54 protein-coding genes and 8 tRNA genes (2 of these 62 running past the window's edge) are annotated in these 57,671 nt (G+C 38.3%); 32 read left to right on the top strand and 30 right to left on the bottom strand.

Translation table 11 applies throughout. From position 1 onward, the window contains the following. The 6 genes from ilvC to ilvD all read right to left on the bottom strand — a co-directional run. Positions 1-396, bottom strand: the 5' end (the start) of a protein-coding gene (gene ilvC / locus QNI22_RS30960) for a ketol-acid reductoisomerase (protein WP_313987512.1). The gene continues 651 nt to the left of window position 1, outside the view; the window shows 396 of its 1,047 coding nt (coding positions 1-396); it begins with the start codon at positions 394-396; the stop codon falls past the left edge of the window. Between the two features lie 111 nt (positions 397-507). Then, positions 508-1,095, bottom strand: a complete 588-nt coding sequence (gene ilvN, locus QNI22_RS30955; RefSeq protein ID WP_314516939.1) for an acetolactate synthase small subunit — start codon at positions 1,093-1,095, stop codon at positions 508-510. 52 nt (positions 1,096-1,147) lie between these two features. Next, positions 1,148-1,921 (bottom strand): class I SAM-dependent methyltransferase, encoded by a 774-nt coding sequence (locus QNI22_RS30950; RefSeq protein ID WP_314516936.1) that lies wholly within the window; start codon positions 1,919-1,921, stop codon positions 1,148-1,150. Between the two features lie 89 nt (positions 1,922-2,010). Continuing rightward, positions 2,011-3,744 (bottom strand): biosynthetic-type acetolactate synthase large subunit, encoded by a 1,734-nt coding sequence (ilvB, locus tag QNI22_RS30945; RefSeq protein WP_314516934.1) that lies wholly within the window; start codon positions 3,742-3,744, stop codon positions 2,011-2,013. A 102-nt stretch (positions 3,745-3,846) separates the two neighbouring features. Then, entirely contained in the window at positions 3,847-4,203 is a 357-nt protein-coding gene (locus QNI22_RS30940; protein WP_314516933.1) for a nuclear transport factor 2 family protein, read from the bottom strand. Between the two features lie 87 nt (positions 4,204-4,290). Beyond that, a complete protein-coding gene (gene ilvD / locus QNI22_RS30935; RefSeq protein WP_314516931.1) occupies positions 4,291-5,973 on the bottom strand; it encodes a dihydroxy-acid dehydratase in 1,683 nt (560 codons plus the stop codon). Between the two features lie 863 nt (positions 5,974-6,836). Between ilvD and QNI22_RS30930 the strand changes: the two genes are divergently transcribed. The 29 genes from QNI22_RS30930 (at position 6,837) to QNI22_RS30790 (ending at position 28,728) form a co-directional block, all read left to right on the top strand. Continuing rightward, complete coding sequence (locus QNI22_RS30930) at positions 6,837-8,984, top strand: TonB-dependent receptor plug domain-containing protein (protein WP_314516930.1); 2,148 nt, start codon at positions 6,837-6,839, stop codon at positions 8,982-8,984. A 17-nt stretch (positions 8,985-9,001) separates the two neighbouring features. Next, complete coding sequence (locus QNI22_RS30925; RefSeq protein ID WP_314516929.1) at positions 9,002-9,541, top strand: YfiR family protein; 540 nt, start codon at positions 9,002-9,004, stop codon at positions 9,539-9,541. 161 nt (positions 9,542-9,702) lie between these two features. Then, positions 9,703-10,155: a YfiR family protein gene (locus QNI22_RS30920; protein WP_314516928.1), complete on the top strand. Its 453-nt coding sequence runs from the start codon at positions 9,703-9,705 to the stop codon at positions 10,153-10,155. A 29-nt stretch (positions 10,156-10,184) separates the two neighbouring features. After that, positions 10,185-10,257, top strand: a tRNA-Gly gene (locus QNI22_RS30915). A 948-nt stretch (positions 10,258-11,205) separates the two neighbouring features. Then, complete coding sequence (locus QNI22_RS30910; RefSeq protein ID WP_313998021.1) at positions 11,206-11,373, top strand: hypothetical protein; 168 nt, start codon at positions 11,206-11,208, stop codon at positions 11,371-11,373. A gap of 461 nt (positions 11,374-11,834) precedes the next feature. Continuing rightward, positions 11,835-11,925, top strand: a tRNA-Ser gene (locus QNI22_RS30905). A 6-nt stretch (positions 11,926-11,931) separates the two neighbouring features. Then, positions 11,932-12,006: transfer RNA gene (locus QNI22_RS30900), tRNA-Pro, on the top strand. Positions 12,007-12,163: 157 nt separating this feature from the next. Next, positions 12,164-12,247: transfer RNA gene (locus tag QNI22_RS30895), tRNA-Tyr, on the top strand. Between the two features lie 193 nt (positions 12,248-12,440). Continuing rightward, positions 12,441-13,958, top strand: coding sequence for a TROVE domain-containing protein (locus QNI22_RS30890; RefSeq protein WP_314516927.1), 1,518 nt, complete (start codon positions 12,441-12,443; stop codon positions 13,956-13,958). 76 nt (positions 13,959-14,034) lie between these two features. Then, the gene (locus QNI22_RS30885) at positions 14,035-14,589 is read left to right on the top strand and encodes a hypothetical protein (protein WP_314516925.1); all 555 of its coding nucleotides are present in this window, start codon (positions 14,035-14,037) and stop codon (positions 14,587-14,589) included. Positions 14,590-14,719: 130 nt separating this feature from the next. Continuing rightward, positions 14,720-14,941 carry a GTP-binding protein gene (locus tag QNI22_RS30880; protein ID WP_313987910.1) on the top strand — a complete coding sequence of 74 codons (222 nt, stop codon included), beginning with the start codon at positions 14,720-14,722 and terminating at the stop codon, positions 14,939-14,941. Between the two features lie 221 nt (positions 14,942-15,162). Further along, positions 15,163-15,247 (top strand) — tRNA-Met (locus QNI22_RS30875). A gap of 84 nt (positions 15,248-15,331) precedes the next feature. Then, positions 15,332-15,404, top strand: a tRNA-Lys gene (locus tag QNI22_RS30870). A 14-nt stretch (positions 15,405-15,418) separates the two neighbouring features. Then, positions 15,419-15,493 (top strand) — tRNA-Arg (locus tag QNI22_RS30865). Positions 15,494-15,850: 357 nt separating this feature from the next. After that, a complete protein-coding gene (locus QNI22_RS30860) occupies positions 15,851-16,840 on the top strand; it encodes an RNA ligase (ATP) (protein WP_314516923.1) in 990 nt (329 codons plus the stop codon). Positions 16,841-16,872: 32 nt separating this feature from the next. Further along, positions 16,873-17,955, top strand: a complete 1,083-nt coding sequence (locus tag QNI22_RS30855; protein ID WP_314516920.1) for an RNA ligase — start codon at positions 16,873-16,875, stop codon at positions 17,953-17,955. 25 nt (positions 17,956-17,980) lie between these two features. Beyond that, on the top strand, positions 17,981-18,778 hold the full coding sequence (locus QNI22_RS30850) for an ATP-grasp domain-containing protein (RefSeq protein ID WP_314516917.1): 798 nt from the start codon (positions 17,981-17,983) through the stop codon (positions 18,776-18,778). A gap of 27 nt (positions 18,779-18,805) precedes the next feature. After that, the gene (locus tag QNI22_RS30845; protein WP_314516915.1) at positions 18,806-19,402 is read left to right on the top strand and encodes a macro domain-containing protein; all 597 of its coding nucleotides are present in this window, start codon (positions 18,806-18,808) and stop codon (positions 19,400-19,402) included. Positions 19,403-19,426: 24 nt separating this feature from the next. Further along, entirely contained in the window at positions 19,427-20,146 is a 720-nt protein-coding gene (locus QNI22_RS30840) for a tRNA(His) guanylyltransferase Thg1 family protein (RefSeq protein ID WP_314516914.1), read from the top strand. A gap of 55 nt (positions 20,147-20,201) precedes the next feature. After that, positions 20,202-20,276 (top strand) — tRNA-Arg (locus QNI22_RS30835). Between the two features lie 51 nt (positions 20,277-20,327). Further along, a complete protein-coding gene (locus QNI22_RS30830) occupies positions 20,328-20,771 on the top strand; it encodes a hypothetical protein (RefSeq protein WP_314516912.1) in 444 nt (147 codons plus the stop codon). Positions 20,772-20,798: 27 nt separating this feature from the next. Continuing rightward, on the top strand, positions 20,799-22,256 hold the full coding sequence (locus tag QNI22_RS30825; RefSeq protein ID WP_314516911.1) for an RtcB family protein: 1,458 nt from the start codon (positions 20,799-20,801) through the stop codon (positions 22,254-22,256). Between the two features lie 64 nt (positions 22,257-22,320). Next, positions 22,321-23,247: an ADP-ribosylglycohydrolase family protein gene (locus QNI22_RS30820; protein ID WP_314516909.1), complete on the top strand. Its 927-nt coding sequence runs from the start codon at positions 22,321-22,323 to the stop codon at positions 23,245-23,247. Between the two features lie 21 nt (positions 23,248-23,268). Next, positions 23,269-24,231: a DUF1152 domain-containing protein gene (locus tag QNI22_RS30815; RefSeq protein ID WP_314516908.1), complete on the top strand. Its 963-nt coding sequence runs from the start codon at positions 23,269-23,271 to the stop codon at positions 24,229-24,231. A 64-nt stretch (positions 24,232-24,295) separates the two neighbouring features. Further along, the gene (locus QNI22_RS30810) at positions 24,296-24,847 is read left to right on the top strand and encodes an RNA 2'-phosphotransferase (RefSeq protein ID WP_314516907.1); all 552 of its coding nucleotides are present in this window, start codon (positions 24,296-24,298) and stop codon (positions 24,845-24,847) included. Between the two features lie 532 nt (positions 24,848-25,379). After that, entirely contained in the window at positions 25,380-26,243 is an 864-nt protein-coding gene (locus QNI22_RS30805) for a TIGR02452 family protein (RefSeq protein ID WP_314516905.1), read from the top strand. 6 nt (positions 26,244-26,249) lie between these two features. Continuing rightward, positions 26,250-27,308, top strand: a complete 1,059-nt coding sequence (locus QNI22_RS30800; RefSeq protein WP_314516904.1) for an AAA family ATPase — start codon at positions 26,250-26,252, stop codon at positions 27,306-27,308. A 67-nt stretch (positions 27,309-27,375) separates the two neighbouring features. After that, complete coding sequence (locus QNI22_RS30795; RefSeq protein WP_314516903.1) at positions 27,376-27,756, top strand: hypothetical protein; 381 nt, start codon at positions 27,376-27,378, stop codon at positions 27,754-27,756. A gap of 441 nt (positions 27,757-28,197) precedes the next feature. After that, the gene (locus tag QNI22_RS30790; RefSeq protein ID WP_314516902.1) at positions 28,198-28,728 is read left to right on the top strand and encodes a GNAT family N-acetyltransferase; all 531 of its coding nucleotides are present in this window, start codon (positions 28,198-28,200) and stop codon (positions 28,726-28,728) included. A gap of 17 nt (positions 28,729-28,745) precedes the next feature. On the opposite strand, the gene QNI22_RS30785 is transcribed toward QNI22_RS30790, so the two are convergent. The 14 genes from QNI22_RS30785 to QNI22_RS30720 form a co-directional block, all read right to left on the bottom strand. Further along, positions 28,746-29,807, bottom strand: coding sequence for a response regulator (locus tag QNI22_RS30785; RefSeq protein ID WP_314516900.1), 1,062 nt, complete (start codon positions 29,805-29,807; stop codon positions 28,746-28,748). A 57-nt stretch (positions 29,808-29,864) separates the two neighbouring features. After that, a complete protein-coding gene (locus QNI22_RS30780; protein ID WP_314516897.1) occupies positions 29,865-31,124 on the bottom strand; it encodes a hybrid sensor histidine kinase/response regulator in 1,260 nt (419 codons plus the stop codon). A 29-nt stretch (positions 31,125-31,153) separates the two neighbouring features. Further along, positions 31,154-31,621 (bottom strand): response regulator, encoded by a 468-nt coding sequence (locus tag QNI22_RS30775; protein WP_314516894.1) that lies wholly within the window; start codon positions 31,619-31,621, stop codon positions 31,154-31,156. 73 nt (positions 31,622-31,694) lie between these two features. Then, positions 31,695-32,855 (bottom strand): sensor histidine kinase, encoded by a 1,161-nt coding sequence (locus QNI22_RS30770; RefSeq protein ID WP_314516891.1) that lies wholly within the window; start codon positions 32,853-32,855, stop codon positions 31,695-31,697. 392 nt (positions 32,856-33,247) lie between these two features. Continuing rightward, the gene (hisJ, locus tag QNI22_RS30765) at positions 33,248-34,111 is read right to left on the bottom strand and encodes a histidinol-phosphatase HisJ (protein WP_314516888.1); all 864 of its coding nucleotides are present in this window, start codon (positions 34,109-34,111) and stop codon (positions 33,248-33,250) included. A gap of 180 nt (positions 34,112-34,291) precedes the next feature. Then, complete coding sequence (locus QNI22_RS30760) at positions 34,292-35,305, bottom strand: glycosyltransferase family 2 protein (protein ID WP_314516887.1); 1,014 nt, start codon at positions 35,303-35,305, stop codon at positions 34,292-34,294. 101 nt (positions 35,306-35,406) lie between these two features. Beyond that, on the bottom strand, positions 35,407-36,207 hold the full coding sequence (locus tag QNI22_RS30755; protein ID WP_314516885.1) for a DUF5672 family protein: 801 nt from the start codon (positions 36,205-36,207) through the stop codon (positions 35,407-35,409). A gap of 32 nt (positions 36,208-36,239) precedes the next feature. After that, entirely contained in the window at positions 36,240-37,184 is a 945-nt protein-coding gene (locus tag QNI22_RS30750) for a nucleotide-diphospho-sugar transferase (protein ID WP_314516883.1), read from the bottom strand. 72 nt (positions 37,185-37,256) lie between these two features. Further along, a complete protein-coding gene (locus QNI22_RS30745; RefSeq protein WP_314516882.1) occupies positions 37,257-38,096 on the bottom strand; it encodes a glycosyltransferase family 2 protein in 840 nt (279 codons plus the stop codon). A 269-nt stretch (positions 38,097-38,365) separates the two neighbouring features. After that, complete coding sequence (locus tag QNI22_RS30740) at positions 38,366-39,658, bottom strand: O-antigen ligase family protein (RefSeq protein WP_314516880.1); 1,293 nt, start codon at positions 39,656-39,658, stop codon at positions 38,366-38,368. An 85-nt stretch (positions 39,659-39,743) separates the two neighbouring features. Further along, a complete protein-coding gene (locus QNI22_RS30735) occupies positions 39,744-40,691 on the bottom strand; it encodes a nucleotide-diphospho-sugar transferase (protein ID WP_314516879.1) in 948 nt (315 codons plus the stop codon). A 7-nt stretch (positions 40,692-40,698) separates the two neighbouring features. Next, a complete protein-coding gene (locus QNI22_RS30730) occupies positions 40,699-42,084 on the bottom strand; it encodes a flippase (protein WP_314516878.1) in 1,386 nt (461 codons plus the stop codon). A 128-nt stretch (positions 42,085-42,212) separates the two neighbouring features. Beyond that, on the bottom strand, positions 42,213-44,555 hold the full coding sequence (locus tag QNI22_RS30725; RefSeq protein ID WP_314516876.1) for a GumC family protein: 2,343 nt from the start codon (positions 44,553-44,555) through the stop codon (positions 42,213-42,215). 62 nt (positions 44,556-44,617) lie between these two features. After that, positions 44,618-45,397, bottom strand: coding sequence for a polysaccharide biosynthesis/export family protein (locus QNI22_RS30720; RefSeq protein WP_314516875.1), 780 nt, complete (start codon positions 45,395-45,397; stop codon positions 44,618-44,620). A 505-nt stretch (positions 45,398-45,902) separates the two neighbouring features. Between QNI22_RS30720 and QNI22_RS30715 the strand changes: the two genes are divergently transcribed. Both QNI22_RS30715 and QNI22_RS30710 read left to right on the top strand, forming a co-directional pair. Then, entirely contained in the window at positions 45,903-46,172 is a 270-nt protein-coding gene (locus QNI22_RS30715; RefSeq protein ID WP_313987610.1) for a hypothetical protein, read from the top strand. Positions 46,173-46,924: 752 nt separating this feature from the next. Continuing rightward, positions 46,925-47,590 (top strand): SDR family NAD(P)-dependent oxidoreductase, encoded by a 666-nt coding sequence (locus QNI22_RS30710; RefSeq protein ID WP_314516873.1) that lies wholly within the window; start codon positions 46,925-46,927, stop codon positions 47,588-47,590. A 73-nt stretch (positions 47,591-47,663) separates the two neighbouring features. On the opposite strand, the gene QNI22_RS30705 is transcribed toward QNI22_RS30710, so the two are convergent. The 10 genes from QNI22_RS30705 to QNI22_RS30660 form a co-directional block, all read right to left on the bottom strand. Continuing rightward, positions 47,664-48,659 carry an isoaspartyl peptidase/L-asparaginase family protein gene (locus QNI22_RS30705; protein WP_314516871.1) on the bottom strand — a complete coding sequence of 332 codons (996 nt, stop codon included), beginning with the start codon at positions 48,657-48,659 and terminating at the stop codon, positions 47,664-47,666. 153 nt (positions 48,660-48,812) lie between these two features. Further along, a complete protein-coding gene (gene atpG / locus QNI22_RS30700; RefSeq protein WP_314516870.1) occupies positions 48,813-49,697 on the bottom strand; it encodes an ATP synthase F1 subunit gamma in 885 nt (294 codons plus the stop codon). A 109-nt stretch (positions 49,698-49,806) separates the two neighbouring features. Further along, entirely contained in the window at positions 49,807-51,387 is a 1,581-nt protein-coding gene (gene atpA, locus QNI22_RS30695) for a F0F1 ATP synthase subunit alpha (RefSeq protein WP_314516869.1), read from the bottom strand. 140 nt (positions 51,388-51,527) lie between these two features. Continuing rightward, positions 51,528-52,070 (bottom strand): ATP synthase F1 subunit delta, encoded by a 543-nt coding sequence (gene atpH, locus QNI22_RS30690; RefSeq protein WP_314516867.1) that lies wholly within the window; start codon positions 52,068-52,070, stop codon positions 51,528-51,530. Positions 52,071-52,141: 71 nt separating this feature from the next. Further along, positions 52,142-52,636 carry a F0F1 ATP synthase subunit B gene (locus tag QNI22_RS30685; protein ID WP_314516865.1) on the bottom strand — a complete coding sequence of 165 codons (495 nt, stop codon included), beginning with the start codon at positions 52,634-52,636 and terminating at the stop codon, positions 52,142-52,144. Positions 52,637-52,792: 156 nt separating this feature from the next. After that, positions 52,793-53,047 carry an ATP synthase F0 subunit C gene (gene atpE / locus QNI22_RS30680; RefSeq protein ID WP_314516863.1) on the bottom strand — a complete coding sequence of 85 codons (255 nt, stop codon included), beginning with the start codon at positions 53,045-53,047 and terminating at the stop codon, positions 52,793-52,795. A 165-nt stretch (positions 53,048-53,212) separates the two neighbouring features. Continuing rightward, positions 53,213-54,238, bottom strand: coding sequence for a F0F1 ATP synthase subunit A (atpB, locus tag QNI22_RS30675; protein WP_314516861.1), 1,026 nt, complete (start codon positions 54,236-54,238; stop codon positions 53,213-53,215). A 561-nt stretch (positions 54,239-54,799) separates the two neighbouring features. Beyond that, the gene (locus QNI22_RS30670) at positions 54,800-55,018 is read right to left on the bottom strand and encodes an AtpZ/AtpI family protein (protein ID WP_313987631.1); all 219 of its coding nucleotides are present in this window, start codon (positions 55,016-55,018) and stop codon (positions 54,800-54,802) included. Further along, entirely contained in the window at positions 54,981-55,415 is a 435-nt protein-coding gene (locus tag QNI22_RS30665; protein WP_314516860.1) for a bactofilin family protein, read from the bottom strand. The genes QNI22_RS30670 and QNI22_RS30665 overlap by 38 nt, the downstream gene beginning before the upstream one ends. 122 nt (positions 55,416-55,537) lie before the next feature. Next, complete coding sequence (locus QNI22_RS30660) at positions 55,538-56,413, bottom strand: M23 family metallopeptidase (protein WP_314516859.1); 876 nt, start codon at positions 56,411-56,413, stop codon at positions 55,538-55,540. Positions 56,414-56,913: 500 nt separating this feature from the next. Here QNI22_RS30660 and porW point away from each other — a divergent pair, with 500 nt between their 5' ends. Further along, positions 56,914-57,671: the start of a type IX secretion system periplasmic lipoprotein PorW/SprE gene (gene porW, locus QNI22_RS30655; RefSeq protein ID WP_314516857.1), read on the top strand. Its footprint extends 1,465 nt past the window's final position; only the first 758 of its 2,223 coding nucleotides appear in the window; it begins with the start codon at positions 56,914-56,916; its stop codon lies beyond the right edge, outside the window.

Here is a 57,671-nt window from a genome sequence, read left to right as displayed (position 1 = left end):
CTCATTGAAAGTAATACCAAAACCATGTGAAAAATACAGCGCTTTGCCTGGAGATAAATATTTCTGAATAGTTGGCCAAAGAGTGATTTGTCCTGCATCAGAAAGCAAGAATTGAATGATAGTTCCTTTTTCAGCAGCTTCTTCGATCTCAAACAAAGTTTGTCCTGGCACCCAACCGTCAGCAACTGCTTTATCCCATGTTTTAGAGTTTTTACGTTGTCCAATGATTACGTTAAAGCCATTATCACGAAGATTCAACGCTTGTCCTGGGCCTTGTACGCCATACCCAATGATTGCAATGGTTTCGCTTTTCAGAACTTCTCTTGCTTTTTCCATTGGGAACTCTTCACGGGTTACCACATCTTCTACGGTTCCGCCAAAGTTAATTTTTGCCATGATACTTGAATTGTTAATTAAATAAAGGTTAAGGTTAATTTACTTTATAATGACAGACTTTTAGTTTGTTCTACAGGTTAAAATCAGAACATATGTTTCAGAACTATAGAATTAATCCTGATACTCAACTTTTTTAGATGTTCTGGCACTAAGTTCTTCCAGCTCTTCCAGGAATCGCTCTGTACGACGCTTGGACTTAGATATTGAGATTCGGGCAGAACGAACAAATTCAGAAACACCAAATGCTTTTAGTTCTTCGAACAACTGTTGGGTTTCGCTCTTTCTACCAGTTTTTTCAATAATAATATATTCACGTTCTACCATCAGAATACGTGCAAAATGCTGACGTATCAGATTTTCAATAGTATTCTGACTATCATTCAGGAAGGGTTCCAGAGGAACTTTATACAATGCAAGCTCCTGGTAATGAGTATCTTCCTCTTCATACAGAAAGGCACCTAATACTTCAATCAGTTTACGAATCTGTTTTACCAGCTTTTCAGCTCTTTCACGAGTAAGCTTCACAACAATCGTATAACGGCTCACACCTGCCACTTCTGATTCTGAGACATTGATACTCTCAATGTTTATCTTCCGGCGCGTAAAGATAATGGTAATTGCATTAAGCAACCCGCTTTTGTTTTCAGTCAGAACGGAGATGATAAACGTCCGTTCATTATCCGGTTGTGGAGTATTCATAAATACGTCTGATTATGGACTAAACCTTAGTGTCAAAATTTATTTAGTTATACTACTCTTTGATGGCCACAAAACGTAAACGTTTGTAGTCTGCAAACCACTTTCCATCATGAAAGTTGGTTGATCTCAAAGACTCTTTAATCTGGGCAAAGACTTCAGTCTTAGCTGTTTCTGATAATTCCTTCAATGCAAATCCTCTAAACATCTGAATCCAGTCAATAACGCCATTTTCAGGATCATCCAGTTCGGTGTCACGATCAAAATGAGCAGCAAATGTCACACGGAAGCCACTTCTTTCGAGCAACGGTGTATACTCTCCGATACTTGGAAAATAATTCGTATGCACATCTGTGTTCATTCCTTTAGCTCGTAAAGCTTCAGCTAAAGCAACCAAGATACGCTGCACATTTCCTTTTCCACCAAATTCAGCCACAAATCTACCTCCTGGTTTTAGCGCTTTGTATACACACTCGATTACTTTTTCAGGAGTGTGTATCCAATGCAATGTAGCGTTGGAAAACACAGCATCAAATGGTTCAGCAAACCAGAAGTCAGCACCACTCTTCTGAAAAAAAGCAATTTCCGGATAAGCATTCTGAGCCTTCGCAACCATTTCCGGCGAATTGTCAATACCTATCACTTCACAACCATAACCGGCAATTTTCTTAGCCAGATGTCCTGTTCCTGCACCTAAGTCCAGAATACGCTCACCTGCTTGTGGATTCAATAGGTTAATCACATCTTCACCATACTGAAACACAAAGGCATGTTTTGTATCATAAAACTGTGCATTCCACTGCTGAGTCTCATTCTGAGGATTAGGCATAGGGCATCTTTTATTTTTATGTAAAATTCGATAACGATCCGTAAAGTTTTCCCATAGCAGGCTAAAACTTTACGGATACTTTCACTAAATCACTCTAAACGAATATCCGTTACGGATGCTCCGGCAGGTACCATTGGGAATACGTTCTCTTCTGTCTCTACAATTACTTCCATAAAATAAGGACCTTTGGCATCCAGCATCTTCTGAACAGCTGCTTTCAGGTTTTCACGCTGCTCAACTTTCTCTGCAGGAATTGAATAGGCCTCAGCCAGCTTGATAAAGTTGGGATTGGTCATTTCTGTGAAAGAATACCGTTTTTCATGGAACAGTTGTTGCCACTGGCGTACCATACCCAGGAAGCTGTTATTCAATACCACAATCTTCACCCCGATGTTATACTGCATGATAGTTCCCAACTCCTGTACTGTCATCTGATACCCACCATCTCCAATCACAGCAATTACCTGACGGTCTGGTTTACCTAATTTGGCACCCATAGAAGCTGGCAGAGCAAAGCCCATAGTCCCCAAACCACCAGAAGTCACATTACTATCTGTTACTTTAAATTTGTAATAACGGGAAGTTGCCATCTGATGCTGACCTACATCGGTTACCACAATAGCTTCTCCATTTGTCATTTCAGAAATTACATTCACTACTTCAGACATCTTCAACTTACCAGTCTCAGGATATAGTGCATGTTGGATAACTTTATCATGTTCTATCTTATCACAATCTCTGAACTCCTGTATCCACTCTGTATGACTCTGTTTTTTGATCAATGGAGTTAGTTCATGTAAAGCCTCTTTTGCATCTGAATTAATAGCTACCGCCGTCTTTACATTCTTATCAATCTCAGCCGGGTCGATTTCGATGTGAATTACTTTTGCCTGACGGGCATACGTCTTCAGATTACCAGTCACCCGGTCGTCAAAACGCATTCCAATCGCAATCAACACATCACACTCATTCGTCTTGATATTAGGACCATAGTTTCCGTGCATTCCCAGATAGCCTACATACAATGGATGGTCAGTAGGAAATGCAGATAGGCCCATCAAGGTAGAAGCAACAGGGATATCGGCTTTCTCAGCAAATTCCACAATCTCTTTCTGGGCACCTGAAAGCAATATGCCGTGCCCTACCAGAATATAAGGCTTCTTAGCAGTATTAATTAATTCAGCTGCATCCTGTAAGCTCTGTTGAGTAGGCTTTGGATAAGGCGCATAGCTACGAATCTTCTCACATTTTTTGTAAGAGAACTGCATCATAGCATTCTGAACATCTTTCGTAATATCAATCAGAACAGGTCCCGGACGTCCGGATTTAGCAATAAAGAATGCTTTGGCAAATACAGCAGGAATTTCGTCTACATTCGTGATCTGATAATTCCATTTCGTTACAGGCATAGAGATACCAATCACATCTGTTTCCTGGAAAGCATCTGTTCCCAGTAAAGGAGAGGCAACCTGACCTGTTACACATACCAAAGGTGTAGAATCAATTTGTGCATCAGCAATACCAGTAATCAGGTTGGTAGCACCAGGCCCTGATGTGGCAAAACAAACTCCTACACGACCTGTTACACGGGAATACCCCTGAGCAGCATGAATAGCTCCCTGCTCATGGCGAACCAGTATGTGAGTCAGCTTATCTGCATATCCATATAAAGCGTCATAAATAGGCATGATAGCACCTCCCGGATAGCCAAAAATCGTTTCAACGCCTTCTTCAATCAGACAACGTAATACAGCTTCTGACCCGGAAATAGGATCTTGTTTTACACTGGTTTCTTTATCACTCTTTGCTTGTAATGTCTGCATATGTTTATCAGTTGATGATCAATTTATTCGTTAATGAGAGTTAACTGCTTGCAGAAATTCTCAAATAAATTAAATGGTAAGATAAATAGATATATTCAATCACTAGTCATAGTGAGCAATTGCTTTGTACACTTTTCCCTGTTCATTAAACAGAAAAAATTCCACTGCTTTTTTATTCAGTACTGACGTATAATAAATGGTTACAGAAGAAACGCTGCTGAGAACATCAATAATCTGAAAATGCAGATCCGGATACTTCTCTAATCCTTTTTCCCAATAGTTTCTGACTCGATCCTTTCCACTTAAAGTACCAGAAGGTTCGTTCATCAGACTCACAATCAAAGGTGTAGTCATTTCAAAGTCATCTGTGTAATGATCTAACACCCGATCCAGATCGTGTTTGTTCCAGGAATCTACCCAATCATGGGCGAATTCAGTTGCGATTTCTTTTGTAAGCATAGTTGTATAAATATAAAAATGTACGCTATTAGTCTTTCAGTCTGAGCTCTCCACAACCTATCTATTGTACCTTCTCATCCTGATGTCTTATAAATCTGTCACACATCCCTGTGATGCAGAAGATACACTTTTAATGTATTTTTTCAGGATACCCTGAGTGGCTTTATAAGCAGGTTGTACCCATGCAGCTCTACGGGATGCCATTTCTTCATCTGAAATAAGAACGTCAATTGTATTATTTATTGCATCAATACGTATAGTATCTCCATCTTTAATTAATGCAATAGGGCCACCTTCCTGTGCTTCAGGTGTAACATGTCCTACCACAAAACCATGTGTACCTCCGGAGAAACGTCCATCTGTGATCATAGCAACTTTATCTCCTAATCCAGCACCCATAATAGCAGAAGTAGGTTTTAGCATTTCAGGCATACCAGGTCCTCCTTTTGGTCCTTCATTGCGAATTACAACTACATGTCCAGGTTTAATTTCACCTTTAGAAGCAAACTCAATCAATGCTTCCTCGTTTTCACATACTTTCGCTATACCTTCAAAAAACTCCCCTTCTTTACCTGTAATCTTTGCCACTGCACCTTCCGGAGCCAGGTTACCAAACAATATCTGAATATGTCCGCTTTTCTTGATCGGATTAGAAATGGGACGAATAATAGATTGCGTTTCAAAATCCAGGTCAGGTACGTCTGCCAGATTCTCAGCAACCGTTTTTCCTGTTACAGTTATACAGTCTCCATGAAGCAATCCTTGCTGATACAAATATTTCATGATAGCAGGTACACCCCCAATAGATAATACATCTTCCATAAAGTACTTTCCACTAGGTTTCAGATCTGCCAGATACGGTGTACGATCACTGATAGCCTGTACATCCTGCAGAGTAAAGGTAATTCCTACGGCATGTGCAATAGCCAGATAGTGCAACACAGCATTGGTAGATCCACCTGTAGCCATTACTACAGTCAAAGCATTCTCAAACGCTTTACGTGTCATAATATCTCTTGGCAGGATCTGTTTTTCAAGGAGATTTTTCATAGCAGCCCCAATGTGTACACATTCCTGCAGCTTGCCTTCGTGTGTAGCCGGATAGGTAGAGCTATTAGGTAAACTCATACCCATAGCTTCCAGACTGGAAGCCATTGTATTGGCAGTGTACATCCCTCCACACGCTCCTTGTCCAGGAATAGAGTTCTGAATAACACCTTTATACTCTTCGTCGGATATATTATTAGCAAACTTGCGACCCAGTGCTTCAAAGGCAGAAACAATATCCAGCTTCTTTCCATTGTAATTACCAGAACGGATAGTTCCACCATATACCATAATTGCCGGACGATTCAACCTCCCCATAGCCATCATAGCACCTGGCATATTTTTATCACAACCTACTACAGCAATAACTCCATCATACCACTGAGCACTTACAACTGTTTCAATTGAATCAGCAATAATATCCCGGCTAGGCAATGAATAGGACATACCATCATTTCCATTGGTCATACCATCTGAAACACCAATAGTATTGAATATCAATCCTACCATTCCATTTTCCTGAATGCCTTTCTTTACATATACAGATAGCCCATTCAGGTGCATATTACATGGATTACCTTCATATCCTGTGCTGGCAATACCAATTTGAGCTTTACTCATATCAGTTTCTGTTAAACCGATACCATACAACATAGCCTGAGCAGCAGGATTTGTCACTTCTTGTGTTAATGTGCGCGAATATTTATTCAGTGGCTCGTTCATTCTTTTTAATCGAAATAGTAATAAATAGGTTTTTCAAAAGCTAGATTCTAACAAACAAAACAGCCTTTCACACATAAGAGCATGAAAGGCTGTCAGGCATATGTTTATGTCCGATTGCTGCATTTGGCAGCATCCTGAGATTGATACGATTTTATTGTTGCGCTTTTCATATTTTTTGGGTTGTAGTGATAAAAAAAAGACCTTCCTACGGTGAGAAAGGTCTTTTTCAGATATGCAATGCCTTTCTCACCCACTAATAAGAGAGAGTAGCACCACCACCAAAATAATATGTTGAATGAGTATTTTCACTTAGTAAAGTACTGTAAAAACGCTGCTAATTTCTGGAGTATTTTCTTTTTCTCCAAATAAAACTTACTATATTTTTCCTTTGAGATCTATAACAATATTTTATTTGCTACCTATCTTGATTCAATACCACAATATTCTGTGAAATATCCTTTTTATTCGAGTTTACAGGAATTTCCTCGGTAACTTAGAACCTATCATGTAATAATCTTTCTTAAATGCCTCAGAATTATTCTCAAGTTACTAAAAATCAATATATCTGGACACTATAAATACAGTAAAAAAATAGTATGGGAACAACAAAAAATAACTCTCAATGCATAGCATAAACTATCCATAGCTCTTTTCAACCTGATAGAAGTATTCTAAAACATTCATTTCTGCAAATATATTACACAAAAAGCAGTAGTGTATAATTGTGTTTTTCCTACGCATATCTTATACGAGTTTTGCTTTATCTATTTGATAATCAAGCAACATTTCACTAAAAAGTATAACAGTTACAATACAACCATTCTCTTATACTACAACATACTTACTTTATTGTCGGGATATCCATGTATAAATCATTCACTATTTTGTTAAAACAAATAGGTCACTATTCTATTTTAACAGGATTCCTAATCCTTGGTACATTCATTTCAGTAAGCGCCCAGCAAACAGCCCAAGCCGAGATTGATACAACTACTACATATGACTATTATTCTATGTCACTGGAAGAACTGCTGAAGTTAAAAGCTTCCGGAGTGACTATGTCAAGTGAACTTGAGAAGTTAATAAATTCCTTGATTGGGGTTGCCTCACAAAAAGCCCAGTCTTCCCGAAAATCACCAAGTATTGTTTCACTCATTACAGAAGAAGACATCAAATCTTCAGGAGCCCGAGACCTGATAGATGTCTTACGTATGGTGCCTGGCTTTCAATTTGGTATGGATACCCAAGGCGTTACAGGCCTTAGTATAAGAGGAAACTGGGCACATGAAGGGAAAGTACTATTACTGCTGGATGGACAAGAGATGAATGAAACAATGTACAGTACCTTACAATTTGGCAACCACTTCGATGTAAGTCAGATAAAACGGATTGAAATAATCCGAGGGCCCGGTTCTGCTATTTATGGTGGCTATGCAGAATATGCAGTAATCAGTATCATCACCAAAAGCTATGACGACCTGAAAGGACTACAGATTACAGGTACCTATGGAACTATGGAGCATGCCTATGCCCGACGCAATATCAGTATTTCTGCTGGTCAGAAAATAGGAAACTGGGGACTTTCTCTTGCAGTATTTGCAGGACAAGGCCAGCGTAGTGATCAACCTTTCACTTCATTTTATCAGGGAATAAGTCGCATAGATACAGTATATAATGGGCAGGAAATCCAGCGTATTGATACTTCCTATGTGCCACAGACGTATTCCATGAAAAATAATTCGGCACTGAATCCAACCAATGTAAATCTTGGTATAACATACAAAAACTGGACATTCCGGGGAATTTATGATGACTACCAAGCCACTATTCGAGATGGGTATGATGTCAGTTTGAGTCGGGCATATCCCAATAATTTCAAGTCATGGCTGGGGGAAATCAAATACAAATGGGAAATTAACAGCAAACTTACTATAACTCCACGTCTGAGTTTCAAACGCCAACTTCCCTGGCAATATATAGGTAATGCAGATGAATACTCTTCTTATAACAAACAGGCAGATCGTAGTCGGGGAAGCATCACCATTACCTATGATCTATCACGCCGTGTCAACATTATAGGTGGTGGAGAATTTTTTAATGACAGAGGATATAACTTCTCTAAGGAAGGTGATACATTGTTTTATAATGGAAGCAGACATGTTAGTTTCAATAATAAAGCTCTGTTTGCTCAAACTTTACTTAAATTCTCTTTAGCACATATTACAATAGGAATGCGCTATGATCACAATGATGCCTTTGGATCTGCGTTTGTTCCTCGTTTAGGTATTACCCGTAAGTTTGATAAACTTCATCTTAAAGTATTATATTCCAATTCATTCCGTGCCCCTGGAATTGAAAATATCAATTTTAGTATTGACAATCATATTAACCCCGAAAAAAGCAGTGTCCTGGAAATGGAAGCTGGCTACCAGATTGGTAAAAATTCTTTCCTGACAATAAACCTTTTTGATATAACCACTAAAGATCCTATTGTCTACAATTTTGAAGAGGGTGATTCCTATCAAAACTTTCCCAGAAGTGGCAGTAGCGGTTTGGAAATGGAATACAAACTAAAAGAGCGCTGGGGATTCCTGACAGTAAGTTATGCTTTTTATACTACTTCATGGAAGAAAGAAACTATTTCTCTTTATAGTGTACCAGGTAAAAATAATGTCACGCTTGGAAATCCTGCTCATCAGATAGGCATAAACAGCAATGTACACCTGGGCTCAGACTGGTCTGCGAGTCTTTCTGGTACTTTACTAAGTAACAGGTACGGCTATATTGCACCGGAAACAGTTGGAAAATTTACCCCTGCCGCCTTATTGAATACGTTTATTCGCAAACAAAACCTTCTAACTTCAGGTCTTGAAGTCGGATTAGGCATCTATGATATACTAAACCAAAAGTTTGCATTTATTCAACCTTATAATGGCGGTCATGCTCCCCTACCAGGTCCATCACGAGAGTTTCTGATTCGTGTTTCCTATACGTTGAAACAAACTAATTAATCTCTATTTTGTAGAATATGAAACAATATTATTCCCTGATTTATATAGTAGTATTCAGTCTCGTACTACCTGTATTACAAGCTTCAGCTCAACAGGTAGACAGCAAACTAACCTGCATTTTCATTTACAACTTTACCAAGTACATTAAATGGCCTCCCAACACAGAAAGTGGTGACTTTGTGATTGGAGTTTTGGGTGATAGTCCAGTAGAGGCTGAACTACAAAAATTAACGTCCAAACTAAAAGTTAATGGCGTACGAAACATTGCCGTCAAAAAATTTAGCTCAGATGCCAACGCAAGTACTTTACAAACTTGCCATATTTTGTATATATCTAAAAAAGAAAGCAAAACACTTAAAGAGTTGAGCAATACACTAAGCAGCTCATCTACTCTACTAGTTAGTGAAGGTATGGGTATGGCCAACAAAGGCAGTACCATAAGTATATATATAGACGAAGAAACGGATCAGATCAAACTGGAACTCAACAAAAAGATGCTGGAAAGCCATAAACTTAAAGCATCTTCTGAGCTTTTGGCATTAGCAGTAGTAATCTAGCGTATGCAGAATATTATTGTGTGCCACTATATGTGCCTCTAAACTCAATCACAAGCATGAAAAGACATATGTCTCTCTATTCTGTAAAAACCTGTCATCTGGCAATTATTTTTATTTTCTTAAGCCACTGTCAACTTTTTGCTCAAGATATCGAAAGCAAAATGCGAGCAATATTTATTTATAACATTGCCAAGAATATCAACTGGCCGGAAAGTGCCCCTAAAGGTGATTTTGTGATAGGTATTGTAGGAGACAATTCTATTGCAGGTGAACTGGATAAGATGATATCCAATACTACTGCCACTAACGGCAGAACAACTATAGTAAAGAAGATAGCAGCCAGTCATGCTGTAGGTGTAATCGAAAATTATCACATACTATACTTTTCAACGAAAGAAACCCAGGCGATGCAGCCAATTATCACTAATGCAACTAAGCTTCCGGTATTACTTATTGGCGAGAAATCCGACAACTCCTGTAAAGGAAGTACATTATGCTTTAGTAAAGACACAAATAATAAGTTACGACTGGAATTACACAAACTTTCGTTGGAACAACATCGCTTAAAAGCGACTAATGATTTGTTACGTATAGCTACAGTTATTGACAATTAACTTTTTGTTTATATATTTGTGGCACAAAAGCGGGAGTAGCTCAGCTGGTAGAGCGCGACCTTGCCAAGGTCGAGGTCGCGGGTTCGAACCCCGTCTCCCGCTCTCTTTAAGAAAAAATTTAAAAATATTTTTTCTTGCACTTTTCCTAGAAATCTCCTCTCTTTAACCCATCGCAGTATATTAAGTATATAATAGCTTTTCCAGTTTGTATTTTTTATTCTTTTCCTGAAAAGAAACATCCCAATAAGGTAATTTCCTAAAAAAATATTCCAATTGAAAATTTGCAAATGTGATTTCATCTCGCTTACCTTTGTATCACATTTGGTATTAACCAGTAAATAACTACAAAGAAATGTTACAGCACATTACATATCGTTCAACCAAGCCGGCTATGCTGATAAACTTCGGAAGAAGTAATGACAGCCGTGTAGGCGAGGTATATTCGGGCGTATGTAAGTGTGACCCTCTAAATAACCAACCATAGGTTTCTTTAGTAATCAACACACAGATATACAGCCCGAACCCAAAAAGTTCGGGTTTTTTATTTTCTATCCCTTTTCAATTCACGATTTCAGCTTCTAAAGCGGAAAAACGGCTAGAAAACAAGCGAAAGCTTATAGTTAACAAATTTCAATTTATTCAGAACATTCGAAAGTTCTGAATTCGTCTCGATAATGATCGGGAAATGTTCTTTGAAATCATGGCGCACTCTGCTCTGTCGTCTAAGGGCTGAAGATTTCCGGCTTTGAACTGGAAGATGGACGTTCGAATCGTCCCGGAGCAACAAACAAGTCTGAAGACACACTTCAGATAAGGATATTGGGTGTCGTAGAAAAATGTTACTTCGAATGATAATCGGCAGGTTGGAGGTTCGAATCCTTCTCATACTCAGGTATGGTAGCTCAGTGGTTAGAGCAGCAAAATGTACATTTTTCGTTTATCACCCCTACTCCTTTGGACTAAGGAAAAAGTCACTGCATTTTCTATGCGGAGATACAGGTTTAATTCCTGTAAGGAGTCCAAGGCAGGCTGCCACAAAATGAGTGTCGTATGCAAGAGTTACTTCGGTTATATTGGTTCGATTCCAAAACCGGACTGTCTGCAAAACAGATAGATCCGGATACTCCAGAAGTACATTCTGAGAGAAAGACTCTTGCAGCATATAACCTCAGCATACAGATTAGCAAAAGGCAATTGGCAAGACGTTCTTTTCAGTAAAGCTAATTTGTATAATGCCGATTGCCTTCTTTTTGGTTTATCAAATCATGGCTGATTATATCTGCTATTGGCAGATGGCAAGGGTTCAATTCCCTGATAAATCTCCAGGGTTATAAACCCCCAAAGTAGTGCCTGCCTTCTTAGTGGGCCTCATTCGCAGAAGTGAGATGTGGTTAATCCAACCACTCCTGTTTGCAAACGGGAGCGTTCAAAAAGGACACACTGAAAGCAAAAAAAATATCAATGAAACAAAAAGTGCCGTAGGGAAGAGTTACTTCATACTATAATGGTCCTAAGGTAGCGTATATCGGGTAACCGATAGAGCGAAGCCAATGCCTGTAAAGGTGCAAGTCCCACCCGTTGGGATGTCGAAGGCGTGTCCACTGTCCTATACGCAGGATAAGGACGACGGCGAAAAGCCAGATCTCTTCCCGCTTGTAGCCTTTTTTTAAGTAAAAAATGGAGAGGTGCCAGAATGGTTAACGGAGCAGTTTGCTAAACTGTCGTACGTGTCAAAGCGTATTGTGGGTTCGAGTCCCACCTTCTCCACCAAGGTCTCGGGGTGTAGCGTAGTCAGGTTAGCGCGCCACATTTGGGATGTGGAGGCCGCAGGTTCGAATCCTGCCACCCCGACAAAAGAGTGTCGTAAAAAAGTCATACTTCGTTCCAATCTGTTGTACAGGTGTAACCCCTGTTCCTGAATGATCAGGATAGTTTAATATTTCAGAACACAGGTAACTCGATAGAGCCCATAGAAGACTTTTTGCTTGTTGCCTCTTGTATGTAATCTGGAAGTACGCCAAAGATGGAGAGTTGGAGCTGACTGTAAATCAGTTGCCTTCGGGCTGAGTAGGTTCGAATCCTACTGCTTCCACTATGAGTGCCGTAGAAAAGTGTTACTTCGACACGCTGACTTTGGAAGTCGGAGCTTGCAGGTGTAAATCCTGCTCACACGTTGGTGTGATGGTGCAATTTTAAAAGTCACTTTTCGTCTGTTGCCTCAATCTATAAACTATGCATTACCATTAAAAAGTGTCGTTAATCACCTTTAACCAATTACTACAACTATGAAATTTAATATTCTTACTAAAAACAAAAACCAGATTGTAAACCATGAAGGTGCACCTGCCTATACAATCACTTCAGAACTGGAACTATATTCAGCAGTAGTAACCTCTTCACTTTCTGATCAGTTCTATGAAAAGGCAGATCAGAAAATAGATCGCATCCGAATCCTGATCCAGAAGGTTGATCCGGTATTTGTGGCACAACTTGCTGTATATGCTAGGGAACGAATGCATCTGCGTTCTATACCTCTGGTATTGGCAGTTGAGCTAGTCCGGGTACACTCAGGAGACCAACTGGTATCCAAAATGGTAAGCCGGATTATCCAACGTGCAGATGAAATTACCGAACTGCTAGCTTATTACCAGGCAGCTAACCGTAGGGATGGAATCAAAAAACTGGGAAAACTTTCTAAACAACTACAGAGAGGTATTGCACTGGCCTTCAATAAATTTGACGAATACCAGTTTGCAAAATACAACCGTGAGGCAGAAGTGAAACTACGAGATGCATTGTTTCTGGTACACCCAAAAGCAAAAGATGAAACCCAACAACTGCTCTTCGATAAAATCGTGAATGATGGACTGACAGTACCTTACACATGGGAGGTTGAACTATCTGCACTAGGTCAGCAATCCTTTGAAAATGAAGCAACTCGTCAGGCAGCAGTTAAAGCAAAATGGGAAGAACTGATTGATTCTGGTAAACTGGGTTATATGGCATTGCTACGAAACCTGCGAAATATCCTACAGGCAACAGTTAGTGAACAACATATAAATCGGGTTGCAGACCGACTGGCCAATGAGAGAGAAGTTAAAAATTCAAAACAGCTTCCATTCCGATTTCTGGCAGCATACCGGGAACTGAAAGAAGTGAACACAGTATACACTTCACTGATACTAAATGCACTGGAAGATGCGGTAAAAGTTAGTGCAGCTAATATCAAAGGATTTGATATTAATACAAAAGTATTGCTTGCGTGTGATGTTTCAGGTTCTATGCAAACCTTTATCTCACCACGTAGCCGAATACAAAACTATGATATCGGTCTGATCCTGGCTATGCTTCTACAATCCCGTAGCAAATCAGTAATTTCAGGTTTCTTCGGTGATCGGTGGAAAGTAGTCAATCTGGCAAGCAACCATATTCTGGCTAACACCACTGAATTACGCAGACGGGAAGGTGAAGTAGGATACGCAACGAATGGTCATCTGGTGATACAGGATCTGATTGACAAAGGCCAAGTAGTGGACAAAGTCATGTTCTTCACAGATTGTCAGCTATGGAATAGCAAAGGTGATGGCAACAACATTGCCAAACTATGGGGCAAATACAAACAGATTGCTCCCAATGCTAAAATCTACCTTTTTGATCTGGCAGGCTACGGACAAATGCCACTACGGACTGAAAGTAATGATGTATTCATGATTGCAGGTTGGTCAGACAAAGTATTTGATATACTGGAGGCCATTGAAAATGGCAGCAATGCAGTAGCTGAGATTGAAAAGATTATCCTTTAATATTCGAATAGCAGGTTGAGATGATGCATTACTCAACCTGCTTGTAAATAGAGTTTTAACAGACTTCTCACTCCCAATGGAAAAACTATTTGAGATTTCGAAAACACAGAAAAAGTTACTCTCTATCTATTTACGGGGAGATAGCAAATTCTGGTTGGGCTATATCCTAAACTATACCTCAGAAACCATAGACCTTCAACACTTTAGCACTCTTGGGAAACCGGATGGAATCATTGTAATAAAGACCTATAACATTGAAAGAGTAGAATTTACAAATGACTATACAAGATCCTTTGACCACTTGATTCAAAATAGCCAGCTACTGGAGACACAGACAGTGCAGGAACTGGAAAGCTCTCTTATCAACGAATGGCCAATGAATGTACTTAAGCAATTTCTGGAAAAGCTGATTTCTCTTGAAGTTAACGATACACTTGAAACAGGCTTTGTACGCGAAACTGGCGATGATTGTGTGATTATTCACTCTATTGGTACACTTGGAGAAGATAATGGTCTGGCATGTTATAGGATTGCAGACATTAATTCAATTCAAGTGGATACACAAAGACAGAGAAAAGCAGAACTACTTTATCGCTGGCGGAAGGAAAAAAATAAGCTTAGACAAAATTGATTACAAGAAAGGTATTGTAGAAAAGAAATACTTGACTGATGACTGTACCTCATCGTATAGAGTCGTAATCGGAAAAGATTCTTTTCACTTATAAATTTTTACAATTATTGAAAACTACAACTTGAAAACTATGAAAGATTTACAAAACCTCCGCAATATCGGCTTTATTGCCCATGTCGACTCTGGTAAAACCACACTCTCGGAAGAAATACTCTTCTTAGCAGAAGCCATTCATCGGCGTGGTAGCGTAGATGGTGGCAATACAGTTACAGATAGTATGCCCGAAGAACAACAACGTGGCATTACCATTAAGTCCTCTTGTGTCAAGTTCTACTGGACTGTAAAAGAATAAAGAGTGTAAGGAGTGTTAGTGTACGATTGTAAACTAACACTCTCCTCTAAAATATTGGGTGTCGTAGAGAAGAGTTACTTCGCCTTTAACGCCATGGGTCGCAGGTTCGAATCCTGCCTTTATCACTATTTATGATAGAGTAGCTCAGTGGTAGAGCAATGTAATAGTCTCTTTTCGTTAGTTACCCCAATTCTTCTTGACTCAAACAGAAAACACATGATTGCGGAATGACAGTAGCTGGTATCTGAGAGGTCTCATAAGCCTCCGCCTTGTGCCTCGCGGGTTCGAGTCCCGCTTCCGCAACCAAAGAGTGCCGTTGGAAAATGTTACTTCGTTAGACTACGGATCTAAAATTGATTATTTGATTCTTCGCTTATCGCCTCTTTTTATTCGCCCGTAACTCAGTGGCTAGAGTACCTCACTTTTAATGAGGGAGTCATGGGTTCAAATCCCATCGGGCGAACCTAAAAATACTATTGCTTCGTCGTTCAAAGGATAGGACAGCTGGCTACGAACCAGCAGATAAACGTTCGACTCGTTTCGAAGCAACCAAGGGAGTGTACTACATGGGATGTCGTAAAAAAGAGATACTTCGTTCGATTCAAAATTGAAAGGTTGCAGGTTCGATTCCTGCTTCTGCTTAGGCAGGATAGCTCAATGGTAGAGAAATGTGCTCTTTTTGCCTGTCACTCCTCAATGTAGTAACAACTTTCTGAATTTATTCCTATATAAAAGGTGTCGTAAATCAGAGGTACTTCTATCATACCCTTGTATGCTATAGCTTAATCGAGACAAAGCGTCCTGTGTAAACAGGAAGATGCGGTAAAAGCCCGTAATAAGACTCTGATTGCCAGTTACCCTTTTAGTTTTTATTCAATTAATGGTATCAATCAATACTACACTACGACTATGAGAAAATTAGCATCGATTCAACGAATCAAAAATCTGGAGCCTATTCCAGAAGCAGACGCCATTGAAAAGGCAACTGTCCTTGGCTGGCAACTGGTGGTCAAAAAAGGCGAATTTGCCGTTGGCGACCTCTGTGTATACTGTGAAATCGACAGTCTGCTGCCTGAAAAACCTGAGTTTGAATTTCTTAAAGCCAGGGGTATGAGAATACGTACAGTACGGCTGAGAGGTCAGGTTTCTCAGGGTATTTGTTTTCCATTACATATTCTGCCAAAAGATACACCTATCACTGAGGATCTGGATGTAACGGATATTTTGGGCATTATCAAATATGAACCACCTGTACCTGCTCAATTGGCAGGAATAGCCAAAGGCCTGTTTCCCAGTTTTATTCCAAAAACAGATGAAACCAGAGTGCAGGTACTTCAGGAACTATTGGATGCCTGTCAGGGTGACACATGTTACGTCACAGAAAAATTGGATGGATCTTCTGTAACGTACTACCTCAGAAATGGAGAATTTGGTGTATGCAGCAGAAACCTGGAATTGTTCGAAACACCAGATAACTCCTTATGGAAAGTAGCCAGAACATTAAAAATCGAAGAAAAACTGAGAAGCCTGAATGGAAACTTTGCGCTGCAAGGTGAGATCATTGGGGAAGGCATTCAGGGTAACCTGTACAAATTAAAAGGTCAGACAGTACAATTCTTCAATGTATTTGACATTGATCAGTATAAGTACCTCGATTTCGAAGGCTTTCAGAAAACGATAACTCAGTTGGGTCTGACACCCGTACCTGTTCTGGAAACTGACTTTGCTCTTAGCAATGATATCCAGGCACTGGTTGAAAAATCAAAAGCAAAGTCCGTATTGAATCCAGCTGTCTGGCGGGAAGGTATTGTTATCAGGCCTCTGACAGAAAAGGTGGGTACACTAGGTAGAGTATCTTTTAAAGCCATCAATCCGGAATTCTTATTGAAATACGAATAAATTGATTCAAACGAAAATCCCTCTTTAGAGATATGGAATTACAGGTACAAACATTCTTACGGAGCAAGTCTCTGAATGACCTGACTACACAATATGGGATACGGGTCAACAGACATAAGCAGTATCCTCATCTGGTACAATTAAAATATGATCAGCTTGAGTCCCCTATGCGTGAACCTGTGGTTCAGGAATGTCGGGGGATTATTCTGGATGAGTCAAACAATTGGGAGATTGTATCTTTTCCTTTCAAAAAGTTTTTCAATTACGATGAGTTTTATGCATCCACTATAGATTGGACTCAGGCACGGGTATATGAAAAGATAGATGGGTCTATTATGACACTCTATTTTTATAATGGAGCCTGGCATATAGCCTCTGCCAGTTTACCCGATGCCTCAGGGCTGATCAGAGACCAGACTTTTACCATGAGTGAATTGTTCTGGAACACATGGAAAAGTAAGGGATATAAACTACCTACTGAAACAGATTGGTGTTATGTGTTCGAGCTTACCTCTCCCTATACACAAATAGTAGTGCCTTATACAGAAAACAATCTGGCTCTGTTAGGTGCCAGAAATACGAAAACCCTGCAGGAAGAATTTCCGGAAACAGTAGCAGTAAAATACAAATGGGATGCCGTCCCGTCCTTTCCGTTAACCAAACTTGAAGAAGTATTGGAAGCTGGCAAGCAGCTGAATCCCATGAAACAGGAAGGCTTTGTAGTATGTGATGCAAACTTTAACCGGGTTAAAATAAAATCTCTGCAATATATAAGTATAGGATTCCTGAGAGGGATTGAAGACAAAACTACTCATCGGTATCTGCTGGAAATTATCAAAACCAATGAAGGTTCAGAGTTTCTCTCTTATATGAAGGAATATACAGAGCCTTATCAGAAACTAAAATTGAAATATGATGCCCTAATTTATGAATTGGAGACTCATTGGAATCAGATCAAAGATATTGAGGATAGAAAAACCTTTGGTATTAGTGCCAGTAGCACCAAAATTCCAGGTGTATTCTTTCAGTTACGGGATCAAAAAGTGCATTCTGTGAAAACCTATCTTTATGAGATGAAAACTCAGGCTTTACTGGATGTACTGAATAAAATGTAAAAAATGAATCTACAACTATGAAATTATGCTTAGTCCGAAACCACGATTACTTCTGGTTGGCCTTGAACCGCCGGAAGTTACCGCAATTACCAGTCAACTCGACTGCCTGACAGTTGTTTATGAACACCTGCCACTGAGTAAGCTGGTTGATGGCAACTTGTATGTGGAGAGTCGTTTACATCCTGGTACTTTCCTAAAGGTAGACAAAGTAATCTACCATGGTATCTTCGAAAATGATTTTGATTTTCTAACACTATTAGCTCTATGGAATGGGCCTTGCCTTCCAGACGCCGGAGGTATGATGGATTGCCGACTTCGACATTCTGGACTGGTAAGAGCACTACGTGTTACGAAATTTGGAGATATTCCAAGAGGAATGTCTCTTACTTCAGGTGAATGGCATGCTCAGCAACCTACTGTAGCGAAATGGAGTAACTGGCACTGTGGAGAAAACAAAGCACGTATTCAGGATACATGGACATCTCCGGATGAAATAACAGTTTACGAACCTTTTATAGAAGGCGACGCTGTTCGGATTATGCTTATTGGTGATAAAGTCTGGCAAATTCACCTGAAAGGGGAAGACTGGCTCAAGTCTATTCATCACCCGGATGCAGCTCAAATGCTTGTTGATTCAGACCTGGAAGAAGATGCAAAACGTTTAGCAAACTACTTCCATTTTCAGATAGTAGGCATTGACTATATGATAGGTATTGATGGAAAGAAGTATCTTCTGGAAGTAAATCATATCCCCAATGTCACTGTGTTTCCTTTTGTGCGTGAAGCATTTATTGACTTCGCTATACAGTGGGTAAAACAATAAGGTTTTCCAACCTTAACAACTACAACTATGAAACTTTTATTAGCTTATAAAGAACAGGGACTGGGCGAAGCCTGGAGAGAATACTTCCGGGATCAGCCCGATGTCCAAATCCTTAACACGGATATCACACAACTTAGTTGTGATGCCATTGTGAGTCCGGCAAACTCGTTTGGATTTATGGATGGAGGCTTAGATTATCTACTTTCTGAGCGGTTTGGCTGGGATTTGCAGGACAGAGTACAAAAAGAGATCTCGGAATTGCCAGAACGAGAATTGCTGATAGGCAAGGCGTTGGTGATCCCAACCTTTGATTCAAAAATCCCTTATCTGATTTCGGCACCTACCATGCGAGTACCAATGGATTTCATGATCCATGCTTCTTTGAATGCATATCTGGCAATGAAGGCAATCTTAGTTGCCACAACATCTCATCCTGATATAGCAACGGTAGCCATTCCCGGACTTTGTACCGGAGTGGGTAAAATGCCTTATAGGATAGCTGCCCGTCAGATGTTTTATGCTTATGAAGATATTATCCTTCAGAAGAAAAGAAAGCTTGACAACTTTGGTGATGCTCAGAAATTCCAGATAGAACTCAATCCGGCTGGAATGCTCTGGAATTAGCAATCAATTTTAATAACTACAACTATGAAAGATACTTTAGGCGACCGGATGAAAATGTACTATGAAGACAGAACCCGGTTTGCCTTACCCAGACGTACCTATACCATTATCAGAATAGATGGAAAGGCATTTCACACCTATACCCGTGGATTAGTCCGCCCTTTTGATGATCAGTTTATGCAGGATATGGATACAACTGCCAGCTTTTTATGTGCCAATATTCAGGGAGCTCGCTTTGCGTATGTGCAATCAGATGAGATTTCTATTGCTCTAACTGATTTTGATAAACTCACTACTGCTGCCTGGTTTGATGGCAATATTCAGAAAATGGTTTCCATCTCTGCTAGTCTGGCGACAGCGAAGTTCAATGAATTGAGACCAGGGAAACTGGCATATTTTGACAGTCGGGTATTTACTATTCCATTTCAGATAGAAGTTGAAAACTACTTTATCTGGAGACAACAGGATGCTACCCGAAACTCCATCTCTAATGTAGCTCAGTCATTGTATACCCACAAAGAGTTGACCAATAAGAGCAGCGATCAAAAACAGGAGTTGATTTTTCAGAAAGGCATCAACTGGAATAACTATGCTCCCCGATACAAAAGAGGACGCATCATCTCCAAAGAATCCTTTGAAAAACAAGGTGCTTTACGCAATCGATGGACTGTAAGTGATGTTCCAATTTTTACTCAGGATCGGGCCTTTCTGCAAAACTTATTAATGCCTGTATCAACAGAATAATTAAATTCCCTGCTACTTAGTGTAGCAGGGATTACATTAAGCTAATTCAAACCATTGCCCTGTCGTCCAAGGGATAGGACGGTCGGCTTCTACCCGACAAATGAATGTTCGAATCATTCCGGGGTAACCAATGTACATCACAATTTAATTATACATAAACCTGCAAAACATTTATTTCACAATGACCACAGAAGGTATAGCACAAATAACCGCCGCAGATATCAGGGAGTTGATTTACGGCTTTGAGAGTGGAACGCTTCCGAAAGAAAAGTGGACACACGAAGCACACTTGCTGATGGCATTGTGGTATCTGTGGTCTTACTCCAGCAACGAGGCGATTCCCAGAATTTGTGAAGGTATACAGAAATACAATATAGCATCCGGAGGTCAGAATACTGATACGTCCGGCTACCATGAAACGCTAACCCTTTTCTGGATTTCTGTAGTAGCAAAATTCCTGGAAAAACATATTTTAGAAACCTCTATCGAAGCTCTGGCCAATCAACTTGTAGAAGAAAAATATCCAACATCTCTCCCACTTAACTATTACAGTCGGGAGCAGGTATTTTCAGTACAAGCCCGAAAGGAATGGGTTGAGCCTGATATAAAACCGTTGAGCGAATAAAAAAAACAGATTCGCTCATGTAATCTTATGAGCAATAAATTAAATAATAACGAATTAAAGGCAATTGGTATTAAAGATGAAGCCTTGCTGGAACTGGCAGGCAGATTAGCCAAAAGTCTGATTAAAAATAAAACCTATACAAAAGAAGCTTTACTGGCTTTTTATAAAGAATTATTAAAGAATCCGGATAGCTATACCTCCAATGAATTGTTTGCCGAACTGGCAGAGGAAGTAAAAAGCAGGGCATCTTTGTTCAAAAAATCCCAGGCCATTGTCCAATCGTTTGAGTTACGGACTGATCCCTTGGCTTATCCAATTTATGGAACTGAGCACATATCAGATGACGCCAAACATCAGATGAATGCAGCTATGCAACTACCAGTAGCAGTAGCAGGAGCCCTAATGCCTGATGCGCACTCAGGATATGGACTGCCTATTGGAGGAGTACTAGCTACAGAACCTAATATCATCATTCCTTATGCAGTAGGAGTTGATATTGCCTGTAGAATGTGTCTGTCTGTGTTTGACATCAATGCTATTTTTCTGGATCAGAAAACAAAACTACTGAAACAACATCTGTTAGATCATACCTACTTTGGCCTGGATGGAGAAAATAGAGACCAGTTATCAGATACCATTTTCGATTTACCTGAATGGAAATCAACTGCTCAGATCAGACAGTTGCGTTACAAGGCAGAAAAACAATTAGGCACCTCAGGTACTGGCAATCACTTTGTGGAATTGGGTATTCTGGATATTACAGAGCAAACACCAGAATTGAAGTTACCGAAGGGCAAGTATCTGGCGTTACTAAGTCATTCGGGATCAAGAGGATTTGGGGCTAATATTGCTACTCACTACTCAAAGATTGCAACAGAAAAGACGAAACTTCCCCGAGAAGCACAACATCTGGCCTGGCTAGATCTGAATACCGAAGAAGGGCAGGAATACTGGATTGGAATGAATCTGGCAGGTGAATATGCCTCTGCATGTCATCATCAGATCCATCGCCGGCTAGCACAGGCTATTGGCAGTAAACCTGTAGCGATGGTTGAGAACCATCACAACTTTGCATGGAAAGAGACCCTGGCAGATGGCCGGGAAGTAATGGTACATCGCAAAGGAGCTACCCCAGCAGGTAAAGGTGTAATGGGTATTATACCTGGTTCGATGACACAACCCGGTTTTGTAGTACGTGGCAAGGGGGATTCTTCATCGATCTGTTCTGCTTCACATGGTGCAGGCAGACTGTTATCCCGTTCCAAAGCCTTAAAAACGATTACCAGACCAGAACTCAAACAAGTACTGACTGATAAAGGAGTCACATTGATTGGAGGAGATCTGGATGAAGCACCTATGGTGTATAAGGACATTAATCAGGTTATGAGTTATCAAAATGATCTGGTTGAAGTACTTGCTCGGTTCACACCTAAGATCGTACGTATGGCAGATCCGGATAAACGTACCAAAGGTTGGGAAGGATAATCTATCCGGTCATTCGGGTCAATAACCTGAATGATCGGATTTTTCGTAATTTACAGCTATAACTATGAGAACAACACATACCCACCGACTTCAACTGGCAGAACAATCCTTATTGGGTCTGGCAGTTGGAGATGCATTTGGAGAAAAGTTTTTCCTACCTCCTGGTCAACTTGAAACTTATTTGACTAATCGGTGGATGCCTTCCGCACCCTGGCATTTTACGGATGATACCGTTATGGCAATGGGAGTATATGCCAGTCTGCAACAGTATGGAGAGATTAATCAGGATGTCCTTGCCCAAACTTTTGCAGATAACTACCAGAAAGATGATAGACGAGGATATGGAGGAACAGCCCATAGTATATTACGGCAAATAGGTGCAGGTAGTGACTGGCAAATTGTTTCTTCCTCTGTATTTGATGGAATGGGCTCAATGGGAAATGGAGCAGCAATGCGTGCAGGTTTAATTGGTGCCTACTTTTATGATGATTTACCCAAAGCAGCAGAACAGGCATGTCTCTCCGCAGAAGTAACACATTTTCATCCAGAGGGGCAGGCAGGTGCCATTGCAATAGCTATTGCAGCCGCCTTAGCCTGTCAGATATCGTTGTTTCAGGTACAATTATCGCCTCAGGAGTTTATCGAAAAAGTATGTGAGTATATACCAGAAGGTGAAACATTATCCAGAAGTAGAAGAGGTATTCATCTATCGCCCAATACAAACATACAAACCATTGTAGATGTACTTGGCAACGGTTCAGATATTACAGCTCAACGTACTGTTCCCTTTACACTTTGGGTGGTAGCACATCATCTTTATAATTACGAAGAAGCTATCTGGACTACAGTGAATGGATTGGGAGATCGAGATACCACTTGTGCGATAGTAGGGAGTATTGTGTCATTATCAGCTGGTAAGCAAGCCATTCCTGACAAATGGATTCAGACAACGGAATCCATTTATGATAGTATATTCCTTCATTTTTTGTAACTATTCTTAAATACGACAACTATGTTCAAACTTTCAGAAATACCTCTTTTTAAAACGCTTGAAAACTCCAAAAGTATCTTACTTGCCGGAGCTGGAGGCGGATATGATATATACTGTGGTTTGCCACTTTATTTTGCTTTGAAAGCAATGGGAAAGGAAGTGCATCTGGCTAACCTGTCATTTACATATTTACCGATGACCAACTCTGAGAAAGTATTTGATCAGTGTTATCTGGTTAAGGCAGGTGATAAGAACAACCACCAGATCAACTACTTTCCTGAAAAATACCTGGCAGACTGGTTTTTAACTGAACAACAAGAACAGGTTAACATCTATGCATTTGAGCTTTCAGGTGTGCAACCAACCAAGAAAATCTATGATCAGATTATAGAAAGACATTCCATCGATACAGTGATTCTGATAGATGGAGGAACCGACAGTTTGATGTTTGGAGATGAAGAAGAACTGGGTACACCTCTGGAAGATAGTTGTTCACTGGTAGCAGTTAATAAAACGTCTGTTAAAAATAAACTACTGGTTTGTCTGGGCTTTGGAGTAGATCGGTTTCATGGCGTTTCACACTTCCGCTTTCTGGAAAACACCTCGAAGATACTGGCGGAAGGAGGTTTTCTGGGAAGTTTTCATTTGCTACCTACTATGCCGGAAGTTGAAAAGTATATGTCTGCTGTTAACTATGTTAATCAGCACATGGAACGTCAGAGTATTGTATCTAACTCTATCGTTAGTGCCATAGAAGGAAAATTCGGAGACTTCCACCGCACCCTCCGTACCAGCGGTAGTGAACTCTGGATTAATTCACTGATGTCTATTTACTGGTGCTATCAGGTACAAGATGTAGTACACAATCTTAAGTACTATACTTATATAGCTAACTCACAAACACGTGGGCAGCTTAATCAAGGTCTGTATGATTATCGGCAACAATTGTCAGAAGTCAGGGAAATGCGAAAGATTCCGGTATAAACAGACTCAAATAAATAATGCCTCTGGTTTATAAAGAGGTAAGTAATACTAACATTATACAATTATGTCATCTAAAGAAGAATTTAAAATAAGTAAAACACTCAGTTATGTACTGAGACACCGTCCAGATGAGATAGGTATCATTCTTGACGAAAATGGTTATGTAGGAGTAGACGAACTGATTCATCAGTTCAATGCCTACAGTCAGATCAAACTAACGCTCGAAAAACTAAAGCAAGTAGTAGCCAACAACGACAAGCAACGTTTTGCCTTTAGTACAGATGGATCGATGATTCGGGCTAGTCAGGGACATTCGATACAAGTTGATCTGGGGTATGAGGCACAGACACCACCTGAGTTTCTGTATCATGGCACAGCAGCTTCTAATCTGCCCTCTATTCGAAAATCAGGTCTGGCGAAACGTAGTCGACATCATGTGCATTTATCACCAGATGTAGATACGGCTAAAAATGTAGGTGCCCGACATGGTGTTCCTGTAGTATTACCTATTAAAGCATTGGAAATGCATCAGGATGGAAAGGTATTCTATAAATCGGCAAATGGCGTATGGTTAACCGATGAAGTACCCGTTGACTATATTATTTTGCCCCAATAATGTGGACAGTTATTGAACGTAAAATTGGTAGGGCCGGAAGTGTAAAACAACGACTGGCCCACCAACGTGAATGAGATAAAAAATATGGAGAAGGAAACAGGGACACTGATTATAGCCTGGATGGAAAGTTTATCAATCAAAAAGAAGCTTTTGAGAAAATATACTAGCAGAGTTATGCGGCACACTTTCAAAATCATCTGGAAGACCTTGCAGAAAGCTTCGTAACCCACACGTAGAAGCAACTACAGGCGTAGATCTTTAGGTGACAGCTATTATGGAGTATCTGAAATAAAACCATTTGCAATTATCCGGCACTGAAATTGTAGACATTGGTTCATGCTTCACATGTCATCAGTATTTGTCTAAGTCCTTTACATATTCAATGTACCCTATCTCCTACCCTGACACTCGAACAATTCTGGTAAGAAAAGAAATGTCTGGCCATCTGGAAAGAAGAGTAAGAGAAAAAATACATCACTATAAAGGTATGCAATATAAAAGATCCGTATGCTTTTAACACTCCTTAAACTATATGAGCAAGAAAAGTAAAAACGCATCCACTGCCAGAGATACGCTACGTATTCTGGATCAGGGATTCTATATAAATAAGAAAAGTCAAAAAGTATCCATAGCAGCCATACAGCAGAAAGCGGTCAAAGATTCTTTACATTACAAGCCAGAGATGTTTGCTGAGGTATTTAACAAACGGAATCAGATAGTGCGTCGTGAAGAGAAACAAACAGCAATCGAAGTAATCAATGAGGCTACTCTGTATGCAGCACAAGCGCTCAAAAATGAGGGATTTGAAAAAGTACTGGCGCTGAATTTTGCATCAGCTAAAAATCCAGGTGGAGGTTTTCAGAATGGTGCACAGGCACAGGAAGAAAGTCTGGCAAGAGCATCAGGATTATATCTGACACAAACAGCACATTGGGATATGTATGAGATAAATCGGGGTCTGGAGTCATGCCTGTATACCGACCATATGATTTACTCTCCCGATGTTCCAGTTTTTCGGGATGATGAAGATGAGTTACTGGATACACCTTATACAGTTTCATTTATTACTGCACCAGCAGTCAATGCGGGTGTTGTGATGCAGCGCTCCAACAAAGACGACCAGGAAGCTATCCCATCTGTGATGTTAGCCCGTACAGAAAAGGTGCTCTCATTAGCTATGGTTCATGGTTATCGGGCACTTGTATTGGGAGCATGGGGCTGTGGAGTATTTAGAAATAACCCGGCAGATGTAGCCGAATATTTTCGGTATCATCTAATGGACAATCCAGTATTTCAGAATGTTTTTGAAAAAATACTATTTGCAGTCTGGGATCGTTCAGAAAAGGAAACAACTATTGAATCTTTTCGTAAAGTATTCTTACAACCCAAAATCTAACACACTATGCAAGTAAAGATACAGGATACAGACAATGTATTCGGAAATCGCTACCTGGAAAGCCGTACATTTTTTTTACATACTTTCCAGAAGATTCCCTGCATTATCTGGCTTAATCAGATCAATGTTGAAAAGGCCTATGCCTATATTCAGGAAATATACAAAGACCTGATACAGGATACGTTTCAATACAGTGGCTTTAATCATCAAAAAAAGAAGGTTGAGCATAGTGAGACGTTTATTGTACTTTCAACAAAATGCATTGTTGAGTTGTATAATAACTATTGTAAGGTACTGTACTTAACAGAAAACCAGGAGGTAGCACATCAGTTGGTTCAGGAGTTGAGTAAATTCAAGGAGGTTGAAAAGAAATCTGAGTTTGAAATCAATATTATAGTGCGGGGCAGCTATGGGCTTGAACTGAAAAGTATGGAAGTAAAGAAGACCCGCCTCAATCTGGGTTTGTATTATGAAGATGATTTTCAGGAAATAGATGAACATATTCGCAAACGGTTAAACAAGCAGAAAGACAAAGGAATTGTATTATTGCATGGCTTACCAGGAACAGGTAAAACAACCTATCTGCGTTATCTGATTGGCAAACTCAAGAAAAAAGTAATCTTTGTTTCACCAGACGTAGCAACAAACATTGTCAATCCGGAACTTATTGATATGTTGATTGACAATCCGGATTGTGTACTCATCATTGAAGATGCAGAAAATGTAATCAAGGATCGTCAGGCAGACAGCAATTCAGCCGTATCTAATTTGTTGAATCTGACAGATGGATTATTGGCAGATTGCCTGAATGTTCAGATTATCTGCACATTTAACAGTGCACTTTCAGTAGTTGATAATGCTCTTCTTCGGGAAGGACGCTTGATCGCTAAATATGAGTTCAATAAATTGTCAGTAGAGAAATCACGTGCGTTATCAGAACACCTGGGTCATAATCGATTGATTTCAGAACCAATGACCATTGCCGAAATTACCAATCCACAGGCTAAGAAGTTCAGATCTAAAGAACCTTTCCGTGTAATTGGGTTTCAGCGGGAAGCGGTCTAAGTTTAATAAGCCAATACAGATGATTTGACTACCATCTGTATTGGTCAAATACTAGTTGAAAACATATATGTTATCTGGCTTCTATAACTTCCGCCATCAGGTATTCCGATTTTATAAAGATGGCACATTTCTGGACTCTCTTATTTACCTGGAACCTCATGAAAAAATAACTACGGCAGACAACCTGGCAGAGTGGATGATACGAGATGCAGAAGTCGAAGGTATGTTTCAGGGAACGTATGAAGTAATAGGCAAACGTATCCGATTGAAAACTAAGCCTCATTGGGGAGAAGGCAAACAAACTGTTGACTTTTCCGGACTGATAGACAAGGATACAATACTTTTTACTTCAGTTGACAATAATACCCGACGCTGGGAAAGGAATATGCCCTTTGTTAAACTCCCCTTATCCAGAAAACGAAAAAATAACAAACCACATAACCAATAAATGAGTATTGACAATTATTATGCTGTTTTGTCGCTTTCCCAAAGTTCTGTAACAGCATTGATAGATTATTTTTTGTCAATGTCATTTCGAAAAAAGGAGTGCTAGATTTACCATCCGTTCATCTATCTCTCCAGTCTCCACTCATTGTTTTTATATTTTACCAGATAATATATTTTATAAAATTCCCATCTCTGTTTTTTAATCTTCGGATTTTTTCTCACTCGTTGTCATTGATCCCTCACCCGACCATTCTCCATTAACCTTCTATTGGCTTGTAACCAATAGAAGATGTCAGACTCATAGTGTAATATAACTGCTATAAATTTCTAAACCTGTGTTATTCTTTTATATTTTAGCCAAGAAGTTGTTGAGATACCTATTAAAAGTACCAAAGGCATCTTTAGTAATTATACTTAGCAACCTCCAAATACAAAACTACTTATGATTGCCATAGATTCTTCGGTTTACATCTCTGAACTCACAAAAGGAGATGATTCTGCCATGGTAAAGTGGCTGAATGATGAAGTCATTTATCAAAATACACTTCGTATCCCATTTCCTTACAAAATAGAGCATGCACGTGACTTTCTGCATTATGTACGATTAATGCGTAAGGAGCATGCCCAACCTACAGAATGGGCAATCCGAAACTATACAGGAGAGATGATTGGTTGTGTTGGCTTTTCCAGAATATATGGTAAGTATTCACATAAAGATGAGCTTGGTTACTGGCTGGCAGCTCCATATAGAGGGCAAGGCATTATGACCAGAGTCGTAGAGGTAGTAAGTAACTGGGGCTTCCAACGTTTTGGACTCTGGCGACTTGAAGCACCCATATTTCCACACAATCCAGCATCGGGCAAGGTTCTTGAGAAAAATGGATTCGTGGCTGAAGGAACACTTCACAATTATGTAATGAAAGAAAATAAACCAATGGATGTAATCATGTATGCAAAAACAAAACGCCTGTAGTAGTACAGGCGTTTTGTTTAGTTCCTCATATTTTTCAGCTTTGCCAAATTTAGCAGTCGTATATGCTTTCCACTGATATCAATAAGCTTTTCATCTTTGAAGTCTGATAATGTACGAATGACAGTTTCCTTCGAGGCTCCTGCCAGACTCGACAGATCTTCACGGGATACAGGAATCTCAGGAGCGTTTTGCCCTTCTTTTGTATACCTGTCATAGATCATTAATAATGATTCAGCAACTCGTTTTCGAACAGAATTATACGCAAGTTTCAATAACCTCTCCTCTTTCTCAATCACATCATTGGATAACATCTTGATAAACTTATTGGCGACTTCTCTGTTTTGATACAATAATGTAAAGAAGTCCTGTCTGTTAACGACTATAATTTCGGCATCATCCAGAGCCGCTGCCGACTCATTGTATTGTGATTCTTCTAGCAAATCTGTATACCCCACAAAATCACCTTCACTATGAAGAGCCGTTATATACTCTCTTCCTTCTTCATTTGTCTTATATGTTTTTACTTTTCCCTTGCTAATAAAGTATAATGCACTCGGATAATCCCCTTCCGAGAACAATAATTGCTTTTTCTTCAATCGTATTACTTTCCGATCACCATTCAATAATTGATTAAGATCACCGGTACTTTTTGCTTCATTGATAAATTCGGTGAGTCCTTCTGCATCTTTCTGAAATGTCTTTCTTAGTGTATCTGTTTTTCTTAAACGCATCTCGATGGCATCCAATAAAGTAAGATCATCAAAAGGTTTAGTCAGATAGTCATCTGCTCCTAGATTCATTCCTTTACGAAAGTCTTCTTTTTCTGTCTTGGCAGTCAGAAATATGAAAGGTATCCCAGCTGTATTAGGATCTCTGCTCAACAAATGCAATACCCCATATCCATCCAGTTCAGGCATCATAATATCGCAAATAATCAGATCAGGTTTTTCTGCTTTGGCGATCTCTACGCCTGCCTTTCCATTTGGCGCAGTAAAGACGCGATAGCTGGCAAGTTGCAAAATCTCTGCTGTATTTTCCCTTACTTCCGTATTGTCTTCTATTAATAAAATGGATCTCATGGTTTATAGATAGTAGAAAAAGATAATCATTTTCATTAAGGCAACCCTAATGATCAATTAAGGTGTACTATGCAAACTTAATGCAGGAGCAGGAATTTTTACATTAAATATAGTTCCATGATTTTCCTGACTTTTAAAAGCTATACTTCCCTGCATTAGGTCTATGTATCGTTTCACAATAGTAAGGCCTAGTCCGGTTCCTTGTATATTGGATGCATTCTGAGCCCGGAAAAACCGAGTAAACAAGTGTCCTTGTTCTGATTCCGGAATTCCAATTCCGTGATCTTCCACCTCTATTTCCAGATTAGCATTTTGAAAATCAGTACGCACTTCTATGGATTTACCCTCTTTGGAATATTTAATAGCATTCGAAATCAGATTAATAAGAATATTACGTGTCAGATTTTTATCCAACATAATTTCAGCGCTACCTTTATGCTCATAGTGGATTGTTTGACCTTCTTTCACCAGAGCCTGCATCTCTTCTGTTACTTCACTTGTCAGCTCTTCTATATTAAATGGAACAGGATTGCATTCTACTTTCCCTTCTTCCAACTTGCTGATAGATAAAAAGTCATTCAAGATAGCAGTAAGATTATTAACAGCCGATTTGATACGTCCTATATGCCGTAAACGATTGTCCTCATCTCCTGGATTATTGTATTTGGCAATTAGTGATGCAGAAGATAAAATAGTACTTAATGGTGTACGGAACTCATGCGAAGCCATTGTTACAAATCGGGATTTCAATGCATTGAGCTCTCTCTCCTTCTCCAACGTTTTCAGAATCTCCTTTTCAGCCTTACGCAGGTTTTCATTGGTCTGTTCCAATTCCTGTAATGCCATTGCCAGATCCCGAGTACGTTGTTCCACTCTTTTTTCCAGTGTAGTATTCAACTTACGAATTTCTGCTAGGTTTTTTGCATGCTCTAGACTATACCGAATAGATCTTTCCAGATCAAACAGACCAAAAGTGCCCTTAACCAGATAATCAGAAGCTCCTACCTGCAGTGCCCGTTCATCAATTTCCAGATCACTCTTACCTGTCAGCAGTATTAAGGGTGCTGTAATACCATGCTGCTGAGCCTCCATAATCAGATCTAATCCACTGAAGGCTCCTATCTGAAAGTCAACAAGATATACATCATGAATGCTTCGGCTTATTATTTCCCGTGCTTTCTCATAGTTAGACTCCCACTCCAAAATGTATTTTTTATTAGGAATTTCACTTAATGTATCACGGGTAAGAACAAAATCATCCTCATCATCATCTACCAGTAGTATTTTTATCTCAGTACTCACGTTTGTCTTCGTCATTAGAGATTAAGCGTTTAAATATATAGGCGTTATTCTTTATTCTGTTTTATATCCGGCAGTTCAACAATTTCAAGCCAATAGCGTCCCAGCATTTGGACTACTTCGATCAAAGACTTAAAGGTTACAGGTTTGGTAATAAATGAGTTTACGCCTAAATCGTAACTACGAATAATATCTTCTTCAGCCCTGGAAGTGGTCAGCACAATAATTGGAATAGTTCTTAGTTCAGGATTAGCCTTAATCTCCTTTAAGGCTTCTCTCCCATCTTTTTTAGGCATATTCAGATCCAGAAGAATCATTCCGGGACGAGGAGATAACAAAGGATTTGTATACTGTCCTTTTCGGTAAAGATAATCTGTTAATTCTTCTCCATCGTCTACAAAATAGATCTCATTCAATAGATGACTTTCTTCAAAAGCATCTTTTAATAACATACGATCTTCCTCGTCATCATCAGCAATCAGAATAGTAACACTCTTATTGTTTTTGGTAGACATAGAGCTTATAGTATTTTTAATTTGTTCAGAAGCCAAATATATTTCTATCTCCTACAGATCTGCAATGATACTTTTACAAGATAGCTTCGCCATATTTTATAGCATGTTTTATAGAAAGAGTTACGACAAAAGTAGATCCTTTTCCTATCTGACTATGAGCTGTAATAGTTCCTCCATGATGTGTAGCTATCTTGCGACAAACCGCTAATCCAATTCCAGATCCTTCGTATTTCCGGCCTTCAAGTCGTTGAAATATATTAAAAATGCGATCAAGGTATTTCTCATCAAAGCCAATCCCATTATCCGCCACACTGATTTCCAGCATTTCGTCACCTGGCGTTGCACTAAGATGTGCTTTTATTTGTTTTACTTCCGAAGAAATATGTATTCGGGGTGCTTCATCTGGCTTTCTAAACTTAATCGCGTTGGAAATCAGATTTTGAAATAACTGCCGCATTTGAGTAGGCTGAGCTTCAATTGTTGGCAGCTCGTCTACCACTATAGTTGCATTATTTTTCTCAATGAGTATTTCCAGGTCTGTTAGAACTTCCTGAATAATCGTATTCAAACTAACAGACACAAACTCCATTTGCTTAGACACTCTTGAAAAGGCCAGTAAATCGTTAATTAACTTTTGCATACGTGCAGAAGCACTTAACATCCGTTCTAGGTAATCTTTGCCCTGCTCACTTAGATTCTCTCCTTCTTTCATCATCAACCGATCTCCAAATGCCTGAATTTTGCGGAGTGGTTCCTGCAAATCATGTGAGGACACATAAGCAAAGTCCTGTAACTCAATATTGCTACGTTCTAACTCAGCAGCATAACGACGCAGTTTTTCCTGTGCTAGCTTTAAGTCAGAAATATCATGTATAATACCTGTAAATATCTTCCCACTGGACAGATTGACCTCACTGACACTTAAGTGAAAAGGAAATCGGGTCCCATCTTTTCGCAAACCAGTAACCTCCCGTCCAATTCCGATAATACGTCCAATTCCGGTCTGATGATAGTTATGGATGTATTGATCATGATTACGTCTATCCGGATTAGGCATTAGTATCGAGATGTTTTCACCTATCAACTCTTCAGGAACATAACCAAACAGTTTTGAGGCAGCAGGGTTTACCATCTCGATCAAACCGGTGCTGTCAATAGTAATAATACCATCAATAGCATGATCGAAAATAGCCCGTAATTGCGATGTTGTTTCCAAATGTGATAGCTCTTCCATTCTATTCAATTTTCCCCTTAATTTGGAACTCTTCAAATGATCTTTATCATTTTCCCCCTCGTGTTTCATCATTCTGATTATTAAATTATTTCACAATAACCTTAGTATTTTGAGCTGAAATATAACGAAAAGTCAATATCTGTTGACCGATATTGTCCTAAAATAGCATTTTAAGCTAGTGATTATACTCTGACAGGATGTACAAACCAGCTATCTATCAAAACTTTATAATATACGTTTGCCTCAAAAGATATGCCTGTATAAAGATCTCTATTGCAGGATATAGCTTTCTAATGAGCATAAAGACAATGCAGAGAGGTGTATAAGTAAAAAATAAGGCTTCAGGAAAGCCTACTTATCTAATCCTATTTATTAGGAATGGATATCAGATTCTAAGAAACTATTCCATTTTCATTGAAAGATACAGGCTTCCAAACACCATCCAGTAACACATGTATATGTTGGTATCCAATATCACCTAGTAAGCTCAATGCTTCAGTAAAGAAGCCCGCAATCTCTTTGGGATGATGCGCATCCGAACTTACAGTAACAGGAATCCCCAATTTGAATGCTTGTTCTAATACCCATTTTCCAGGATAAGTTTCAACAGCTCTTTTCTTGTATAACCCTCGCGTATTTACCTCCATAATGAGTCCCGAACTAGCTATTGTTTGCAACGTTTTGAACACTTCTTCCTGATACCAATCTGCATTCTCATTAAATAAAGGAGTAAACTGATTCTGCATCTTTATTTTATCCAGATGCCCTATTACGCTTGGTTTATCTTCTACAACCATCTGCCGGATTTGCTCATAGTATTGTGTAACTGCTCGCTGAATATTGTTTCCAAATATCTCTTTGAGTCCTTGTAAAAAAGTAGAGTGAGCCCCATCAATCTCCCATCTCGTTCCATCAGCCATTGCCTCCACAAAATGTACAGATCCTATACTATAATCCAGATTCAGGTCCTGAATAAATGGATTTTTCACTCCCATTATACCAGGGATATAATCTACCTCCAATCCATAATACAATTGCAATTTCCCTTCCCACCTATCTTTTAATTTCTGAATCTCTGTAAAATATTTGTCTATTGAATCTTCTTTCATACACCATTTGCATTCAAATGGTACCGGAGCATGAGAAGAAAATCCATAAGCAACAAATTTTTGACGAAACGCTTCTGTAGCGTAATAATTAGGAGGGTATTTTCCGTCACAAAAGTTTGTATGACTATGATAGTTTGTCCAGGACATGGTGGTCTGTGCAGCTTATATTCTATATATGAGGAGGATAACAATCTAATACAGATTGTTAAAGGTAGAGTGAATCTGACTGAAAGTCAAAGACAATTTAGATAAACCCTTGAAGAAAAGGCCTAAACTGAAAAAGCACCTTTTATAAAAGGTGCTTTTTCAGTTTAGAAGAGTAAAATATCAATCATGAGCCTTTACAATATGCTCCAGAATAAATTCGCGAATATGATGAGAAGGGTGTGGCATTAAGCTAATGCTAAATGCAGCCAAGGTACGTATATCCGGTTTGCGTTTGGTAAGAGACTTAAATAAGTAGCTTCTTGCCTCACGAACCTTACTATCTTTCAACAAGGCAATTCCCATACTTGTAGACGCATGTTGCCAGCGATACTCTATATAGCTAAGCATTTCAGGAGATAAAGAAGGCTCATCCATCTCTTCTGCTAAAATAATACTATAACAATCCATTTGACTGGAGGCTCGTTTCATCTTATGAGCTAATGTCTCATATTTACCGGTCTCACTCTCACTATGAATACGATACAACGTTAGTTTTTCTTCAATGAAATAAGCTCCCATTCCAGTCTTAGCCAGCATATAAGGTAAATAAACATCCCACATAGGTCCTACTTTCACTGGTATCTTATTCCAATCGATAGCTTCTCTGCGAATTACTGCTGATGAGGCAGGTTGTATAGCAAGATCTTTGAGTGCAACTTCCATAAAAGGCTGATACACCTGTTGCTTTAATTTATGTCTGCCAATATCGTGATTATATTCAAAGGTGCGTTCTTCATTGATCTTTCCATGTTCATCTATCACCCATTGATTACAGAAGGTCAAAATCAGATTAGGGTTCTCTTCCAATGGAGGTACCATTTTCTCAAGAAAATCTTTCTCCCACAAATCATCATCATGTAAACTGGCCACATATTTTCCTGTAGCCATTTTAAAACCATTGATGTGATTGTCAAACATGCTTACGGCCGGATCATATCGATGAAACCGTATTCTGGAATCCTGAAATGAGTCAACAATTGGCTGAGCAGATTCAGGGCTTCCATTATCAGAAACAATGATCTCGATGTTTTTATAAGTCTGATTTATTGCACTTGCAATCGCCAGTTTTAAATAATCCGGCCGATTATATGTTGGCAGTGTAATACTTACTAATGGCTCATTTTGTAATTTCATTTTTCTATCACTTTCTGATTTTTAGCCAGTTAAACTTTATATCATCCCTCCGAGGTTTGTTTCTGTAGTAAAGTTATATATTTCAATGAAATAATTCATATTTAATCACTTAATTTTGTTTTCATACTCTTCTCCAGTATGGGCTTCCAGAAAGAATATCCATGTTTCTTCCATCCATGGCAGCCAAAAGGCAATGATTGAACGGAATCTCTGACACTTGCAAAGTTTTCCCCATCTTCTTTTGGTAATTCAATAGAAAAAGATCGTGCCGTCGATTCAGGAGCTACCCGAAAAAAAGGATTCATCTGTGGCAGACGCACACTCCAAAAGAAATCCTCACTATACACTAAGTTAGATCGTTTGATCAACGGTCCATAAAAGCTGCAACTACGATAAAAAGCACTTACCTTACGAAGTGAAAAACCTCCATTCTGAAAATCAGATACTTTTAGATAGTTTTTTTTCTGAAGCCAGCGTAATAATCTTGAGGTTTTAATATAATCTTCTACAAATGGAATATTGTGTATGACAGATCCGATATAATCATATCCTTTATTACACCAATATTCAAGATCATCATTAAAAGCAAAAGCATCCAGATGAGCAATCAGAATATATTCATAGTGGAGAAATCGCTTATAAAATGTTTTCTCTACCATTAATTGATTATATCCCAGATACCCATTCCACCTAAATTCTTCAAAGCTGATATGGGGATGTTTTGTCTCATATATTGCTTTTTCATATACTGCAATATCCAACCCTTCCTGTTTCATAAATACAATAGGATATTTATGAAACAGCTTAAAAAAATGCTTTAATACTACAACCTCATCCACATGAGGCTGAGCTTCATAAATGGGGATAACAATCGCAATACGCTGTTTTGTATCTTTTTTCATAGGTAAGTAAGTTAGATTAAAATCTTCCTTTCTTACCGGGCTAGTAACCTTTTGAGTTTTTTCTTAACTTTCTTAAAAAGTGTAGTTCGTAGATGCTGAGTATAATATAAATTATCAGATTCGATATCCCGAATAACAAAAGAGGGGTGTCTCAGAGGGAGTGTTATATCTTTGGTTTCTGCAACTGCAAAGCCTACAGTTTCAAATGTGTGGGTAGCCCCTTCTCCAAAACCTATATTTTTTACTAAACTAACATTAGGTACAATAGATAGTCCCGAATTACTGAATTTGGTAAACTCCCACTGAAAGTCCCACCAGCTCACAGAAGGTAAGCGGCGATATGCTTCATCCAGACAATTAATCATCCACTCAACCTTCTCCTTATAGAAATGGAAAGATTCTATGTATCCCTTGTCTTTTATCTCCTGAAAATGAGGAATTGTATAATTATATAGCTCCCAAGCACGTCTCCATGTCGCCCATCCCCAGGTTATCCCTGCTTCTGAAAAGTAATAATCATAATCCGGATCTTTGCGCCATCCTAGTAATGGATTCACTCCTGATATCTGCATGATCCGTGTATCATTACGGTATTTTTCCAATAGTTCTTCGCAATACCAGAAGAAGCTTTCGCTAGGCAAGCAATCATCTTCCAGAATAATTCCGGTTTCTTCATTTTCAAATAACCAGCTAATAGCTGTTGACGGCCCTACTCCACATCCAAGATTATGATCCTGAAATAATGTTTTTACCTCACAATCCCAATCTACTCTTTTTATAATATCTCGTGTAGCCTGAGCCTGTTCTGCTTCTCCTTCTTTGTTAGCCCGAGGACCGTCTGCTGCTACATATAATTTTGCAGGTTTAGCCTTTCGGATTGCTTCAAATACTTTTTCAGTTGTATCAAGCCGTTTAAATATAATCAATAAAACAGGTGTTTGCAGTGCACGGCCTGTCAGTGATTTATGATCAGACATACTTTTAATTTCTAGAAAATGGCTTCAAACTTATCAGCATGTACATTGCTGTACTAATCTTTTCCTTTCTATTTAATGAACAAAATAGCCACCCATTCTGCGCAAATATCCTATCAATAAATAGGATGGAACAAAATAAAATGGACAATTCTTAAATGTAAATCGAGTAAAGTCTTTCAGATTTCCGCCACCCTTAATGCTAAACAAATGGTTGTAATAGTTCTTGAGGTTTTTCTTTACTTTATTTTTCCGATCCCCAGACTCTTCGGGATAAGTCATCAGCTTTGCATCATAATTAATGTAATTGGGAAAGCCATTTCGTAGGGCAGTATGTGTAAAATCTACATCTCCATAATAATGTGGAAATCTTGCAGCATCAAATAAACCTACTTTTTCAAATACAGCTCGAGGGATTAACAGGCCACGCCCTGGAAGCCAGGATACAGGATGTAGTCCTGTCTGTTTTGGAGCAGGTATACCATCTATTATGTTTTTAGTAGTTGCTAATACCCAATCAATCTTCTCACCTCCATAAATAACATTTTTGGTAGCAACATCTATTTCTAATGCACCAATGACCCCCTTAGGATCTTTCTTACTGGCTTCAATTGTTTTTTCAATAAAGTCTTCAGTTGGTAAGGTATCATTATTGAGTGTCATTACCGCTTCTGCACCATGATCCAATGCATATTGAATACCCATATTTACAGCAGCAGTCCAAAATAAATCACCACCTCCATCAATTAGTATTACTTCCGGAAATTCTGTTTTAACCATTTCATCTGTACCATCAGTAGAGCCATCATCAACAATGACAACCTTGAAATCTTGTACAGTCTGCTTTCGTAGTGAAAGCAAGCATTCGCGTGTAAAGTTTTTCCGATTAAAAACAGGAATAACAATCCATATCATAATTTTGCTGGTAAGTGTTTTACAGTCAGGAAATAGAAAGATTTATTGAAAAACAGAAGTATAACAATATATATTCTGTACAAAATCAGAATACATACAACAGAATCGTGGTTAAATAAGCAACCGATGTAACTGCAACTTATTAGTGATCTCTCTGATTCTAAGCAAGTTTCTCAACAATTTATACGCTTTGCTTATGAAAAGTAAACTTAGAATCAGAGACAAGGATATATTATGCTATAAAATTTATTTGACTTTATCAGAAACTTTTATGCTGTAACTTTTTCACGTTTATAACGCATAAACTCGTTATAAGAGATGGCCATAAAAAGCACAACCACAGTAAACACCATAAAATAGTTTTTATTATATATTCCATAAATAGATTCAGAAGTCCCTGATAACATAAAATAGGTTAAAAAGCCTATGACTGCCAGAGCACGAGAAAAGCCTTGTCTGAAAGCAGATATAGCATTCCCCAAAATAACGAACATAAATACAAAGAAAATAAAAGTACCTATATACCCCATATCAAATACCATCTGGAAAAAGTAATTATGTGTTACCATGCTTTCTGCAACCTCGCCACTTCCAAAAATCCATGCATATCTTTTAGAAACTCCGGAAGCAGCCTGGCCCATCTCTCCATACCCTATAAAATGCTGAAATTTGGGATCAGAGAGTTCCTTCATACATTCTTCCCAGATAGCAGAACGATTATTTCCTGTAGCAAGATCTCCTTCCTGCCTAGACACCTGACTACCTAGCCCTGTTTCCGAAATAAAAGCTAGAACAGAAAGCATTATGAAAGGCAACAAGGGAGATAAAACAGGCATAATTCTCAGCAACCCTAAGAAACGGGTTCTTGATAGCAGAAATACTCCCAAAGTGGCCATTAATGTATTAATAATAGTACCACGGGAATCCACCATTAACAGGAAGAGTATGCCTATCCCAATAAATATATATAGGAGTTTCTTTAGCTTAGCTCCGATGCCTTTCTGCTTTACCAGTAAAAAAGCCATTACTAATACTCCTCCTGTATAAATACCCATTGTGTTTGGGTGTACATTAATAATAGGCAATAGGCGTTTTTCTGTATGAATTCCTATCAAGCTTAACATCAGGTGAGATTCAGCGCCTTCCTCTGAGTTTACAGCAGCCTGATTGAAAAACATTACAAACAAGATAAAGTAGAAAGCTGCCTCTAAAGCAATAGTTAGAAAAAGAACGTACAAGACTCGTTGTACATTCTTTTCAAATCCGTCATTATTTCTAAACTGATAACTAATAAATAAATAGACAAATACAGGAAAAAGAGTATACTTAAGAAGCATTGTTATAATACCCAGCCCTCCCGTTATAGCCTCAGAGTTGATTCTGGCAACAGCAATAACAAAAGTTAGAAAGGATAAGAAATAAACTGCAAGGTTTTTCTTATTCCAATGAGTTCCTATATACAATTGCTGCTTCTCTATAAAAGCAAAATGTCCTACTCCTAATCCAAGCACAGCTAAAGGCAATAGATTAGTTAATGCATTCTCACCTAAGAACGCTTCCAAATCAATGGATAATGCTAAAAATACAATAGGAAAGTAATACAATTTCTTTTACCGTTAATTTTTAATCACTCTGAAAATATTTCGTTTACCCCCTAGCATCAAAACCATCTATACCAATCAGACCATAGATCTTACGTGTCACCATCCGATTCATCAAATTCTTGAAGTATCTTTCATCCGACTTCACATCACGTATAACAAAAGGAGGATGTTTCAGTGGTACTTCAATTGTCCCGGATTTGTTTTCAGCACGTTTATCTTTAGTGCTCAGCGTATGAGTAGCACCTTCTCCAAAACCAATGTTTTCAATCAGATTTACATTAGGTACAATGGCTAGCCCAGAGTTTATATGCACTGTAAAATTCCACTGGTAGTCCCACCAGTTAACATTATCCTTACCATAGGTATTAGCAATCTTGCTCAAACGGTATTTTTGTTCCAGTTTTGAAGTATAGTATCCATCCAGATATCCTTTCTCTACAATTTCAGGATATTTACTCACTCCATAATCAAATAATTTCCACGCTCTACGCCAGCTAGCCCATCCCCATTCGTGAGGATAGGTTGAGAAATAATAAGAGTAGTCAGAATCACGTTTCCATCCGTTCTGAAAGTTACTACCTGTTATATGCATAATGCGTGTATCATGACGGTACTTTTCCAGCAATTCTTCACAATACCAGAAGAAACTCTGATCTGGCAAACAGTCATCTTCAAGAATAATTCCTTCTTCCTCATGGGAGAAGAACCAGTCAAAAGCTGAAGAAGGACCAATTCCACATCCTACATTATCATCCAGAAATCGTGTTTTCAATTCACAATCCCAATCTACACGGGTAGCAATTTCGCGGGTTATACGGGATTTTTCAGCTTCTCCCTCTTTATGAGGACGAGGGCCATCCGCTGCTACATACAAACGCGGAGGTTTAGCTTTCCGAATTGCTTCAAATACCACTTCTGTTGTGTCTGGACGATTAAATACAACAAACAAAACAGCTGTCTTCAGAGGTTTCGGAGGTACAAAAGAGTTCATATTATTTTTACTTTAGAGAGAACTTTCCACTTAATACATCTTTAATAGGAGATAGGAAACCAAGCCCAATCAATGATCGGGTTTGCATCCAGAATAAAGGACGAGTATCTGCAGTGATAGCATTACTTAAATAGGAAGCAACAGCCTGAGAGAATAATGTGGCAATAGCAGCTCCTTCGATTCCAAATTTTGGAATTAAGACAGCATTCAAACCTGCATTGACAATAGCCCCCCAGATAGTACGGTTCAAAGAGTACTTTTGCAGGTTGTTAGCAATCAACCATGCATTTGCCAGCATCCCCATACCCACCATTACGCCAGACCACACGTGGATGATCAATACATTTTGAGCATCTGCATATTCAGGTTCATATAAGTATTTAAATATCCAGTAACTACAAATATTGACACCAACAGCTATTGCCAGTCCTGTTAAAGTCAGGAAATCGCAAAGTTTTTGAGTTTGTATAGTAAAGCGTTCCTCGCTTTCTTTTTTGGAAGCAATAATGGCAGGTAATAAGGCATTACTAATAACTGTAGGAACAAAGAAGGTGGCTTCAGAGAAGCGAAGCGCTGCGGCAAAACGTCCAACTTCTTTATCATTCAGCAACTCACCTATCATAATCTGGTCCAGTCGCATATATACAGTAATTACGAATCCAGATAATACTAATGGCAGAGATTGTTTTATCATCTCCCATGAATAACTCCAGTCAACTTTCCACTGTAACGGACTTTCTTTAAATACAAAACGATAAATGCTAACAACAACAATATCATAAATAATAGCATCCAGCACAAGAACAACAGCAAACCATACAACATCAGCCTTAAAAACAAAGAGTAGCAAAAGCTTTACCCCAGCAGAAACGATTGTTTTGGACAATTCGCCATATACATGATACTTTGCAAGCGCACGTGAATTATAGAAGTCTGCCAGAACGTTAAAACTTTCAAAAATAACGGGTATAGCAGCAATCATGACTAGTAGAAACTTCAAGTCATCATGCCACATTAAGGCATTAAAAACAATGGAGACTAACCCTACAACAATAATACAAATAAGAGAGGCAGTTGCTCTGGTAGCAAATACGGTCCCCAGAGTCAGATTTTTCTTTTCTGGATAGTTAATCAAATTACGCATCATCACAGCACCCATCCCAAGAGGAGCAAATACTGTGATGATTGTAGCAAAACTACGTGCAAAGTTAAATTTACCAAAGTTTTCAGCACCTAGTTGGTTAGCAGTGTAAATACTTATAACAAAGGCAACACCCATACTAAATACCCTTTCTACCAATAGCCAGGATACACTGGAAAAATATTTGCGAAAACCTTCAGATTGTGGAGGATCTTGTACTTTTTCTGATTGTAGAGAATCTTGTACTTTCAAAATAAGAATTGTTAGAGATGAAATCTATGCACTTTAGATGGTGTTCAGAATAGGATAGTCTGCCTTGTTAAAATTTAATTTTACACAAGGCAGACTATCTCTAATACAAATAATTATGCCAACCGATTTTAATCACTGTATTTATACGCTTTATCACTATAACCGTAAGCAGACATTGATTTTACTCCATTGATAATAATTGCAATATCTTTTACCTTTTCAGTATCATACAATTCATTGATTTTATTCAAGGCTTCACGTTCTGTAACTTTATGACGAACGATATACACATTGAAATCAGTATAATTCATCAAGATCAGAAAGTCTGACACCAATCCTAATGGAGCAGTATCAATAATGACATAATCATACTCATCTCCTTTTTTAAGACGATCAATCAATGCCTTCATTCGTGGGCTTCCAATCAGATTAAGTGGACTAACAGGAATCGGACCGGATGTTACCAGAGATAGATTATCGGTATCTGTTGAAGAAACCACCTCTTCCCAATCATGCATACCAGTCAGGTATGTTGCCAGCCCTTTCTCATTGTCTACATTAAAACGAGTGTGTACACGAGGCTTCCGTAAGTCGCAGTCGATCAATAACGTTTTCTTTCCAGATTGTGCAATTACAACAGCAAGGTTAGTAGCGCAGAATGTTTTGCCTTCAGCCTGTTGTGAAGAGGTAACACCAATAATTTTCTTTGATGTATCCAAGAACAGATATTGAAGGTTTACCCGTACAGATCGGAATGATTCTGCAATAGCCGATTTTGAACTATTAGCTACCAGGTAGGTATTGGCTTTGTTGTTGTATCCAATAACTCCTAATGTTGGTATATTGGTATTAAGCTGAATATCTGTCTGTCCTGAAATACGATCAGAGAAGGCATCCTTAACAAAGATAAAACCAAGAGGAATTGCCATACCAATAATTCCTGCCAACAAATAGATCACAGAACCTTTAGGTGCAACCGGACCATTGATATCACCTCTTGCACGATCAATGACTTCTTTATTTGCAATATTGGTGGCTAATGCCATACCAGCATCTGCTTTCTTCTGTAGAAGGTATTTATATAGTTCATCCTGTACTTCTTTGCCTCTGTTTATACTAAGAAGTTTAATCTCTGTTTGTGGAATAGTACCTAACCTAGCTTGAATACTTCCAACTCTCTGCATTAATGAACTTACTCTGATCCTAGCTACGTTTCGGGCATTAGAGAGTCCATCAACCAACGCATCTCTAACGCTCTGTATTTTAGCATCCAATTGTTGCATTCTTACACTTCCTTCAGTTACAACGGTAGCTAATCGGGCTCTTTCTTGCATTAATGTTGAGTATTGCGTAAGCAAATTGCTTACAGCACCATCATCAACTCCGCTTACACCTCCAACTACCTCTCTGTTGTTTCGAAGATCTCTTAATAAAGCCTCATACCCATCTGCCTTAATTTGTGCTTCCTGAAGTTGAGCACTAAATCCTTGTAATTGATTATTTAAAGCATTTACTTCTTCCGAGGTTGTACCAGCAGTATTTGTACGATTCCGTTCATTAGTAATATTATAATCTGTCTTCTTAATAGAATCCTTAACAGTACCAAGTTCGTTATCAATAAAGGCAATAGTCCGTTTTCCTTCCGTATCTTTCTTTCTGATCTCGTTATCCAGGTACACATCCAGTAAAGTATTTATTACTTTCTCCTCTTTTTCTATTACAGGACCACGAGAAGAAATTTCTATTACACTGGAATTTTTATCATCAATAGGACTCACCTTTATATTGGATTGATAATAAGCAGCCAACTGGCCTAAACTATTGATCACAAAGAAATATTCATCTTTATCATATAAGGATGGCGTTCTCGAAAACTCAATCGAAAAATTCAGATATTTATCAGTGTATGACTGCCCTACTTTCAAGACCTTTTGAATCTTTACTTCAGGAATTTCGTCCAATGACCGATCAGCTTGGATATCCTGTACCGTTACTTTTTTACCAGTAATCTGAACTTTGTATAAATCTTTCCCTACTTTCTCAATGTATATAGGTACATTGATCATTTGAGCTTTTGTAGTATCTAATTTTACACGAAATGGAAAATCATTATACTCTTCAACTGTTTTATAATCCTCTACACTAAAGTAAGATACCCGCATATTCAATCGGTCCATTACCTGCTTCATATAACGGTATGAGGTAAGCAGTTGTACCTCATCCTTCAACTGTGTTCTAGGAACAAATGCACCCATACCACGTATAAATCGATCCTGCTCAGGGGTATCCTTGCTTTTATCATCAATTAAGATTGACGCTTTTACTTCAAAAATTTTGGGTGTGAATCTCAGATACAAGTAAGCACCACCCAATGCCAGTGGTACAAAAACCACAAATAAATACCAGCGGCTTGCGATCTTATTGAAGAGAAATTTAAGATTAACAGTATCGTTTTGAGCTTGCTGTTTCATTGGGATGAAATAATTTAAAAAGTAAGTATTATTAGGTTTCCAATTCTTGAAAACCTAAATAATTAGTTGTTATTAAGATTAAGAATCACACTGACTGTACCTGCAATAGCAGTTACTACAGCAGCAATAATGGTTACATTTGTAGCATTTTGTCTTCCATACTTTCCTTTCAAAGGCTGCACATAAATAACATCATTAGGTAAAAGGTAATAATATTTTGAGACGATAATATTCGGATCTGTCAGATTAAGATTTATCACTTCATTTCCTGTATCTGTTTGACGCATGAGCATTATTTTTTTACGATTCCCAAAATCAGTAATATCTCCTGCCATAGCTAATGCATCTATTAGAGTAAGCTGATTATTGTAATTATAGTATTGTCCCGGATTTTTAACCTCTCCAATCACAGAAACTTTAAAACTAACCATAGCCAGAAAGATAGTACTGTTTTTTAACTGTCTATCCACCGCTTTCTGGAGAACATTCCGTGCTTCGTTTATGGTTAGGTTAGCAACTTTTATTGACCCTAATACAGGTAGTACAACATATCCTGAATCATTGACAGAATAGCCATTGACAAAAACTGCAGCAGGGTTAAAAGCATTAAAACCACCAGATGTTTCTAAATTCAGAAAATCTGTATCTGTTTGCTCCAGCCCTTTTACCCGAATAGCCAAAACATCATTAGGCTGAATCTTATAGGGTGTCCTTTTATTTGGAAAAACTCTCGCATTTGATGGAGGAAAGTTCTCTCCTTGAAAATTAACAGCATCCTTATGAGTAATACACGATGATAGGATAACTAAGGAAAGTAAAAGAACAGAATAAATTCTTTTCATGAAAAAGGGCTTTAATTTTTTAAGTGATTTGTTGGAATTATTCTAGATTTTGATGAATTGAACTCAAAAATGACATAGACTAATATGCTATTAATACGGACTGTAATTCATACGTAAACACAAACGCAATGGTTTTATTACGTGTTGATCATATCTATTATGGAACTACTGATTCAGCATATATCCTAAAGATTACTAAGTAAAGCTTTTAAAATCAACTATTTACTATTAAATCTTAGAAAAGTTCTGTGCTACTTTTCTGTCATGAGTAATATTTTCTTTTGAAACATCAAATATAAAAAAAACCCTTCGACATTTTATAAAAATATTAATTTACAAAAATGTAAAACCAGATCTTAAAATAGTCTTGCTCAGCCACATTATTTTCTAAACCATTCGGCCAACTCAAGAAAAAACTTGACATTCACTTAAAAACTTTTTGCGATTATGTTTGTTTTTACTTATTTCGCCTCTTGGGAATTTTAACAAAAAACAATAGACTTGCATGAACTTTCCTTTATCAGAAAATTCATTCCATACAGGTATGCTCAACACCCAATTTTTATCAGAAGACATTGCGACTCTTCCATTAAAGAAAATCCAAAATTCATGGGATGATTTTGATGAAGAGGAGGATGAAGAAGACTTCGATGACTTAGAGGAATTCGATTTAGATGATGATGACTTCGAAAAGATGGACTTTGATGAAGTTGACATCGAAGAAGATGAAGATTTTAGCTTTGACGACGAGGATGATGATGACGAAGAAGAGTAAAATCGCTCTTTAATGCTTCAAAATCAAGAAGGCAAACCTGTATGTACATGTTTGCCTTCTTGTTATGACAGACTTTCTATAAATCTGTAGTAGCAAAAGCGTTACCCTAAGCTTAGATCTCCCACACTTGGCTATTATCCTCTGCTGTATTTATTTTTCCGAATCTTATTTTTTGTAGTAGCGACCTTGTCAATACAAGGTTTAATTATATGCTCTGTCCTATACTTATAAGTGGTATAGCAGATAATCTCTTATCTGCTTTCTATAGGTATCCTTCTCTTATATATTGTCATCCTAAAATACAGAAGTAATACTGACTAACTATCTATCCACAGTATAATCACACAAACATTGTATGTTTGCAACAAATCTAAATGTATGTACAATATGCAGGCTCATCTTCAAAAGATAGGCCTTTTTTGTATATTGGCTTTCGAAATGTACAGCAGGATACTTATTCTATTAACAATCAATATTTTAAAAGAAAAAATACTTCCACTCATTTGATTATATTAATTCAAATATATAGAAGTGTATTGTATACTTGTAAGCACCAAAAAGGCTAGGTCTTAGCACAAAAACACTGAGGCCAGACTGATAGATGGATATAGATACAACCTATGTTTTTAATTCTTACAGATCTTTAACAAAGCTACCTTTTCACCATTAAGAATTATACACGTACAACTTCATAGATAAACAGATTCATACCACAATCTTTAAACCCGTTCGTTCAATACATTATAAGTTATATGAAACATTCTGAGAAAGTATGTACTATTGTTGGTGCAGGTCCGGGAATCAGCCTATCTGTAGCCAAACGATTTGCCCGTGAGGGATTTTCAATTGCATTAATTGCACGTCGTGTTGAGAATATTGAACGACAAGTACAAGAATTAAAAGAGATGGGAGTTCTTGCGAAAGCCTATAGTGCAGATGCAGCAGATCATACCTCTTTGGAAAAGGCTTTTCGTGTTATTCATAGAGAAATTGGGTATTCGGATGTATTAGTATATAATGCATTTGTTGGACGCGAAGCAAGTCCAAGTAAGCTTGACCCAGAAAAACTGGTACAAGACTTTAGAGTAAATGTTGTGGGGGCATTATCAGCTGCACAGCTTGCTATTCCGAATATGAAAAAGCAGAAAAGCGGTACTATTTTATTCACAGGAGGAGGGCTATCATTGGAACCTTATCATCCATATGCTTCATTAGCAGTCGGAAAAGCAGGTATACGAAATCTGACATATAGCCTTGCAGCAGAGCTAGCCCCTTTAGGAATACATGTAGCCACAATTACAATCACTGGAATTGTTAAACCAGGTACTCACTTTGACCCTGATAAAATTGCAGAAGTATACTGGAAACTACATGCACAAAAAACAGGTCAGTTTGAAACCGAAGTTCTCTATAAATAAAATAAGTAGAAACCATTCCATCTACAATTTAGTCACAATGTTGTAGATGGAATGATAATTCGTTTACTACTCCTTAATCTTTATAAATCAAAACTTCCGATTTACCATCTGCTTTAATATACCCACGATACATTCCTTCTGAATTAAAGGGCATGGCAAAATTCCCGTTTCGATCCAAGGCAATCACACCTCCTTCCCCTCCTCTTTGTACCAGTTTTTTCAGAACAACCTCTTCAGCAGCATTCTTGACAGACAGTGCTTTATATTCCATTAAAGCTGAAATATCATACCCGACTACAGAACGTATAAAATATTCACCATGACCAGTAGCAGAAACAGCACATGTCTGATTATTGGCATATGTTCCGGCTCCAATAATAGGTGCATCTCCAACTCTGTTCCAACGTTTGTTAGTCATACCTCCTGTGGAAGTAGCAGCTGCTAAATTACCATATTGATCAAGAGCAACAGCACCAACTGTACCAAATTTCTTCTCATCACCTGGCAGTGGTTCATCCAGGCTACCCTTGTCCTTGGAATGGTCTAATTGTATCTTGTCTTCCTCAATAGCTCTTTGCAATTGCTGATAACGATTCTCCGTATAAAAATAAGATGGGTCTACTATTTCCATTCCTTGTTCTTTCGCAAACTCTTCAGCTCCACGTCCAATAAGCATTACATGAGCAGAGTTTTCCATAACTTTTCGTGCTGTACTCACAGGGTTCTTAATGACTGACACTCCTGCAATGGCACCTGCTTTTAACGTGCTTCCATCCATAATTGCAGCATCCATTTCATTTTTTCCTTCATGTGTGAAAACAGATCCTTTACCAGCATTAAATAAAGGAGAATCTTCCATAACACGAATAGTAGCCTCTACAGCATCCAAGCTAGAACCCCCATTTTGAAGAATCTTATAACCTGTTTGCAATGCTTGATTTAACACCTCTTTATAAGCTTTCTCTTTCTCTGGAGTCATATTCTTACGCAGGATTGTCCCAGCCCCACCATGAATAACCAGTGTAATTTTATTTTTATCAGGTTTTACAGGAGTTTGAGCATCAATCATAAGTGGTAACAGCAGGCAAGTGTACAATAGAATCAGTTTATACATAAGATTTATAAGTGTTATACTTTCAAGATATACTAGATAGGTAGATATAGATTAAAAATAAAAAAAGTCTGCCGAAAGACAGACTTTTAGTATGGTATAATCTTATTTTTATCCTTGAGCTAAGGCTTCTGCTCCACCCACGATTTCCAGAATCTCTTTTGTAATAGCAGCCTGACGACTACGGTTGTATACCAGACGCAATTCTTTAATCAACTCTTTCGCGTTTTCTGTCGCTTTATCCATCGCCATCATTCTGGCTCCATTTTCAGAAGCATTTGACTCCAGAAGAGTCTTATAGAACTGTACTTTTAAAGACTTAGGTATTAGTTCTTGAAAGATTTCTTCTTTTGAAGGTTCGTAAATATAATCCGTATTACTTGAACTATCTTTCTCCTTCTGAGCAGGAAGAATTGGTAAAAATTGTTCTACACGTACAATTTGTGTAGCCACATTTTTAAACTCATTGTAAACGATTTCTACTTTATCATATTCTCCCTTCACAAAAGCATCCATGGCAAACTCAGCCGCTTTGCGTGCAGCACCAAAACTCAAAATTGAGAAAGTAGTAACAAAATCTTTATGAATAGTATATCCGCGACGGTTGTAGAAATCAAATCCTTTTCTTCCAATCGCCAATATATGAACATTTCCAGCATTGGCCTGCTGGCTATATTTTTCTGTAATCAGGGTATTTGTAGCTTTTGTAATATTACTGTTGAAAGCTCCAGCCAAACCTCTGTCAGAAGTAACTACAACCAATAGTATTTTATTGGGAGCACGTTCTTCTGCATAAGGATTCTCAACATTATCATCAATAGAAGCCGAAATGTTCTGTAATATCAAAGACAACCGCTGTGAATATGGACGCATCTGTAAAATTGCATCCTGTGAACGGCGCAACTTGGCAGCTGCCACCATCTTCATGGCTTTGGTAATCTGTTGTGTTGAATTTACAGACTGAATACGACCCCTGACCTCTTTTAAACTTGGCATATAGAAATGTGCGTGTAGGCTAATGTACTATGTGCAATCAGAAAGTCCAATATAGTCCCTCTGAATATTTTATAAAAAACTACTCCCTCAGAAGGGAGTAGTAATAATCTTATGCAAAACGGATAGCAACTTCTTTTGCAACTTTTTTCAACACGTCTGTGATGCTATCATCAAACTTACCTTTTTGCAGAGCAGCCAATGTATCTTTGTAACTTGTACTTAGAACCATTAAATATTCTTTCTCAAAATCCTTCATTTTATTAACAGCTACATGATCTGTCAAACCATTGGTTGATGCATAAATCATAGCAACTTGTTGTTCAACTGGCACTGGAGAGAATTGAGCTTGCTTTAATACTTCCTGGTTACGACGACCACGCTCAATAATCAGTTTTGTAGCAGCATCCAGATCAGAACCAAACTTGGCAAATGCTTCCAACTCGCGGAACTGGGCCTGATCCAGTTTAAGTGTACCTGCTACTTTCTTCATTGACTTAATCTGTGCATTACCACCTACACGGCTTACAGATATACCTACGTTAATAGCAGGACGAATACCAGAGTTAAATAAGTTAGACTCCAGGAAGATCTGTCCATCAGTAATAGAGATTACGTTTGTAGGAATATAAGCAGAAACGTCACCAGCCTGTGTTTCAATGATTGGTAGTGCAGTTAAAGAACCTCCACCTTTTACAACACCTTTTAATGACTCAGGAAGGTCATTCATCGATTGTGCAATAGAGTCAGAAGCATTAATCTTTGCTGCCCGCTCTAACAAACGGCTATGCAGATAGAACACATCTCCCGGATATGCTTCACGTCCTGGAGGACGACGCAATAAAAGAGAAACTTCACGATATGCAACAGCTTGTTTTGATAAGTCATCATAAATTACAAGAGCAGGGCGGCCAGTGTCACGGAAATATTCTCCGATAGCGGCACCTGTAAATGGAGCAAAGAATTGCATAGGTGCAGGATCAGAAGCTCCAGCTGCTACTACGATAGTATAGTCCATAGCTCCACCTTTCTGCAATGTATTTACTACCTGAGCGATAGTTGATGCTTTCTGTCCACAAGCCACATAAATACAATAAACAGGTTCTCCTCTGTCAAAATATTCTCTTTGATTCAGAATAGTATCTAATGCAACAGTAGTTTTACCAGTCTGACGATCACCAATGATCAATTCACGTTGTCCACGACCCACAGGAATCATAGCATCAATCGCTTTGATACCCGTTTGTAGAGGCTCATTTACTGGCTGACGATAGATTACACCTGGAGCTTTACGTTCCAAAGGCATATCATACATGTCACCACTTAAAGCAGGACCGCCATCGATAGGCTGACCAAGTGTATTTACTACACGCCCTACCATGCTTTCTCCAACTTTAATAGAAGCAATCTTTCCTGTACGACGTACAGTATCTCCTTCACGAATACCACTGTAATCACCTAATGTTACAGCACCTACATTGTCTTCTTCCAGGTTCAGTACCAATCCACTTACACCATTGCTGAATTCCAGCAATTCACCTGCTTGTGCTTTGGATAATCCATAAATACGAGCCACACCATCACCTACCTGTAATACGGTACCAACCTCTTCTAATTCAGCTTCGGTGCGGGCATTGGCTAACTGTGCCCTTAAAATGGCTGAAACCTCATCGGGTCTTACTGCTAATGACATATTTTATAGAAATGAGTAAATGAGCAATTGAATAAATTATGATCAACTTCCAGGTATTCTGTAATCTATTGATTGATTTTAAATAACGATAAAATCAGAGCCAGGAAGTTGTATATTTTTTTCAAAATCCAGGCTTTGTACTATGCCTTAGACATTTGTTGTTTTAATCGGTTTATCTTTCCTTTTACAGACTCATCAATTTGTCTATCTCCAATCTGCAAAATAAATCCACCAATCAATCCGGTATCTACCTTCTCTTTCAACTCAACATTTGTCTTACCTGTTGATTTTGTGACCATTTGTTTGAATTGGCTACGAAGTGTATCATCTACGGCAAACGTAGTTATAACCTCTGCAACCTGAACTCCTTTATAATCATTATATAAAGAATGAAACTCTTTTGCTACATCAAACAGGATCTCTTCCCGGTTCTTCTTGGTAATGATTTCAAATATTGAGAAAGAGTCAACACTTACCCGGCTTTTGAATATATCTCTTAATACTGCAAACTTTTTGTAATGAGATACAATAGGACTTTGCAATAAATTAACCAGATTACGGTTCTCTTCACAGGTATTTGCCAGCAATTGCATATCAGTATGCACTTGTTCCACTATACCTTTTTCAATGGCTAAGTCCAACAAGGCTTTGGCGTATCTATGGGCGGCTCTACTTTCGGCCATGTTAATTCAAGTATGATATGAAGTGTGAAATAATAAAGACTGTATCTTGATAATTAGCAAGACGAGTTGTCTTAATTTAGTTTTGCATCATCAACCAACTTGTTTACCAATGCCCGTTGCGCAGCATCATCTTTTAGTTGATTTCGTAATACTACCTCTGCAATTTCGAGAGACAGAGAAGCTACCTGTTGTTTGATATCCTGAATGGCAGCCTGACGTTCCTGCTGAATAGCAAGACGAGCAGCTTCAACAATGCGATTGCTTTCTGTTGTTGCTTTCTCTTTAGCTTCTTCAATCAATCCATCAGCAGTCTGACGAGCAAGTTTCACAATAGAATCACGTTCCAGACGTGCTTCTTCCAACAATTTCTCATTGTCAGCTTTCAACTTTGACATTTCACGTTTTGCTTCTTCTGCAGCTTTCAGTGCACTGTCAATAGAATGCTCGCGTTCATGTAAGGCAGCAGTAATCGGTTTCCATGCGAATTTCTTCAGGATCAGCAGCAAACAGATAAATACAACAAACTGCCAGAAAATAAGACCTAAGCCAGGGGTAACAAATTCCATATAATCAGAATAATAAATTAATGTGTATAACTACTTGTTTTGCACTCACCTGATGCGTTTCACTTCACAGGTACTCTTGTTATTCTTCTCAACTTAACCTATCTGTATTATGAAAATTCCCACCGCAACCTATTGTTGTCAGTGGGAACTTATCAATTATCTTGTAGCAATCAAGAAACAAACAACTACACCGAACAGAGCAACACCCTCCAAAAGAGCGGCAGCAATGATCATAGCAGTTTGGATTTTACCAGATGCTTCTGGCTGACGAGCGATAGCCTCAGTAGCACTACCACCAATACGGCCAATACCAAGTCCAGCGCCTAATGCAACAAGACCCGCACCAATACCCGCACCAATTGCAGCTGTGCCAGCTTCACTAGCAGCTTGAAGAAGAACATTAAGTAACATGAAAATAAAACAGATTAAGTGAAACAAACTCTGCTGACTTCAGCAGAAAAACGGCCTCACCTCATAGCTACCATTCTTATACTTGTTTGAATTGGAATGGTTGAGGATTTATGAGAAATATTTTCACTTTCTATCCTCACCATAAGGAGCAAGGATAGAAAAAGATTAATGTCCTAAGTCGTCGTGGGATTCATGGCTTTCAACCGCACTGCCTATATACATAGAAGAAAGCAGTGTAAAAACATATGCCTGCAAAATGGCCACCATCAATTCAATACCATTCAAAAACAATACAAATGGCACTACAACTCCTCCAACCAATGCGTTTTTGAAAATAAATATCAGCCCCAGCAAACTTAGAATAATAATGTGACCAGCAGTGATGTTAGCAAACAAACGAATCATTAGAGAAATTGGCTTTGTAAGAATTCCAATTACCTCAATTGGTACCATTATAACCCATAGAGCAGGTGGAACAGGAGGCGCAAAAATATGTCCCCAATAATATTTATTACTACGAATATGAGTTGTGACTAAAGTAGCAACAGCCAAAAACATAGTCACAGCAATATTACCAGTAAGGTTTGCACCACCAGGTAATAAACCTAATAAGTTATTAAACCAGATAAAGAAGAAAACAGTCAATAGGTAAGGCAGGAATTTCTCATACATAGGCTGTCCATGTTTGTCTTTTCCTGTAATATTAGCTTTTGCTATATCATCCCGGATAAAAACTACAATCGGCTCAAAAAATGATTGCATTCCTTTAGGAGCCTGACCGGAACGTTTCTTATAAGCAGAAGCAATACTTGTAAAAACAAAGATCAGAAGAACTGCACTCAAAAACAGAGAAGCGACATTCTTTGTAATAGATAAGTCATAAAACTTGAGAGAGGCATCTGTATTTTTCAGATGACCATCCAATTCATCAATATAAAAACCTTTATAGGTATGTTCCTGTTTCTCACCTTCGTCCTTAAAACCTTCGCTATGAAAACGACTAGAAGAAAACACTTCCACACCCTGACCAGGAATATATAAAATAACTGGCAATGGCAATGTAATATGTGTATGACCTACTGTTGCAAAGTGCCACTCATGAGAGTCAACCACGTGGTGTTCTATCATCTCACCAATCTTGAAAGTCTCTTCCTCATGACCAGAAGCAGCATGCTCCTGCGCATAGGACATTGGCGCAAAAAACAATAAAAAAAGAACTAATAAACTAGGAATGAGGCTTTTGTATGTCTTTACACTACCCATATGATCGTCGGAAACTAAGGCTTTTAAAAATTGCGCCGCAAGTTAGTGACTAACCAATAGATTTCAAAACCTACATACAAGAAATAAATAAGAAAAAAATTAAGTACAAAGGTAAAAATACTAGAAGTGCTGTTTTTTATAAAAAAGATAATAAATATAAGGCTCCCCAACAGACGTATACCTGACATTAGAAAATACGGGGTTGTCATATTTGCTGCATCTACTTTCAGGCGCCATTGGATATAAGCATGCCCAGCAAAAGAAAGAGTAAACAGAAAACCCACAATAAGCCAAATAGAAGGATCTACCCAGGTAGGCAAGAATAGTTGTAACAAAAAACAAATGACAGCCACTACTACACTAAACAATAGGAAACGAAGCATACACTCAAAATAAAGCGAACAAACAGGAAAATATTAGTTAGAATAGTGTAGAATCTATACGATAGCTATCAAAGCCTTTTCTTCTATCCCCATTTGCAGGCAACGGTTATTGCTTAGGCAAACTACGAATTAATAGTATAATAGACCCTACAATTCCAATCATGGGCAAAATTACAGTAAAAACCGGAAATTTCCAGCCTGTCCATTGATCCAGCTTCGTACCACCCCATACGCCAAGCGCAATGGTAGCCATCATCTGAAAAGCCAGGCCGGAATATTTGGCGTAATCACTTAAGGGGCTCTTTTTGTTCGTTGAGTTTTTCATTTAATGTATCTCCAATTCGATTGTTGGTATTGGCAGAAGCAGTTCCCATTTTAATGGTTCCATTCCATACAGCGCCAGCCTCTACAATCAGTTTTCCAGTAATAATATCTCCAACAATATTGGCAGTTGATTTTAAAGATAAAATATCTGAAATCTCCACTGTACCTTTTACTTCACCAGCAATTTCGGCATTTTGTGCGATGATGTTGCCTTCAATATAAGAAGATTCACCCAAAGCTACTTTGGTTTTTGATTTGATATTACCTATAACTTTCCCTTCAATACGTAAATTACCATAGGTATCAATATTTCCTTCTATGGTTGTACCTTTCATGATCTGAGTGCTCGCATTGGAAAGCTCAATAGAGTCTTGAGTATCACGGTTTCTATTAAACATAAATGTACTGGTTAAGTTAAACGTTTGGAATAAAAGTATTTGTAATCATGATATATAACAGCTATTTGTATAACTATCATGATAATTAGTTTGAGGTAATTGGTCAATACATCAATTTGACATTAGAACGCGATGAAATCTTCCGGATTTACAGGATTTCCTTTACTCCAGAGTTCAAAATGCAAATGTGGTCCGGAGGTAAGTTCTCCACTATTACCAAGAATAGCAACAGATTCTCCTGCTTTCACAAAATCTCCTACCTTTTTAAGTAAAGAGGAATTATGTTTATATATAGAAATCAGTTGATTGGAATGTTGAATAGCAATAATATTGCCACTATCCTGGGTCCAGGATGCCAGAATCACAGTTCCATTTAATACAGAATGAATAGGCTCTCCTTTTTTGGAAACCAGATCAACCCCCCAGTGATTAGTTTTTGGATTAAATTTATCAGAAATAATAGCACCTCTTAAAGGAGAGAATAAAAACATATCTGTATTGACACTTCCCGTTTCTGCGGCAGTCTGTGCTTTGCTTGCGCTCTCAAACTCACTTCTGAATTCTGCATCTATCGGATTGGTAGCTTTCAAATCAGCAGGTTTTACAGGAGGTTTCGTTTTTTTAGTACTGACTTCAGATGTATCCTGACTACCAGCTTTCAAAAAATCATTATCACCCTGAATAGTTTTTTGTATACGTAATAAATATTCGTCACGTGCCACAATGGCATTTTGAAGAGAATCAACAGTAGCAGAAAGTTCGATCAGACGCCGGGTTGTCTGAGCTTCTTTTGTGGGAGGATTTAACCATTTAGTTACTAAAAAATTAGAAACAAAAATACTTGCTAAAAATAAAACTATCAGAATTGCCGTTGTTATAACAAGTAACTTTGCATAGGTAAAATTGAAAGAAGTTTTTTCAGCAAAGTTATCTTCATTTCTGATAACTAATAAATATCGTTCAGTTAGACGTGTCCATAATGTACTATTTGCCTTCATCGTATGGATATCGCTTCCTGTTTTCAGTTCAGAGTTTGAAACAAAGCATAACTTTATACTATCTGTTTTAGAAGTTACTCATAAACACCAAACGGAAACGCTGATTAAATGTAAAATTGTATTTATATATGTGAAGTTTTGTGTTTGATGACGTTAGTTTTGACTTAACTAACCCAACCAATTATATAAAATGAACGTAAGAATCCTATGAATTAATATAGATTACTCACTACTTTTACAACCATTATTAAACGTGATGTATTGCTGAAATTGTATAGTATCAACCAAAATTAGTATTATCCATATCTTCAACAATAGTTTCCTATTTTTCTTTTTGTAAACGAAAATAGAGTTCAAGAGTTACATCAAATTAGGAACTTATCAGAAATCATTTCAAAAATATTAATATCTCGATAAAGTTGCGCCTTCTCTTTTCACAATATTGTGTATTTCTATTTCAGCAGAGTCGTATTATCTGCCAACAGTTTCAACCTATCGGTATGCAGCTTACATATGCTCTGCTCAAATGCAAAAGAGCTATATATCCGTTATGTTTTTGTCTTTTGGGAAGTTTAGCATTCTCAGCCTGTTCTCAATATAGCAAGGGTCCGGTTAGTGTAGCCTATCATGATCTGAATTCTCATTACAATGCCTATTTCCTCGCAAATGAAAGACTTACTGAAGCAGAAAAAGTATTATTCAGCACAAGAAAAGACGATTACAATGAAATGTTGGCAGTATTAATCGCACATGATACTGTACGAGCTGGAGCTGTAAAAACTCAGACAACCTATGCTATAGAGAAAGCTTCTCTTCCTGTACAATACCATAAAAATAGCAATTGGCTGGATGATTGTTATTTTCAACTGGCACGCGCCAGATTCCTGCAAGCAGATTTTGAAAATGCGATACAGACTTACAAATATGTAAATAGTGAGAGTAAAGATGACGCACTACGTCAACGGGCAATGATAGGACTTCTACGTTCCTTTACAGAACTAAAAAACTATGACTATGCCTCAGCCGTTATTAACCGTCTTCGTAAGGATAAATTATCGAAACATGACCTGGTTGACTTTTACGAAGCCAGGGCGTCCTATCATCAGGTGCGGCAGGAATATGACCAGACTCTGGCAGTATTGAAGCAAACAGTAAAACGTATGCGTGCTAGTGAAAGACGTGCCAGGATGTATTATATTATTGGGCAGCTGTATCAGCGTAACAATCGGTCCAAAGATGCTTATGCAAACTTTGAAAG

Source organism: Xanthocytophaga agilis (assembly GCF_030068605.1).
In the GTDB taxonomy this organism is placed as follows: domain Bacteria; phylum Bacteroidota; class Bacteroidia; order Cytophagales; family 172606-1; genus Xanthocytophaga; species Xanthocytophaga agilis.
Note: the sequence above shows the minus strand (reverse complement) of the source record. Positions and strands in the feature narration are given on the sequence as shown.

Excerpts from the sequence above, each read along its gene's own strand:
- QNI22_RS30805 (WP_314516905.1), top strand. The coding sequence starts at position 25,380 with ATGAGCAAGAAAAGTAAAAACGCATCCACTGCCAGAGATACGCTACGT.
- QNI22_RS30810 (WP_314516907.1), top strand. The coding sequence starts at position 24,296 with ATGTCATCTAAAGAAGAATTTAAAATAAGTAAAACACTCAGTTATGTA.
- QNI22_RS30745 (WP_314516882.1), bottom strand. The coding sequence starts at position 38,096 with ATGATATGGATTGTTATTCCTGTTTTTAATCGGAAAAACTTTACACGC.
- QNI22_RS30780 (WP_314516897.1), bottom strand. The coding sequence starts at position 31,124 with ATGACGAAGACAAACGTGAGTACTGAGATAAAAATACTACTGGTAGAT.
- atpB (WP_314516861.1), bottom strand. The coding sequence starts at position 54,238 with ATGTCCTATGCGCAGGAGCATGCTGCTTCTGGTCATGAGGAAGAGACT.
- atpH (WP_314516867.1), bottom strand. The coding sequence starts at position 52,070 with ATGGCCGAAAGTAGAGCCGCCCATAGATACGCCAAAGCCTTGTTGGAC.
- QNI22_RS30660 (WP_314516859.1), bottom strand. The coding sequence starts at position 56,413 with ATGAAGGCAAATAGTACATTATGGACACGTCTAACTGAACGATATTTA.
- QNI22_RS30770 (WP_314516891.1), bottom strand. The coding sequence starts at position 32,855 with ATGGAAGAGCTATCACATTTGGAAACAACATCGCAATTACGGGCTATT.
- QNI22_RS30775 (WP_314516894.1), bottom strand. The coding sequence starts at position 31,621 with ATGTCTACCAAAAACAATAAGAGTGTTACTATTCTGATTGCTGATGAT.
- QNI22_RS30910 (WP_313998021.1), top strand. The coding sequence starts at position 11,206 with ATGCAAGAGTTACTTCGGTTATATTGGTTCGATTCCAAAACCGGACTG.
- atpA (WP_314516869.1), bottom strand. The coding sequence starts at position 51,387 with ATGTCATTAGCAGTAAGACCCGATGAGGTTTCAGCCATTTTAAGGGCA.
- ilvN (WP_314516939.1), bottom strand. The coding sequence starts at position 1,095 with ATGAATACTCCACAACCGGATAATGAACGGACGTTTATCATCTCCGTT.
- ilvD (WP_314516931.1), bottom strand. The coding sequence starts at position 5,973 with ATGAACGAGCCACTGAATAAATATTCGCGCACATTAACACAAGAAGTG.
- QNI22_RS30880 (WP_313987910.1), top strand. The coding sequence starts at position 14,720 with ATGAAAGATTTACAAAACCTCCGCAATATCGGCTTTATTGCCCATGTC.
- QNI22_RS30790 (WP_314516902.1), top strand. The coding sequence starts at position 28,198 with ATGATTGCCATAGATTCTTCGGTTTACATCTCTGAACTCACAAAAGGA.
- QNI22_RS30685 (WP_314516865.1), bottom strand. The coding sequence starts at position 52,636 with ATGGAATTTGTTACCCCTGGCTTAGGTCTTATTTTCTGGCAGTTTGTT.
- QNI22_RS30885 (WP_314516925.1), top strand. The coding sequence starts at position 14,035 with ATGGAAAAACTATTTGAGATTTCGAAAACACAGAAAAAGTTACTCTCT.
- QNI22_RS30670 (WP_313987631.1), bottom strand. The coding sequence starts at position 55,018 with ATGAAAAACTCAACGAACAAAAAGAGCCCCTTAAGTGATTACGCCAAA.
- QNI22_RS30705 (WP_314516871.1), bottom strand. The coding sequence starts at position 48,659 with ATGATTGATGCTCAAACTCCTGTAAAACCTGATAAAAATAAAATTACA.
- QNI22_RS30855 (WP_314516920.1), top strand. The coding sequence starts at position 16,873 with ATGGAATTACAGGTACAAACATTCTTACGGAGCAAGTCTCTGAATGAC.
- hisJ (WP_314516888.1), bottom strand. The coding sequence starts at position 34,111 with ATGTCCTGGACAAACTATCATAGTCATACAAACTTTTGTGACGGAAAA.
- QNI22_RS30755 (WP_314516885.1), bottom strand. The coding sequence starts at position 36,207 with ATGAAAAAAGATACAAAACAGCGTATTGCGATTGTTATCCCCATTTAT.
- QNI22_RS30735 (WP_314516879.1), bottom strand. The coding sequence starts at position 40,691 with ATGAACTCTTTTGTACCTCCGAAACCTCTGAAGACAGCTGTTTTGTTT.
- atpE (WP_314516863.1), bottom strand. The coding sequence starts at position 53,047 with ATGTTACTTAATGTTCTTCTTCAAGCTGCTAGTGAAGCTGGCACAGCT.
- QNI22_RS30825 (WP_314516911.1), top strand. The coding sequence starts at position 20,799 with ATGAGCAATAAATTAAATAATAACGAATTAAAGGCAATTGGTATTAAA.
- QNI22_RS30800 (WP_314516904.1), top strand. The coding sequence starts at position 26,250 with ATGCAAGTAAAGATACAGGATACAGACAATGTATTCGGAAATCGCTAC.
- QNI22_RS30940 (WP_314516933.1), bottom strand. The coding sequence starts at position 4,203 with ATGCTTACAAAAGAAATCGCAACTGAATTCGCCCATGATTGGGTAGAT.
- QNI22_RS30815 (WP_314516908.1), top strand. The coding sequence starts at position 23,269 with ATGTTCAAACTTTCAGAAATACCTCTTTTTAAAACGCTTGAAAACTCC.
- QNI22_RS30820 (WP_314516909.1), top strand. The coding sequence starts at position 22,321 with ATGAGAACAACACATACCCACCGACTTCAACTGGCAGAACAATCCTTA.
- QNI22_RS30715 (WP_313987610.1), top strand. The coding sequence starts at position 45,903 with ATGAACTTTCCTTTATCAGAAAATTCATTCCATACAGGTATGCTCAAC.
- QNI22_RS30725 (WP_314516876.1), bottom strand. The coding sequence starts at position 44,555 with ATGAAACAGCAAGCTCAAAACGATACTGTTAATCTTAAATTTCTCTTC.
- QNI22_RS30930 (WP_314516930.1), top strand. The coding sequence starts at position 6,837 with ATGTATAAATCATTCACTATTTTGTTAAAACAAATAGGTCACTATTCT.
- QNI22_RS30850 (WP_314516917.1), top strand. The coding sequence starts at position 17,981 with ATGCTTAGTCCGAAACCACGATTACTTCTGGTTGGCCTTGAACCGCCG.
- QNI22_RS30665 (WP_314516860.1), bottom strand. The coding sequence starts at position 55,415 with ATGTTTAATAGAAACCGTGATACTCAAGACTCTATTGAGCTTTCCAAT.
- QNI22_RS30925 (WP_314516929.1), top strand. The coding sequence starts at position 9,002 with ATGAAACAATATTATTCCCTGATTTATATAGTAGTATTCAGTCTCGTA.
- QNI22_RS30785 (WP_314516900.1), bottom strand. The coding sequence starts at position 29,807 with ATGAGATCCATTTTATTAATAGAAGACAATACGGAAGTAAGGGAAAAT.
- ilvB (WP_314516934.1), bottom strand. The coding sequence starts at position 3,744 with ATGCAGACATTACAAGCAAAGAGTGATAAAGAAACCAGTGTAAAACAA.
- QNI22_RS30950 (WP_314516936.1), bottom strand. The coding sequence starts at position 1,921 with ATGCCTAATCCTCAGAATGAGACTCAGCAGTGGAATGCACAGTTTTAT.
- QNI22_RS30760 (WP_314516887.1), bottom strand. The coding sequence starts at position 35,305 with ATGAAATTACAAAATGAGCCATTAGTAAGTATTACACTGCCAACATAT.
- QNI22_RS30840 (WP_314516914.1), top strand. The coding sequence starts at position 19,427 with ATGAAAGATACTTTAGGCGACCGGATGAAAATGTACTATGAAGACAGA.
- QNI22_RS30890 (WP_314516927.1), top strand. The coding sequence starts at position 12,441 with ATGAAATTTAATATTCTTACTAAAAACAAAAACCAGATTGTAAACCAT.
- QNI22_RS30795 (WP_314516903.1), top strand. The coding sequence starts at position 27,376 with ATGTTATCTGGCTTCTATAACTTCCGCCATCAGGTATTCCGATTTTAT.
- QNI22_RS30860 (WP_314516923.1), top strand. The coding sequence starts at position 15,851 with ATGAGAAAATTAGCATCGATTCAACGAATCAAAAATCTGGAGCCTATT.
- QNI22_RS30920 (WP_314516928.1), top strand. The coding sequence starts at position 9,703 with ATGCGAGCAATATTTATTTATAACATTGCCAAGAATATCAACTGGCCG.
- QNI22_RS30710 (WP_314516873.1), top strand. The coding sequence starts at position 46,925 with ATGAAACATTCTGAGAAAGTATGTACTATTGTTGGTGCAGGTCCGGGA.
- QNI22_RS30845 (WP_314516915.1), top strand. The coding sequence starts at position 18,806 with ATGAAACTTTTATTAGCTTATAAAGAACAGGGACTGGGCGAAGCCTGG.
- QNI22_RS30720 (WP_314516875.1), bottom strand. The coding sequence starts at position 45,397 with ATGAAAAGAATTTATTCTGTTCTTTTACTTTCCTTAGTTATCCTATCA.
- QNI22_RS30750 (WP_314516883.1), bottom strand. The coding sequence starts at position 37,184 with ATGTCTGATCATAAATCACTGACAGGCCGTGCACTGCAAACACCTGTT.
- atpG (WP_314516870.1), bottom strand. The coding sequence starts at position 49,697 with ATGCCAAGTTTAAAAGAGGTCAGGGGTCGTATTCAGTCTGTAAATTCA.
- QNI22_RS30830 (WP_314516912.1), top strand. The coding sequence starts at position 20,328 with ATGACCACAGAAGGTATAGCACAAATAACCGCCGCAGATATCAGGGAG.